A 57,152-nucleotide genomic window follows, 5' to 3' on the forward strand; every position below is an offset into this window, starting at 1 on the left:
CTTCGATGGAATTTAAATCAATCACTGGACCTGTATTATCAGAAATAAAAGAAACATTATATCTTGTCACATTGTTGGCAAGGTCTATGGCTTCAATTGTGAATGTATTTTCACCGTCGGTTAAGTCCAGAGTATTCAGGTTGACCTCGTATACTTCCTCGGTTATTTCTTTTAGCAGCAAATCATTAATATAGGTTTTAATGGAGGTAAGTCCTTCATTATCGCTAACATTAAAGGTAATTGCGTTTGTTTCCCCGCCTATAACCCGTCCATTGGTTAAGGAGACCTCGGTAATTGCAGGCAATTCGTTGTCTATATGGATGATCTCCTCTTTGGAAGTCTCGTTCCCCGAGGTATCCGTGACGGTAACTTTTAAGGTGTAATCTGTAAATTTCCCTGTAAGATTGCTTTTGGATGCGTAATTGGAGACGTCAATGGTAATTTGATAGGGTGCGGTGGTGTCTTCCCCAACTTTTTCATTGTTTATAAAGGCTTCTACTTTTGCTACTCCGCCAGCATCGTTGGCATCAATCTCCACAACTATTTGATTGCTGACAATCGGAGTTTCCGAATTAGACGAACTGGAGCTCCCAAGTATGGAAAAATCCACTACCGGAGCAATTACATCTGGTTCTGGGGTCGGTTCATCGGATTCTGATGAGCAAGAAAATAATACAAATATGGATAATAACCCGACAAAGGTTAGTCTAGTAAGTCTCATTGAGGCATTTAATAATACCTAAATCTAAACTTTTTTATGATTAAATCAGCTTAAAAAGTAAGAAATTTCGTTAAGAGGTATGTGTGGTAAAATGTATTTTTTTAAACCAAATAAGCAATCCCAATCCCTAAAATAATGACAACCAGCTTCCTAAGGTTAAAAGCGTGCCCTTGCGCACTTTCAAACAGAATAACGGTGGATATATGGAAGAACACCCCAATGGCCAATGCAGTGAGGAGATGTCCATAATTTTCCATCCATGGCGATGTGGAGATATAGCTGCCCAAGGGCGTCATCAACGAAAAGGCGGCGATGAACAAGAGGGTAGTGGACAGCTTCATTTTTGAATTGATCAAAAAGATGCTCAAAATGATGGCTATCGGTATCTTGTGGATAATGATTCCGTAGAGGATGGAATCGTTGTCGTGTATCGGAACCCCTTCAACCAATGCGTGTATGGAAAGACTCAGAAACAACAAAGTTGGAAATTTGTTTTCCTTCAAATGAACGTGCACGTGTCCATGTTCCGCTCCCTTGGAGAAAAATTCCAAGAATACCTGCAATAAAATACCCCCCAAAATATAAAGGGCGATTATTTTTGGATCATGGTCGTTATATACATCGGGCAATAGCTCAAAAAAGGTCAATGACAATAAAAATGCCCCGCTAAAGGCGAGCAGCAGCTTGATGTTATCGTTGTTTTTGGGCTTGGTAAACCATACAAATGCAAACCCGGCCCAAACGGCCAAAATAGGGATAATATAGATGATGGCGGAAGGAAAATCCATAGTGGGAATTAAAGGAGCAAAAATAGTCTATTTTTGCCGAAAGAAATTACAAGAACATGGCAGGAAATTTCAAGATGATGGCCAAGACCCTATACGGATTTGAGCCGATTTTGGCGAAAGAGCTTCGTAATTTGGGTGCAGGGCATGTGGAAGAAGGAGTGCGAAATGTTACTTTTGAAGGGGATACAGGCTTTCTCTACAAAGCCAATCTTTGCCTTAGGACCGCTTTGAAGGTGTTCAAGCCGATAAAAACTTTCAGGGTTTTTAACGAGAAGGACCTGTACAGGCATATTTATGATCTGGACTGGCCCGATATTTTTGATGTGGAGAAAACCTTTGCCATTGACAGTATTTCCAATACACAGGTTTTTGACAATTCCATGTTTGTCTCACTAAAGGCCAAGGACGCTATTGTGGACAAGTTCAGGGCAGTGGTCCGTGACCGTCCCAATGTGCAGACCCAAGATCCCGATATTCGAATCAATATCCACATTTATAAAAACACCTGTACGGTCTCTTTGGATAGTTCGGGAAACTCACTTCATCAAAGGGGATACCGTATTTTGACCAACATTGCACCGATTAACGAAGTGTTGGCGGCCGGTTTACTGCTTAAAAGTGGCTGGGACGGGGAAACTGATTTTTTTGATCCCATGTGCGGAAGTGGAACCTTTTTGATAGAGGCGGCCATGATTGCCTGCAACATCCCGGTAAACATCAATAGGGAGTCGTATGCATTTATGCATTGGAACGATTATGATGCCGAACTGCACGATAAAATTGTGGATGCCAGCCTAAAAAAGGTCAGGGAGTTCCATCATAAGATCATTGGGTATGACAAGGCCCCATCTGCAGTTAGAAAAGCTCAAGAGAACGTGGAACATGCCAATCTATCGGATTATATCACGGTCGAGCGTAAGGACTTTTTCAGGGCGGATAAGCCTGTTGAAGGCAAGCTGCATATGTTGTTCAATCCACCCTATGGGGAGCGATTGCCCATCGATATGGAAATCTTCTACGGTAAAATCGGGGACACTTTCAAAAAAGTATATCCCGGAACGGATGCGTGGTTGATAACCTCCAATTTGGAGGCGCTCAAACATATAGGTTTAAAGACATCCAAAAGGATAAAAACCTTCAATGGGAAGTTGGAAGCCCGGTTGGTAAAGTATGAAATTTATGAAGGCAGTAAAAAATCAAAGCATCAATTGTAAAAATGATAATCTTTGGGAAAAGTGTGAAACATTTTAGACAAAAATTGGGATAACTACTGGAAATGTTTAGATTTGGTCGTGTTTTAAACACAACTAACTAACTCAACCAAATTTGTGAAAGGAGTCCTTTGTGGCTCCTTTTATTTTTCCGACCAAATGGCGAGTTCGTTTCCTGATGGGTCTGTAAAGTGAAACCGTTTACCCCCTGGGAACTCAAAAATTTCCTTGGTAATGGTACCTCCAGCGGTTATTACCTTTTCCCTTATTTCGATAAGATCATTGTGATACAGCACAATGAGGACTCCATTGACAATGGCTTCGGATGTCAGTTCAAAACCTCCAGCTACACCAATTTCGGAAAATGAGGTGTAGGCCGGGCCATAATCCGTAAAATCCCAACCAAAAGTGTTGGAATAAAAATCCTTGGTCTTTTCAAGGTCCGTGGATTTGAATTCGATATAGTCGATGGGTGCTTTCATCTTACTGGCTTTCTTCTTTACTTTTCTTTGCCTTTTTATACAGTGGGATGAAGTAGCTGATGGAGTAGTTGTAGTTCACACCAAAATTACTGCCATCCGTTACTTTGTTGAACCCGGGAATCCAAAGGTTGGGGAATTGCTCATCCTCGGTATTGGTAACCAAAAAGCCCAATCGGGCACTCATGCCCACAAAAATATTGGCGAACAGTTCCACTTTGGCGCCTACGACAAATTCCAACCAAGAAGCGGATAGTCCACTAAACTCCCTGTTGGGGTTTTCCCCGGGCAAGAACTCCGGATTAAAGAACTGATTTGACTCATAAAGGCTATAGTTGTTCAAGTCTTGGCTAAAGCTTGCAAATGCATAACGACCTCCTATGGTAATGGCATTGTTCATCCCGTACCAATTGGTGTAGGTGTTAATGTCCACACCTGCCTTGATGTAGCTACCAGAAGTTTCGTAATCGTACAAAAGGGTGTTGTTCAGGCTTTCGCCCTGTTTTTTGGTTTCATTCCCTATCTCGGCGGCCAGGTACAATTTGCGTGTTAATCTATAGTCGCCAACCAGTTCCAAGCCGGTGTAATCCTCATCTGCAAACGAAAGTATCAATTTACTGATGTCCGCACCCACACGAAGACCATAGGGGTCTTTGTACGTAACAGTATCCTTCTGTGAAAGATCAATGGGTTCGCTTTGCCCTTGCACCAAAATGGGTAGCAGGACAATACAAATACTAATGATATATTTTGACATGGATGCTATCTGTGTTTACTATATTGGGTTGGACAACCTTGATATCTTGAATCCAGTTTTCCGCACTTTCCGTAACGCTAACGGATATATTGTTGTAATTGGTCACAAAGCCACATGCCCTTGAGATAAAAGCCTCTTCCAGCTCATAAGAAATGGTCAGGGTGTCAATGTTGCCGGTTTCCAGATCGGTTTCATCATCATCCGCCGAATTTGAAATAATCTGGTACATGGTGGTAACGGCATTGCTTCGTAGGGGGACCAGAACAGAATCGGCAATATTGGACCTATCACTAAACGCACCATCATAAGAATCGCTGGATATGATGCTATCTATGTCAATATTTCTGATTCTAATATTTTCAACCCTTTTGAAGGCCGTAGTGTCCTCCACATTATAAAAACCAACAATCAATAGCGGCGTATCGCCATCAATACAAATATCATCCTTCTCACAGGATGACACATAAAAAAGCAGTGAGGCGATAAGTAGAATGGGGATTATTTTCTTCATTGCAATTACCCAGGGTTTTTAATTTGAAAAACTATACCCGTTTTTCCAAAAGTACAACATTTTCAACGTGGTGCGTCTGCGGAAACATATCCACGGGTTGCACCTTGGTAACTTGGTATTGCTCGTCCATAAGAGCCAGATCACGTGCTTGGGTTGCGCTGTTGCAGCTCACGTACACGATTTTTGGCGGAGCTACCTGCAACAATTGCTCAACCACCTGTTTGTGCATTCCGTCGCGAGGAGGGTCGGTTATGATCACATCGGGCTGACCGTGCGTAGCAATAAAATCATCGTTGAACACATTTTTCATATCGCCCACATAAAAGTCGACATTGGGGATATTGTTGTGTGAGGCATTGGCTTTGGCATCTTCAATGGCTTCGGGCACCGATTCCACTCCAATTACTTTTTTGGCATTTTTGGCCACAAATTGTGCTATGGTCCCCGTTCCCGTGTACAAGTCGTACACCAGTTCATCCCCGGTCAGTCCGGCAAAGTTTCTGGCCACTTTGTAGAGTTCGTATGCCTGTGCCGAATTGGTCTGGTAAAAGGATTTGGCGTTGATTTTGAACTGCAGTCCCTCCATTTCCTCAAAAATATGGTCCCGTCCTGCGAAGCAAATCACTTCTTGGTCGTAAATCGTATCGTTTCCTTTGGAATTGATGACATAGAGCAGGGAAGTTATCTCGGGGAATTTTTCCTTTAGGTGGTTGAGCAATAATTCCCGGTTTCCTTTTTCATCCTCAAAGAACTGGATGAGCACCATGATTTCCCCTGTTGATGATGTGCGAATCATCAAGGTGCGCAGAAGTCCTTCCTGACGTCTTGGATTGAAAAAACTAATACCATTTTCGTTGGCAAAATTCTTGGTCTCCAAACGTATGGCATTGGAAGGGTCTTCTTGCAGATGACATTTTTTGATGTCCAATATTTTGTCCCACATGCCAGGAATATGGAAACCCAATGCATTTCTATCCTCAATTTCCTCATCCGAATTGATTTCTTCCTGTGTCAGCCATCGGCTATCTGAAAAGGAGAACTCCATTTTGTTCCTATAGAAATACTGCACATTGGATCCAAGGATTGGAGTTGTCTCTGGTAATTCGAGATTCCCTATGCGTTTGAGGTTGTTCTCTACCTCCTTTTGTTTGAAGTAGAGTTGGTGTTCATAGCCCATATGTTGCCATTTACAGCCTCCGCAAGTGCCAAAGTGCTGGCAAACGGGTTCGGTTCTTCTATCTGAAAGGGTATGGAATTTGGTGGCTACACCTTCAAAATAGGCTTTTCGTTTCTTGGTGGTCATGACATCCACAACATCGCCGGGCACGGCATTGGTCAGGAAAATGACCCGTCCGTCAGGAGCTTTGCCCACGGATTTTCCTTTGGCTCCAGCATCGACTACTTCTACGTTTTCAAACGTTTTTCTCCTTCTGTTTTTACGCATGCCGCAAAAGTAAGTTCTTTTTGGTATTTCACAGAACGGAGCTTCTTAAATTGCATGTAAACTTTAACTGAACACTGTTGGAATCGTCTTTGGAAAAATTACGTTTTCATCATTTAATTTGTAATTTGCGGGCACTCCAAGGGATGATTTCTCTCCCACGCTGCTTTTTCGAGACTTCGAAAGAATAAAGGTACAGTAGGAATGGTTATTTTATCAATTTTAATCATTTAATGAAATGGCTGTTTTAGAGCATTTAACGTCGCAGCAAGCGATAGATTTGGAAAACAAGTACGGAGCACACAACTATCACCCACTCCCCGTGGTTTTGAGCAAGGGCGAAGGTGTGTATGTGTGGGACGTGGAAGGAAAGAAATATTATGACTTTCTCTCCGCATATTCTGCGGTAAACCAAGGACACTGTCACCCAAAAATTGTTGGGGCCATGATGGAGCAGGCAAAAACATTGACTTTGACTTCCCGCGCTTTTTACAATGATATGTTGGGTAAGTATGAGAAATATGCCACCGAAACCTTTGGTTTTGATAAGTTGCTGCCCATGAACACGGGAGCAGAAGCTGTAGAAACTGCATTGAAGGTTTGTAGAAGATGGGCCTATCAGAAAAAAGGCATTCCAGAAAACCAAGCCAAAGTGATCGTATGTGAAAACAACTTTCACGGAAGGACCACCACCATTATTTCTTTCTCCAATGATGAAGTGGCAAGGGAAAACTATGGACCGTACACCGAGGGATTCGTAAAAATCGAGTATGATAATCTGACAGCGTTGGAGAATGCACTTAAAAGCAATCCTCACGTAGCAGGTTTCTTAGTGGAACCCATTCAAGGAGAAGCTGGGGTTTATGTGCCCTCTGAAGGATATTTGAAAGAAGCAAAGTCCCTTTGCGAAAAATACGATGTGCTTTTCATTGCTGATGAAGTGCAAACCGGTATTGCCAGGACAGGTAAGATGCTGGCCGTAGATCATGAAGACGTAAAACCAGATATCTTGATTTTGGGCAAGGCCCTTTCAGGAGGCGTATACCCTGTTTCAGGAGTATTGGCCAATGATGATATCATGGAAGTAATTACCCCAGGCAGTCATGGAAGTACCTTTGGAGGGAATCCTGTTGCCGCAGCGGTAAGTACCGCAGCCCTCGAGGTTATCAAGGAAGAAAATTTGGCACAGAACGCTCAGGAATTGGGCGAGCTTTTCCGAGAGGAACTCAATAAGTTCATTCCTACTTGCGACTTGGTTGTGAAAGTTAGGGGCAAGGGATTGTTGAATGCCATTGTCATCAATGATACTGAAGAGAGTTCCACAGCTTGGGATATTTGTATGGCCCTGAAGGAAAACGGTCTCTTGGCCAAGCCAACGCACGGCAACATCATCCGTTTTGCACCGCCGTTGGTCATGAACCACGAGCAATTGATGGATTGTGTGTCCATCATCATCAAAACGCTTGACGAATTCAAGAAAGGATAATACTAGCAAACAGCAGCTTCCAATAAGCGAAGCTGCTTTTTATAAGCATTGAAACTTGCTTCAATACCAATGGGAAGGGTTGAGTTTTGGGGTATATGCCCAAAGCTCATCCCATAAACGGCAGGTATGTTCAAGGGAGCTATTCTGTCCATGATCACTTCCCTGAGAGTAAAGTTGTCGGTGGTCCGTTTGCGGTCACAACCTTTGCAGACACCAAAAATTATCCCTTTGGCCTTCAAAAAACTATCGACCTCTGAGAGTTGTGTGAGCATGCGGTCTATGCGATATGGGGCCTCTTCCACATCTTCCAAAAAAACAAGTTTATCGGTAAAGTCGATTTCGTAAGGGGTTCCGATCATGGCGGTGACCAGCGTGAGGCTTCCGCCTACAAGTTCGCCTTGTCCAACACCGGGGGTAATGGTATACCGGTAGTATTCGCTGTTTCTGTATTGTTTAGGGTCTTTTAATATGGCATTTTTGATGGGAAGCACCTCCTGGGGTTCCATCAATACTTTTTTAAAGTATGCCTGGCTGTATTCATCGTCGATGGTACTGCCCACTGGACCGTGAAAACAAACAAGACCTGTTTTTTTGTAAATGCTGTTGATCAACGCGGTGATATCACTAAAGCCAATCAAGGCCTTGGGATTGTTTTCAATGAGTTCATAATCCAATAGGTCGAGGATACGGGTACAGCCGTAACCGCCCCGGGCACAGAGTATGGCATCGATATCGGGATTGGCGAACATTTCGTTCACATCCTTCGCGCGTTCTTCATCGGTATTGCTGAAATAGCCATAGTTGCCTTTGATGCGATCGGTATGATAGGTCTTGAAGCCCATCTTTCCCAATGCTTCCAAGGCCAAATAGAGTTTTTCGGGTTTTATGGCGAACCCAGGAGCAACCAAACCAATGGTGTCGCCCGGTTTTAATTTGTTGGGCTTTATTTTAGGTTTTGGGGAGGAAATAGGTTCGTTTCCCCAACTTGTTTGATGAAAAAGGGTTGCGGCACCAAGAGCTGTTGCCGATTTTAAAAAACTTCTTCTTTTGGACATTTGAATTGGATTATGCAACGCAAGGGTAAAAATGCACAAAATTTAGAAGAAAAGCACGAACTAATCACTGTTTCTTTCAGCTCTTCGCAGTTGTCTTTGGATTTTCCTAATAGCTGATTCAATGGACTTTTCGGGTTCTATGATATTATATTCACCCCAAAAGTCAGGATCGGAGAATCCCGAAGCTTCGTCACTCAGGATAATCGATTTTCTGATTCTTTGTCGATATTTGGGTCTTTCGGTTTTACTGACACTTTCCCAATCCGTGATGGCCATTTCAGCGGTCATACTGTATTGCGAATTGAACCATTTGTCTTCCCAATCCACTTTGAACTCCATGAATACGCTACTGTAACCGTAGTACCATTTTCCGTCTTTTTCCCTGTAATCGACACGGTAAGATACCTCTGTGGGCCATACATCAACCTTGGCGGGTTTTCTTCGTACAAAAAGATCGGCGGCTAGGTCCTCGTCGGTAATGTTCAGGGAGAAAATGGCCCCGGTCAGGACCTTGTTTTCCACATCGATGTACAATTCACCGCTATAGAGGGGTTCCAGCACATTTTCGCGCTGATCGAATCTTATGACATAGATCAATCGGTCGTTGGTGGTTGTGGAACGGTCAAAAGCAAATTTGTAGTTGGGCAATGTCTCTTCTGAAAATATATATTCAGGGTACTTCATCAAATCCACATATAGCGTGTTGTATGGTCCACCTTGTAGTTTTAGGGCAACTGTGTCCAATTTGCTGTAATCGGTGCTTTTCCTTGCTTTATAGAGTTCAACTGCATCATCCCGACCGATATCATAAGGGGTTTTGTATATGTTGACCACGGCTTCGGCCAATGAGACGTTCCTTCTTCTTCTTTTTATGGTTTCCCTGTAAAAAGCCGTCATCAGGGAGGGGTCCTTAAAATAGTTGTCATCCCTGTTCTTCAGGGTTTCGCGTACCAAAGCCAATGCATCTTTGGGGGCATTGATATTGATTTCAGAGAGTTGGGTCACGGAGACTTCCAGCGAAATCTCATTTTTTTCGGGTTGAAGGCTGGAAATCGGAACCATTTTGGTTTTGTAGCCCAAAAAAGACACCACAACATTCTTATCGGTAAGGTCCTTGGGCACTTTCAAAAGAAAGTTGCCTTCAGTGTTGGTAATGGTACTGATATTGGTGCCTTCTACGGTAAGAGTGGCAAACACCAAGGACTTATTGCTGGACGCTTCTTTTACCTCCCCGCTGTATTCATTGTAATCAGCTGATGCATTTTGCTGAAATGCCATGGTCTCCAAGGGGAGCATCATGACAAAAATAGATATTGCCAAAAACTGTAAGACGTTAAATTTTGGCTTTAAAAAAAATGATGGGGTTATCTGTGGCATATCCGCAATTTTTCCTTGTTACTTTTACTAAATGTACGAAAAAATGAAGATATGTTTCAATATCCTTTTTGTTAAAAAAAGCAATCAATTCCCTTAAAATCAGCTAAAAAAACTTAATCCACCATAAAAAGGGCATTGGCAAAGAACAATTTCCCATTTTCCCAAAACCCTCGGAACAAGGGATTGTCCACCATATAGATCACTTGACCACGCCCATGGTTTTCGACTCCGAACACCAAGGATTCGGCAATTCTTTTTTGTGCCTCGGTTCCTGCAAAGCCAGAAAAAGGCTCGGTATTTTGTTCCAGGTATACGGCGTTTCCATTATCGAGATAGTCATAGGCACTGCTGCCCAGTTTCAAAGAGAAATAATCGGAACCATAACCATAGGCCAATGGATTGGAGTTGTCCACTTTTGTTTTGAAAATGGCACCCGTGATAGCACCTTTTATACGTTCCCGTTCCCAATCTTTATAGGGTTGTGGGGTGTTCTCGCTGGAATCCTTAGCCTGCTTCTTTTTTACGATGCCAAATCCTTTTTCTCCATCAAGAGCATCTATGGAGCCTCCCATGGCTATGATTTTTCCGCCCTGTCTTACCCAATCTTTCAGTTTGGATAGTTGGTCTTCATTGAAATGATTGCCATATCGTCCATCGGGCAGGACCAAAATGTTATACTCATCTAGGTCCACCCTAGCGGCGTAGTCATCATCCAACACGGTAAGCGGATAGTGCAATTGTTGTTCGAAAAAATGCCAAATTTCCCCAAATCTTAGGGTAGAGGTAGGTCCGCCGGAGAGAACTGCGACTTTGGGTTTTGTGATCATTTGAATGGATGAAGAACCAAAATCCTTCCCCGAATCCACAAAGCCTGTGCTTGTTGGTGTAATTTCTTTATTGAACTTAGTGACTATGGTCTGTAAGATCTGGATAAAGTCCCCTTTGTTTTCGTTGTCCCCTTTGGTAATGATCAATGTGCCTCGATCAAAGGGTTTTCCCTCTATTCTGAAAGGATGGTCGGCTTTACGTACACGAATGCCTTTTTTTAGGAGTGCTGCCAAAAAGCGAGCATCATCCATGCTGTTCCAGTCGGTCAAGAAAGCATAGCTTCCACTACTAATGGTGGGGGAGGTCGATGTTTCTTGTACATTCTGAGCGGAAACCGAGGAAGTGGAGGCCACAGCATCCAGCCCGTAGGCATAGGGTAAGGACCATGCCGTGATATCGTACGTCAACGAATCCGTAAGTTTTGTGCTGGGTTCAAACAATACCTTTACCAAGGTTCCCTTGGGTTGGTCGGTGGAAACCACCATACCATTTTTGTCGATGGAAAGGCTGCCAATATTTCCAGAACTGTAGCTATGTCCTCTGTATGAACCGCTTGATAAATCCCCGTACTCAATGTTGTGCTTTTCCAGTAGTGACTTTAGGGCATCCAACTTGTCCTTGCTTCCTTTAAGCACATAACTTTTATATTTAAAATCCTTGTTTTGGTGATACTTCCTGAACTCCTCGTTCAATTTGGCTGCGTTTTGAGAGGATACCTCTACCGTGGAGAGGCCTGTTGTAAAGTGGTGTGCGATTCTATCCTTTAAGGTAAGGGTATCCCCAATGGCAGTGATCACTCCAAGACCAGCTCTTCCACTACCTCCCTGTTCGTAGGTCATTCCTATGGAACCATTGTAAATAGGGTAGGTGTCGCCATAACTTGGGTACAATAGGTCGAAAACCTCTTTAGTGAAATAGAACCAACCATTGGCATCAAAATATTTGGCGTGGTTCCTGCCCAAGGTCACTTGAAAATCACGTTGGAAATCAGTGATCACTTCGTGATAGGGCTCTGCTGCTGGGGCAAAATAATAGGGGTTGTTCACACCTTGTTCGTGGAAATCCACATGAACATGGGGTAACCATTGATTGTACATTTTTAGACGTTGTTGGCTTTCAACCTGTGTAAGCCAGGCCCAGTCACGGTTCAAATCGAACATATAGTGGTTACTTCGTCCATTCCACCAGCCTTCGTGATGCTCCTTGCTGTTCGGGTCCACTTGGTAGGGTGTGTTCTTGTATTGGTTGTACCAGTTGCTATATCTGTCACGCCCGTCGGGATTGATGCAGGGGTCCATGATCACAACGGTGTTTTCCAGGTAAGAACTTTTTTTGGTCAACAACTCATAGATGGTTTTCATGGATGCTTCGGTACTTACACTTTCGTTCCCATGCACGTTATAGCTCAACCACACAATTGCTTTGGAGGAATTTCCCGCCCCCTCTGTATTCTTTAAATGTTCCTGTCTGATGGTTTCCAGATCGGCTAAATTCTCAGCGGAGGATACGTAGGCCAGAATCAACGGCCGTCGTTCGTTCGTTTGGCCATAAACCGTTAGTTGCACCCTGTCCGGGGCGGATTCAGCCAAATATTCGTAGTAATCCACCACTTCATGATGACGGGTAAACTGTGTTCCGAGCTCGTACCCCAAAAACTCCGAAGGGGACTTTAACTGTTGTGCGGATACGGAAATGGATACTAAAAGAACGAGGGAAAATAAAAATTTGGTCATGCTAGGGTTAATTGATCCTACCAAATCTACTAATAAATTGAAGCAGAAACCTAATTTTATCGAGGTGTGGACCACGAAAACCACACAAAATTCAATTAACGTATTTTTAGGATGAGAAAAAAAGAAGAGACTTATCTTTGAACACCTCATTACAGTTTGAATGGAAGTAGAATGTATACCCTTTAAGGAGACCGGTTATTTTTCCCAATTAATTTGTGATTATTTAGAACAGAAAAAAGAGTTGTCCCCCTTTTTTAATAGATACCCTTTGCCATCGAATTTTGGTGATCAGATCAAAGAGAAAGCTGCTAATTATCCAAAGGGGCACAGAGCAGTACTGGTAAACTCACTAAAGCATCAATATAAAGGGTTTGAGGTTTCCAAGGCTACCCAAAAAAATATCGATGCCCTTGCAAAGGACACATCCTTCACGGTGGTAACAGGGCATCAGTTGAACTTGTTCACGGGACCGCTGTACTTCCTTTATAAAATTGTTTCCACCATCAATCTGGCCAAAAAACTCAACAAGGAACATCCCGAAAACCATGTGGTGCCCATATATTGGATGGCTACGGAAGATCATGATTTCGATGAGATCAATTACTTCAATCTACACGGAAAAAAAGTGCTCTGGAACAAAAGGGCATCCGGTGCCGTGGGTAGGTTATCCACTGAGGGATTGGATGAGGTATACGAAATATTTGCCTCCGAGCTTGGCAATTTGGGGTTGACGGATAGATTAAAGGATTTTTTCAGAAAAGCATATCTGGAGCATGACACTTTAACGGACGCGACCCGCTACCTTGCCAATGCACTGTTCGGGGAAGAAGGATTGGTCATAGTGGACGGTGATGACAAGGAACTCAAGAAATTATTGATCCCCTATGCCAAAACGGATATTCTTGATCATACGCCGCATGAAAAAATATCGGAGACCATGGATGCTTTGGGTCAGGTGTCCTCAGATTATACGATTCAGGTCAACCCAAGGGAAATCAATTATTTCTATTTGAAGGATGGTATCCGGGAGCGAATCATCCTGAAAAAAGGAAAATACCATGTGATCAATACCCATATCGATTTTTCCAAGGAAGAACTGCTACAAGAACTGGAAACCTATCCCCAACGGTTTTCACCCAATGTGGCGGCCCGTCCCTTGTACCAAGAAGTGATTTTGCCCAACTTGTGCTACATCGGCGGAGGTGGAGAATTGGCTTACTGGTTGGAGCTCAAATCCTATTTTGATGAGGTTGGAGTCGCCTTCCCCATGCTGATGCTGCGTAATTCAGCTTTGCTGATCACTGAAAAGCAATCTGAAAAGGTCGAGAAGATGGGATTGACGGTTTCCCATCTATTTATGAAACAGCATTCGCTCATCAACAAGAAAATACGGGACATTTCCAATATCGATATTGATTTTTCGCCCCAGAAAAAATTATTGGAAGAGCAATTTAAACACATGTACGAACTGGCCGAAAAAACGGATAAAAGTTTTTTGGGGGCGGTAAAGGCGCAGGAGGTGAAACAGAAAAAAGGACTGGACCATCTAGAAAAACGGTTGCTAAGGGCACAAAAACGTAAGCTAAAGGACCATGTGGTGCGTTTGACCGATCTTCAAAATGAGTTGTTTCCCAATCAATCACTTCAAGAACGACAAATGAATTTTTCGGAAATCTATCTGGAAATGGGGGAGGACTTGATTCCCTTATTGTTGAAAACGTTAGATCCCTTTTCCAAGGACTTCATTGTTTTAAAGCACTAATAGAACAGGGTTCCCTTGAGCCAATCTAAATTTTTCAAAAAAACTTTAAAACCTAGGTAGGGTATTTACAAGTTAGGTTGTTCCATAGGTGTAAATAGCTATGAAAATTTAAATTTTGAGTTGGTTAACTCATATGTTTAGGTTGGTTTTGATTTTATTGAAAAGCCTCGGAGTGGTTCCCGGGGCTTTTGTTTTTTAGGCTCGAAATAAGCTTAGAACAAATCCTTGAAATGTGATTTCACTTCAAACAATGTCGCTTCTTTCATGGTGTTGAACCTAATGTCCGCATGGCCAACCCGTTCTTCGGGACCAATGCCCACACTGTGGAACTTTCCAGCTTTGGCGGCATCAATTCCTTTTTCGGCATCTTCAAAAACAATACAGTTTTCCGGGGGTAATCCCATTTTTTCAGAGGCATAGAGAAAAATATCGGGAGCGGGCTTACTCTTGGAAACACTGTTGCCATCCCCGATAACATCAAAAAAATGGGTGGCATTGAGCTGCTTTAAAACCTTTTGGGCATTTTTACTGGCACTTCCCAAGGCCACGCGAAACCCTTCCGACCTTAAATGGGTCAAAAGTTCCCTGGCACCGGGCAAATAATCTTCAGGGGTCATGTCGTCCAAGCTCTCAACGTAGATGTCGTTCTTTTTGGTGGCCAGGTCAACTACCGTGTCTTCATCCAAGGACACCCCGTTATGATCCATGATCACTTTTATGGAGTCCATTCTTGAAATCCCTCTCAGTTTCTCATTAAGGTCACGGTCAAAGTCCCAGTCCATATCCTCGGACAGTTTTTTCCAAGCTGCATAGTGAAGTTCGGCGGTATCCGTGATCACGCCATCCAAATCAAAAATAAAACCCTTAATCATGGTTGATACGATTTAAAAGGCAAAGAAATAATGAAATCTATTAAGAAAAAAATTAGATAAGGGTGCCTGGTTTTCCAAAGAAAGTGTAAGGCAATGCGCAAAAGATGAACTTGTTGATAACCCGTTGGAATTCCTTTCCGGAAAAACTTGTGGTAAATAACCTTTAAAGGATACTTTTGCAACTAAAGCAAATTGCTATTTTTGCCCATGCAGAACAACGTACTCATCCTAGACTTCGGTTCCCAGTACACACAGCTGATCGCAAGACGCGTTAGGGAACTCAACATTTACTCAGAAATCAAACCATATAATAAACTGCCCGAAGATTTATCGGATTACAAGGCGGTCATTCTTTCCGGATCGCCATCTTCGGTGCGTGCGGAGCAGGCCCCTCATCCCGATTTGTCGGAGATCAAGGGCAAAAAACCCTTATTGGGCATCTGCTACGGAGCACAATATTTGTCCCATTTTCATGGAGGAAACGTAGCACCCTCTGCTACCCGTGAATATGGAAGGGCCAACCTATCCTATGTGAAGCAAGATGAAGATTTCTTGACCGGAATTGGAGAAGGTAGCCAAGTTTGGATGAGTCATAGCGACACCATTAAAGAACTTCCAGAGGGAGCCGTTCGTTTGGCTAGTACCCACGATGTGGAAAATGCAGCATACAAGATTGCAGGTGAGACCACCTACGGAATCCAGTTCCACCCTGAAGTGTACCATACCACAGATGGAAAAAAACTATTGGAAAACTTTTTGGTGAACATTGCTGGGTTGCAACAGGATTGGACCCCAGATGCCTTTGTGGAAACCACAGTCGAAGAGCTAAGGGAGGAAATTGGAGATGAAAAAGTGATTTTGGGGCTGTCCGGTGGAGTGGACTCCAGTGTAGCGGCCATGTTGTTGCACAAGGCCATAGGCGATCATTTGTACTGTATCTTCGTCAACAACGGACTCCTTCGAAAAAACGAGTTCGAAAGTGTTCTCGATCAGTACAAGCACATGGGGTTGAATGTAAAGGGAGTTGATGCTTCGGCACGCTTTTTGGATGCCTTGAAGGGAGAATCCGACCCCGAAGGAAAAAGAAAGATCATCGGAAGGGTCTTTATCGAGGTTTTTGATGATGAATCACACAAAGTGGAAAATGCAAAATGGTTGGCACAGGGAACCATTTATCCAGATAGGATTGAATCGGTTTCAGCCAGTGGCGGACCATCCGCAGTGATAAAGAGCCACCACAACGTAGGGGGATTGCCCGATTACATGAAGTTGAAAGTAGTGGAGCCCTTGAAAATGTTGTTCAAGGATGAGGTAAGGAGAGTGGGCGCAAGTATGGATATGCCTGCCGAAATTTTGGGTAGACACCCATTTCCAGGACCCGGTCTCGGAATCCGTATCTTAGGCGATATTACGGCGGAGAAAGTGGCCATTTTACAGGAAGTGGATGCCATTTTTGTTGATGGATTGAAAAAATGGGGGCTTTATGACAAGGTTTGGCAGGCCGGGGCCATGCTTTTGCCCGTAGATAGTGTAGGAGTTATGGGAGATGAACGCACTTACGAAAAGTGTGTGGCCCTCAGAGCGGTGGAAAGTACCGATGGTATGACGGCCGATTGGGTGAATCTACCATATGAATTCCTACAAAAGACCTCTAATGATATAATAAACAAGGTTAAAGGCGTTAATAGAGTGGTGTATGACATTAGCTCAAAACCACCGGCAACTATAGAATGGGAATGAAAAAACATATTTTACAACTGGTGTTTACCGTGGTCTTTTTGTTGGCCATGGTGCCAGTTTCTGCACAGAACTACGCAACACATGCTGTAAAGGAAGGGGAAACGCTGAAGAGCATATCCCAGCAATACCGGGTAACCCCCTATAGCATATTACAGGCCAACAAGGAAATTAAAAGTGCTTCCGATGTCAAGGAAAACACGATTCTTATCATTCCCTTGAACGGACAACCTGTTGAAAACAAAACAGAGACCAAGCAGGAAGAACAAGAGGAAGAAATAATACCGATTCGGTTTCTTCGCCATAGGGTAAAAAGAAGGGAGACCATTTTTGGCCTGACCCAGAAATACAATATTACCGAAGATCAGTTAAAACGATACAATACGAGGTTGTATTCCGAAGCCCTAGAACGTAAAATGGTGCTTCAGATTCCCGTGTTCCCGGAAGTGGATGAGGATGAAGAAAAAGAACTGGATTTTGAAACCTATACCGTACGGCCCAAGGAGACCCGATGGAGCATTGCCCATAAATATGGTATAAGTGTGGACAGTCTGTTGGTGTTGAACCCTGAATTGGACAAGACCACCAATTATTTGGCCGCTGGGGAAGAACTGAAATTACCTAGACCAAAAGGCGACAGTCTCAAAGAGCAGAAAACAGAGATTTTCACTTCTTACACCGTACCGCCCAAAATGACCCTGTACAGTTTGGGACGTGAGTATGGCATTCCTACCGATTCCATTGTTCGATTGAACCCGGAGATCATGAAAGAAGGAGGTCTCAAAGAGGGAATGGTGGTCCGACTTCCCAAAAAGAAAGATGATGAAGGGGAGGTCAACACGGAAAACTTCATTTTTTATGAAGTAAAACCAAAGCAAAATATTTTCAGAATTACCCAGAACCTTAAGATCACACGGGATGAATTGTTCCGTTTGAACCCAGCTCTTGAAAATGGACTCAAGGCCGGAATGGTATTGAAATTGCCCAAGGAAAAAGCGGACGAGCTTGAAGTGAAGAATGCTCTGGTATTGGACAAAATCAATTTGGTGGACAGCATCAATGTGGAAAATAGACCAAAGTTGGTCTTTATGCTTCCGTTTAGATTGGACAAGGTCAATGTGAACGATACCGAACAGGCGGAAGAGCTTATCAAGAACCGTAGGGATCTTGCTTTGAGCCTTGGTTTTTATACAGGGGCCATGGTGGCTTTGGATTCCATCAAAAAGTTAGGGGTTTCGGTGGATGTGAAAACCTACGATACCCAACTGGACCAAGCCAAGGTAAAGGAAATTTTGTTCAGGGAGAATTTGACGGGTGTCAATGCCATCATTGGCCCATTGGCCCCAGGACCTTTGGATGAGGTGGCGGTTCAGGCATCGGCGAAAAACATTCCCGTGATCGCCCCGATTTCTTCCGATAGTGAATTGAGCCATAGCAATGTGTTCTTCTCAGTGCCCAGGGACGTGGTGCTTCGGGATAAAATGCTGTCCTACATCGAAGAAATCCATAAGGATGAAAATATCATCATCATTGCGGATTCCACGCACCAAGTGGCGCACGATTCCATTTTGAGTAAATTCCCTTCGGCCCAAATAGCGAAGGTAATCGATAATAAATCCTTGCATCTGGATGAATTCTTGATTCAACTTTCAGAGGAAAAGGAAAACTGGGTCTTCTTGGAAACCGAGCAGCCCAATATGGTGGCCAGTGTCACTTCCATTTTGAACTCGGCCAATACCGCCATAATAAGTGATGAGGAAGTGCCAGAGGTCAAAGTGCGTATGTTTACAACGAGCTATAATGCCGCTTTTGAGAATGAGGCGGTGTCCAAAACCCATTTGTCCAACCTTAAGTTTACCTTTTCATCATTTTACAGGGAATCGGGGAATGCGGATTTCATCAATGCCTACGGTAAAAAATACAATGGCCTGATTCCCGACAGATATGCCGTCCGAGGATTTGACGTAACCATGGACGTGCTATTGAAGCTGGCATACAAGAACAATCTTTTCGAAACCTCCAAATACATTGGTTTAACGGAATATGCAGGCAATGGGTTTGATTATTTCAATGATTGGACCTCAGGTTATTTCAATCGTGCTTGCTACATTATGGAGTACGAGGACCTTACAATAAAAGAAGTAGAGCCAAAGAAGAATGACATCAAAAGTAACCTATAACGGAAACCTTCGCACTACATGTGTGCACTTGCGTTCGGGAAGCGAATACTTGACCGATGCCCCGGTGGACAACAATGGTAAAGGCGAAGCTTTTTCGCCCACGGATACCGTTGCGACCGGATTGGCCAATTGCATGATGACCATGATGGGCATCAAGGCCCGTGATCTGGATGTGGATTTGATAGGCTCCACCGCAGAGGTTACCAAGCACATGGCGGCCAATCCAAGAAGGATTTCCAAAATTGAGGTGACATTGGAGCTGCCCGCATCGGTATCGGAAAAGCACCGAAAGATTTTGGAGCATACGGCCAATACATGTCCGGTGCACCATAGTTTGCATCCCGACATTGAAAGAGTAATCGATTTTAATTGGATAAAATAATTGCCATAGGATGTGTTTTTCTGCTCGGTTTTTTTGGATTCGCACAGGAAATCGAGGAGGGTGTCCCATGGAATGACACCATAAGGCTCACATGGGCCGATTTTAAGGGCAAGGTGCCCACAGGGGAACCTTCCGCAGCAACTACCGCAAGTGGTATCAGCTACACCTACTCAGCGAATTTATTGCACCACGAGGTCCATTTGGATTTTGAGGTAAATGCCTATTTCTATCCCAATGAATCATGGTACAAGCCTGAATTGTGCAATGAAAATACCTTGGCACACGAGCAGCTTCATTTTGATATTACCGAGGTGTTTGCCCGAAAGATGCGAGAAAAATTGCGTAGAACCTCCTTTTCCGATGATGTAAAGGCTGAGGTCAGAAAGATTTACAGTGATATCTTAAGGGGCTTACAGCAGTATCAGGAACGTTACGACTGGGAGACCAACTTTTCCCGAAACCGTGAAAAGCAATTGGAGTGGAACCTGAAGATCGCTGAAGCTCTTCAGGAAGTTGCAGAGCCCTGAATCATGAAAAGAGGGGACGGACAGCCCCCTCTTTATAATACGTTTTATGAGTTCTTGGGTTAAATATCACACCGCATAAACCCATCCTTCAACGCTTCTATTTTATCCTCCCAGGTCACGATGAATTCTTGGGCTACGTATCCTTTGAACCCAGTGGTATGGATAGCCTTGATGATGGCCGGGTAGTAAAGCTCTTGCGTTTCATCGATTTCATGTCTGCCGGGAACACCCGCTGTATGGTAGTGCCCAAAATAAGGGTGGTAGTTCTGTATACTTCGGATAATGTCGCCTTCTTGGATTTGCATATGGTAGATATCGAACAACAATTTAAAGTTGTCGCTTCCCAAGTGCTTGCAAAGTTCCACGCCCCAAATGGAGTTATCACACATATAATCAGGATGGTTCACTTGGTTAAAGAGCTCCATTTGAAGTACCACACCGTGTTCCTCGGCCAAGGGCATGATCTGCGAAAGCCCATCAACACAGTTCTGCAATCCCACATAATCGTTCATACCATTTCTATTGCCACTAAAGCATATAAGGTTGGTATAACCTGCTTCGGCCACCTTCGGAATCATTTCCGTGTAGTTTTTGATGAGTTGCTCATGGTATTTGGGATTGTTCCACCCCTCGGTCAAACTAATTTCCGCTCCATTGCACATGGAGCAATGGATATCATACTTCTTCAAGATGGGCCATCTGTCAGGACCTACCAAATCAATGGCGTTGACGCCAAGTTCGTTCAAGGTCTTTAAGAAATCCTCAAAGGGGATATCATTAAAGCACCATTCACATACACTGTGGTTGATATTGTGCTTGAGCTTGAATTCTTTGTTTTGCCCTGAGGTTGAGGTCATGGCAGAGGCTGAAGCCAGTCCGGCCGAACCAGCCGCGGCGGTGGCTATAAAATTTCTACGTTTCATTATGTGGATTTGTTCTGGGAAAGATAGTATTTTCGGGTTGGATATGGAAATACGCCCAGATACAAAACAACTTTTGGAATTGGCCCACTACAAGATGCCCTTTGGTAAGTTCAAGGGACGCTATCTTGTGGATTTGCCCTTGCCCTATCTGGTCTGGTTCCGTCAAAAAGGTTTTCCCAAAGGGAAACTGGGCGACTACTTGAATACCATGCTGACGATAAAGGATAACAACCTGGAACCCATCATCAGAAAGCTGCAAAAAGATTTTCCTCGCGATTCTACCTGATTTTTGCCCAGCAATTACTAATTTTACGCCCCGTAATAGAATGAGCAATATGTCAGATACCAAGTACATTTTCGTTACGGGAGGCGTTACTTCTTCATTGGGTAAGGGAATCATCGCCGCTTCCTTGGCTAAACTACTGCAGGCCAGGGGATACCGAACCACCATCCAAAAATTAGATCCGTACATCAATGTTGACCCGGGAACACTGAACCCTTATGAGCATGGCGAATGTTATGTGACCGATGATGGTGCTGAAACCGACTTGGATCTTGGACACTACGAGCGTTTTTTGAACGTGCGTACCTCACAGGCCAACAATGTGACCACAGGTAGAATTTACCAAAGCGTGATCGAGAAGGAGCGCAAAGGTGAATTTCTGGGCAAAACGGTACAAGTTGTCCCCCATATTACCAACGAGATCAAGGAGCGTATCCAGATTTTGGGCAACAGTGGCGATTATGACATTGTGATTACCGAGATCGGTGGTACGGTGGGTGATATCGAATCCTTGCCTTACATAGAATCTGTGCGTCAGTTGCTTTGGGAGCTGGGCGAGCACAATGGTATTGTGGTGCACCTGACTTTGGTGCCATTTTTGTCCGCTGCGGGCGAATTGAAAACAAAACCCACACAGCATTCCGTCAAAACCTTAATGGAGAGCGGAATAAAAGCCGATATTTTGGTTTGCCGTACCGAGCATCAGATCTCTGAGGACATCAAGGAAAAATTGGCTCTTTTCTGTAATGTTCGGAAAGAAGCGGTGATCCAGTCCATAGATGCATCCACCATATACGATGTTCCTTTGTTGATGCAAGAAGAAGGCCTGGATACGGTCACTTTGCAAAAATTGGCCCTTCCGGATGATAAGGAACCCAATCTGGATCAGTGGAAGGAATTTTTGCAGCGACATAAAAACCCTAAGGATAAAGTGACCATTGGACTGATAGGAAAGTACGTGGAACTTCCCGATTCCTATAAATCAATCCAAGAGGCCTTTATCCATGCTGGTGCGGCCAATGAGGTCGATGTGGAGGTGAAATCCATTCATTCGGAACATTTGTCAGCCAAGAACATAGCCAAGAAACTAGAAGGCCTGGACGGTATATTGGTGGCTCCGGGTTTTGGGGAAAGAGGTATAGAAGGAAAAGTAACGGCGGTAAAATATGCCCGTGAGAACAACATCCCTTTCTTGGGAATCTGTTTGGGCATGCAAATGGCCGTCATCGAATTTGCACGGACCGTTCTAGGTTTGGAAAAAGCCAATTCCACCGAAATGGATAAGGGAACACCGGATCCAGTGATAAGCTTGATGGAAGAGCAAAAATCCATTACCGACATGGGAGGCACCATGCGTTTAGGCGCTTGGGAGTGTCACTTAACGGAAGGAAGCTTGGTAAAGGAAGTCTATGGTACATCGGACATAGAGGAACGTCACAGGCACCGTTACGAATTCAACAACAAATATAAGGATCAAATGGAGGAAGCTGGTTTGATAGCTTCCGGGCTCAACCCTAAAACAGGCTTGGTGGAAGTTGTGGAAATCCCATCACATCCTTGGTTTGTCGGGGTACAGTACCACCCAGAATACAAGAGTACCGTGGCAAGTCCACATCCCTTGTTTGTTGGGTTCGTTAAGGCAGTATTAGATCACAAGCAGGAATAAAACAATGCCAGTTTGGCATAAAATGGGCATTTGGGCATATATTTGCAGCCTGAAATACTGTTAAAATATTTCTACTAAATACGATTCATGGAAGAAAAGAAGCTGGATTTTAAGTCCATTATTGGATTTGTACTGATTTTTGGGATACTCATCTTTATGTTTTACCAAAATCAGCCTACGCCAGAAGAGTTAGAGGCTCAAAAAGCAGAGCAAGCGCAGATTGAGGCAGAAGAAGCCAAGGCAGAGGAAGCAGCCAAAACCGCACCAGTAAAGGAAACAAAGACCGTAGACCTTACGGATTCCACCCAAGTGGCCGAATACAAAAATACGGTTGGGGCTTTTGGATTTACACAAACGGCTGATGGTACCACTATCTTGGAAAACGAGGTGCTCCAGTTGGAAGTGGCCAACAAAGGTGGACAGATTGTTGAGGCCAAGATGAAGAATTTTGTGACCCATGACTCCGTTCCGGTATATTTGGTAAAAGATGGCAATGCCAATTTTGCCTTGAACTTCACTACTTCGGACAATCGTGTTCTGAGTACTGCAGACCTGTATTTTGAACCATCCCTGACGCAAAGTGGTGACAACCATGTACTTTCCATGAAGGCCAAAGTGGCCAATAACCAGTTTTTGGAGTATCGCTATGAGATGAAACCGAATGAGTATTTGGTGGATTTTACCGTTCGTTCACAAGGATTGAGCGGCGTGTTCAATACTAGCAAACCTGTTACTTTGGAGTGGGATTTGAAAGGTATCCGTCACGATCAAAGTATCAGATATGAAAATAGATATACCCGTCTGACATACAATCATGATGATGGAGACATCAGCAAGCTATCGGAGAGCAGTGATTTTGATGAGGAAACCGAAGTGGATGTAAAATGGCTGTCGTACCGTCAACACTTTTTCAGTTCCATTTTGGCAACGGACGACCATTTTAAGACCGCTGATTTGACCTCCACCAATTTGGTTGAGGAAGAGAGCAAGGAATTGCGCTTTACCAAAGAATATACAACTAGAGCTCCATTGGAGTTCCAAGGAGGGGAGTTGTCCCAGAATATGTATTGGTATTATGGTCCTACGGACGTCAAGGTCTTGGATAATTATGAGGATTTGGGTCTGGTGGAATCCATTCCGTTTGGATGGGGAATCTTTGGCTGGATCAACAGATATGTGTTCACACCCTTCTATACCTTCTTGAGTTCGTTCCTGCCGTACGGTATTGCCATTATCATCATGACGATTATGGTTCGATTGGCATTATCGCCGGTAACCTACAAGTCCTATTTGTCGCAAGCCAAAATGAAGGTGTTGAAACCGGAAATTTCGGAAATCAGCGAAAAGTACAAGGACAACGCCATGAAAAAGCAGCAAGAGACCATGAAGGTGTACAACAAAGCAGGGGTGAGCCCCATGAGCGGTTGTGTGCCCGCATTGTTACAGTTGCCGATTTTCTACGCACTGTTCATGTTCTTCCCAACATCTTTTGCGCTGCGCCAAAAATCATTCTTGTGGGCAGAGGACCTTTCCTCTTACGATACCATTTTCGAATTGCCGTTTACCATTCCGTTTTACGGTGACCACGTATCCCTGTTCCCGATTTTGGCATCCATTGCTATCTTTTTCTATATGCAGATGACAACGGGGCAGAGCATGCAGATGCAACAGCAACCGGGTATGCCCAATATGAAATTCATTATGTACCTATCACCCATTATGATGTTGTTCTTCTTTAACAACTATGCGAGTGGGTTGAGTTTGTACTATTTCATCTCCAACTTGATCACCATCTTTATTATGTTGGCCATCAAGAACTACATTTTGGACGAGGATAAAATCCATGCCCAGATCCAGGAGAACAAAAAGAAACCTAAAAAAGAGAACAAGTTCCAGCGTAAGATGCGCGAAATGATGGAACAGGCCGAAGAGCAAAAGAAATCTGGAAGAAGATAATCCTGACAGAATACCTTTTTGGTCAAAATAAAAAACTCCCTCAAGATTGCCTTGGGGGAGTTTTCATTTACAGGTTTAGTTTGGAAAGATTTGGGACTCCAAAGATGCGGCATTATCGATATCCAAAAAATTAAAAGTTGTAAAACAGCTCCTTTTTGTGGGTAAATAATTCCATTTTGATGTGTCATCGACGAACGGTAGATCCCACCCGATAAAAAGCCCCCTCAAAATTATTTGAGGGGGCTTTCATGCACTATCTATTAATCAAAAACTAGTTAGTTTGAAGTGTCTGGGAGCAATACGGTATCCACTACATGAATCACACCATTGATGGCCTGAACATCCACGGCATCGATACCAATGCCCATGTTTCCTGCTCCGTCGGTAATATCGGCAATATTGTCCCCTGTGCCAGGCAGGTTGATGGTAATCATATCACCCTCCAAAGTTGTTGCCGTGGCACCATCACTCAAGTCTCCTGAACGTACATTCGCTCCTGCCACTACGTGGTGTTGCAGTATCGGAATCAGGTCAGCTTCAGCTGGAATACTGGCCAAAGCGGCAAATGCATCGTTGGTGGGGGCGAATACGGTAAATGGATCGCTTCCTGCACCATCTTGAGCGGACAATACGCTTACAAAATCCGTACTTGGGGTCAATTCGGTCAACGCCTGAACCAAAGTGGAGAAAGTAGGGTCAGCTGCAGCAAAGGTCACAACTGTTGGCAAGTCGATTACAGCATCCACAGTATGGATTACCCCATTGCTGGCTACAATATCTGCCATTACCACACCACTTGTTCCATTCAAGGTTACACCGTCATCAATATTGATGTATAGACTCAAGTTCTCATCCACATCGAACTCAGCAGCGGTATTCACATAAGAATTTGTCAAATCTGAAGAGAATGCGGCAGTACCCACCACTACGTGATTGGATAGTATGGCATTCAAATCATTGGAATTCGGGTTGGTAAATGCATCAAAAGCATCGTTTCCAGGTGCAAACACGGTAAATAGTTCTTCTTCATCGGATAGTAAATCAGTGAATGTCGTATTTCCACCATCGGTAAGTGCTCCAACCAAAGAAGAGAGTCCTGGATTGGCAACGGCATGGTCCACAATATTAGGTATGTCTATTACGGCATCCACAACGTGTACAATACCATTGATTGCTTTTACATCCGGTGTCACTACGGACGATACTCCATTGAATGTTACACCATCAGAAGTATCGAAGAACAAACTTACATTTTGGTCTCCAGCTCCTGTGGCCATAGTACTTGTATAACCGGAACCAAGTCCTGTCAAGTCTTCAGAAGTAACTTCGCCACTGATCACATGGTTGAGCAATACGTTGGTCAATACATCAACTGGAACATCTGCCAAGGCTGCACCATCCAAGAATGTCTCAAAAGCTTCGTCGGTCGGGGCCAATACAGTAAAAGGTCCATCGCCACGAAGTACAGTTGGCAAATCTCCATCGGCTGCGGTCAGTGCGGCCACTAGGTTTTGTAGATTTTCGTTTCCAATGGCCAAATCGGTAATAGGGACTAAGATAATATCGGCCAATTCATCCAGAATAGCTTGAGGCAGTAATACTTTATCTATGATATGTACAACACCATTGGAGACTTCAATATCTGCATTGACCACTTCTGCAGAAACGTCCGTGGCATCTTCTATAAATACACCACCTTCGGTAGATACTTGAAGGGTGGAACCTTGTAAGGTGGTAAGGCTCATACCGTCACTTAAATCCGTGGATAGGGCAGCATCAGCAACCACATGGTAGGTCAAGATCACAGCCAATAAGTCCTGTAATTGTTCGGAGTTGAAATCGTCCAACGAATCAAAACCGTCCAATTGGGCCAGTAAATCGTTGAATGCATCATTGGTCGGTGCAAAAACGGTAAAGGGACCATCTCCGCTCAGTGCAGTGATCAGGTCATTGTTGGCACTTTCGTCCGCTTTTTGAAGGGCGGCAACCAAAGTGCTCAATTCTGAAGTGGCCTGTGCCGCTTCAACAATATTATCTCCCTCCGGCTCCATTGGAGGCGTAGGTCCATTGTCGTCATCGGAACACGAAGTGAATCCGATAAATAAGAATAAAAAGGTCAGTCGGGCTAAATGTTTAAATGTCTTCATTTGATGATAGTTATTTGTTCAACGTTTTAAAAGTATGTTTAAACAAAATAAAAACAATAATGTTTAACATTTTAAGCAAAAACTTTAACAAAATAAAAATAAGGATCTCAGCGGTTTACATTTTGGATACTTTCGCTTTAAGACATTATTATATTTTAAATGAGCATCAATTTGTATTTTTGTAGCCTTAAATTATTGCAATGAAAAAGGTTGTTGTTGGACTTTCGGGAGGTGTGGATTCAAGTGTAGCTGCTTATCTGCTCAAAGAGCAAGGGTACGATGTCATTGGCCTGTTCATGAAGAACTGGCATGACGATTCCGTGACCATATCCGAGGAATGCCCATGGCTGGAGGATAGCAATGATGCCTTGATCGTGGCTGAAAAGTTGGGTATTCCCTTCCAAACGGTGGATTTAAGTGCGGAATACAAAGAACGAATCGTGGATTATATGTTCAATGAGTACGAGAGAGGAAGGACTCCCAATCCCGATGTACTCTGCAATCGCGAGATCAAGTTCGATGTGTTCATGAAAATCGCCCTCCAACTGGGGGCGGATTATGTGGCGACCGGTCATTATTGCAGGAAGGGAACCGTTCAAAACCAAGATGGTACCGAAACCTATCAATTATTATCAGGCAAAGACCCCAACAAAGACCAGTCTTATTTCCTTTGTCAATTGTCACAAGAACAGTTGTCCAAAACTTTGTTTCCCATTGGCGACCTATTGAAACCAGAAGTAAGGAAAATAGCTGCGGAAAATAGCTTGATCACTGCCGATAAAAAAGATTCCCAAGGATTGTGCTTCATTGGCAAAGTACACCTGCCTGAATTTTTACAGCAAAAATTGAAGCCTAAAAAAGGTGTGATTGTGGAAGTTCCCAGCGATGCGACCCATTTTTCCAATACTGTTCCCGAGTTTCAGAGCGAGAGGGAAAAACTGGTGTTCCGTGCCGGGAAGCCTGTGTATGCTGAATCGGACGGTAAAGTGGTAGGGGAGCATCAAGGTGCGCACTACTTTACCATTGGGCAGCGAAAAGGATTGAATGTCGGCGGAACCAAGGAACCTTTGTTCGTCATCGATACGGATGTTGACAAGAACATCATTTATACCGGACAAGGAAAATCGCATCCTGGCCTACTTAGAAATACGTTGTTCATCAAAGAAGACGAACTTCATTGGGTGCGTCCCGATTTGTCTTTGGAAGTGGATGAAACAATGGAGGTTATGGCTCGTATTCGATACCGTCAACCGTTACAGTCCGCAACCCTCTACAAAGTAGAAAATGGTTTGTTCGTTGATTTCAAAGAGAAACAATCCGCTATTACCGAAGGGCAGTTTGCAGCTTGGTACATTAATGATGAGTTGGTTGGTTCTGGAGTGATTTCCTAGATAGATTCCTTATTTATTTTTGATTATTTTGGTGGAAACTTGAATTGAATTTCCATGCAGAACAACATCACACAACTTTTCGGAATCGAATATCCCATCATTCAAGCAGGAATGGTCTGGGCCAGCGGTTGGCGTTTGGCCTCAGCGGTTTCTAATGCTGGCGGTTTGGGGTTGTTGGGAGCGGGAAGTATGTATCCCGAGGTTTTAGAAGAACATATCATCAAATGTAAAAAGGCGACGGATAAACCTTTTGGTGTGAACGTGCCCATGTTGTATCCCGACATTGAAAAATTGATGGATATCATCGTAAAGCATGAAGTGAAAATTGTGTTCACTTCAGCAGGTAATCCCAAAACATGGACCAAGTTTCTTCAAGAGAATGGGATAACGGTGGTACATGTGGTGAGCAGTGTCAAGTTTGCCCTGAAAGCCCAGGAAGCAGGGGTAGATGCAGTTGTGGCCGAAGGCTTTGAAGCTGGTGGGCACAACGGACGTGATGAAACCACAACGCTCGTGCTTATTCCCTCTGTAAAGGAAAAGATAGGTATTCCCCTCATTGCAGCCGGAGGCATCGCCACAGGAAGGGCCATGTTGGCCGCCATGGTGTTGGGAGCCGATGCTGTTCAAGTGGGTAGCAGGTTTGTAGCCTCTCCTGAGGCATCGTCACATGAACTTTTCAAAAAATGGGTAGTGGATGCCAAGGAAGGCGATACCCAATTGACCTTAAAGGAACTCGCTCCTGTAAGATTACTCAAAAACAAATTTTTTCAAGATGTCCAGGAAGCATATGCCCAAGGTGCCACCAAAGAGGATTTAAAGGAGCTATTGGGAAGGGCGAGGGCAAAAAGAGGCATGTTCGAAGGCGATATGGAAGAAGGGGAATTGGAAATAGGGCAAGTATCCGGTCTGATTCATCATATAACCCCGGCAGCTGAAATCGTTGCGGAATTGATGTCTGAATTTAAGCAGGCCAAGGCCGAAATGTGCCAGAATTAGGGCATTGCACCAAGAGTTTAAGAAACTTTTGATATATTTAACCAGCGCAATGAGAACACTTATCCCCACACTACTCTTTTTTGTGCTCGCTTCGCATTGCCATGGGCAAGTGGAGCGGGACAAAGCACTCCACTTTTTGGGAGGCAATCTCTTTGGCCTTGCTGGGGCCGGAATCGCTAAGCAAGCTTCTGACGGAAATAGAATCTGGACTTTTGTAGGATCCGTGGCTGGCAGTACCCTTATTGGATTGGCCAAGGAGACCGTGGATGCGGGACAACGGGAAAACGGATGGGACAACGATGATTTGGCCGCCACGATTTTAGGTGGAGTTACCGTTGGCGTTACCATAGACCTGTTTTCTAAAAAGGACGATAGAAGACGTCTACGGGGGCGGTATTCAAAACTTGATTTGAAAAAGAAAAAACATTTTCTCCAACCCCAATCACAATTTGTGGTGCTAGAGGGTAAGCTCCCATCCCTAAACACTTTAGGGCTTTCCAATCAGCAGCTTACCACTAAATAATACCTCGTGCTTTTATCTCCAGGTACTTATTGATGGTGTTCACCGTAAGTTCTTCTGGTTTGGTCAATATGGTCTGGATGCCATACTTCTGAAGTTCTTTCTGCATCAAGCGTTTTTCCAATGAAAACTTCTCGGCAATGGTTTTATGGTATATGGCTTGTAAATCTTCAACATCTTCGGCTACCAAGGATTCCAATTCGGTGTTTTCAAAGAAAATGACGACCAAGACGTGTTTTTTGGCCATGGCCAGCATATAGGGCAATTGCCTTTTTAGTCCTGATATATGTTCAAAATTCGTATAGAGCAATAGAAGACTACGCTGATTGACCTTTCGTTTGACATGGGCATATAGCAGGCCAAAATCTGAATCCGAATAATCCGTGGAGATATTGTACAGACTCTCCATAATGGTGTTGAGGTGCGTGATTTTCTGCACGGCGGGTACAAAGGTTTCAATCTTTTTGGAAAACGTGAGCAATCCTGTCTTATCATTTCTTTTGAGGGCAACATTGGAGAAGGCCAGTGCCGAGTTAATGGCATAATCCAATAAGCTCAATCCATTGAAAGGCATTTTCATTACCCTGCCCGTGTCAATAATGGAATAAATGGGCTGCGACCGCTCATCTTGGTATTGGTTCACCATCAGCTGGTTCTTCTTCGCTGTGGCTTTCCAATTGATCGTACGCACATCATCTCCTTTGATATATTCCTTGATTTGTTCAAATTCCTGGGTATGCCCAATGCGTCTTATTTTTTTGAGGCCGAATTCGGTCAGGCGATTGCTTGTGGCCAAAAAGTCATATTGTTGCATCTGTATGATTGATGGATATACGGGCACCATTTGGTCTTTCTGGAACACATATTTTCTTTTGATGATACGAAGGGGGGAAGAGGCAAAGACATTTAAGCAGCCAAAAACATATTCCCCTCGCTCCACAGGCCGAACGGAGTACTCAAAAAAATGGGGTTCTCCTTTTTGTAGCTGCGTCTTATGTTCAAAATCCCTTTTTTGGAATTGGACGGGCAATTCATCAATTACCGAAACCCCTGTTTTAAAAGGGTATTTGGAGCCCAGGTGTACCGATAGGATATTTTCATCGCTGTTGGACAGTTTCTGGGGAAGGTTACGATGGGCTTTTATTGCGTCCTTTGTGCCATACATCAAATACAAGTCCAAAAAGAACAGGGCAAGCAAGAGAAATACCAATAACCATGCGATGGGATAAAGCACAGGTAACCAATAGGAGGTTACCAAACATGCAGATAGTACGGCGATATACCGAAAGAAAACATTATGTATGTACAGTGATCTGAGAAATGCCATGTTTATCTTGGGATTTCAACGGACTCCATAATCATGGTAACCACAGTTTCAGTCGTCATGCCTTCCATTTCCCGCTCCGGGGTCAAGATGACCCTATGGTTGAGTACGGGCACCAAAGCCTTTTTTACATCTTCAGGTATCACAAAATCACGGCCCGATATGGCAGCAAATGCCTTCGCTGCCGTTAATGTGGCAATGGAAGCCCGTGGGGAGGCGCCCAGATATAAATGCGGGTGGTTTCGGGTCTGTGTGATAATATTGGCGATATAATCCAAGATTTTTTGTTCTACCACCACTTCGTGAATGTTTTTTTTGAATTCCACCAGTTTTTTAGGGCTGAGCACGGCTTTAATCTGGTCTTGCGGCTTTTCTCCCTTTCGCTCGTGATGGTTTTGCAAGATGATGACCTCTTCCTCAACGGAGGGGTAATCCACTTTGATCTTGAAGAGGAAACGGTCCAATTGCGCCTCTGGTAGGGCATAGGTGCCTTCCTGTTCAATGGGGTTCTGGGTGGCCAATACCATAAAGGGCTGTCCCATTTTATAGGTGGTTCCATCAACAGTGGCCTGCCGTTCCTCCATGGTCTCAAAAAGGGCCGCCTGTGTTTTGGCTGGGGCACGGTTGATTTCATCGATTAAAATGATATTGGAAAAAATGGGACCTTTTTTAAATTCAAACTCATTGGTTTTGGTATTGAAAACCGAGGTTCCCAAAATATCACTTGGCATCAGGTCAGGCGTAAACTGGATGCGATTGAATTCCGTTTTAAGGGTTTTGGCAAATAACTTGGCAGTTACCGTTTTGGCAATTCCGGGCACCCCTTCAATCAGGGCATGCCCATCGGCCAATATGGAGATGATCAAAAGTTCGATAAAATCCTTTTGCCCAACGATTATGGTGGATAGTTCTTTTTTAATTTGTTCCACGGTGTCCCTAAGTTCTTCCAGGGGAACCCTGTTGTCAAAATTCAAGTCGTTATTCTCGTTATTTTCCATCAACGTTTGCTTTAAATGCTTGTATTTTTTGATTCAGTTGCTTCAATTCGGTTTCGGTCACATATTGTTTTTCCCTTAGTTTGGAAATAGTGCCCATCAATGTTTTTATTTCTTTTAAATCGGTATTGCTTCGCATGGACAGATTCCTCAAAAATGTTTCATCTTCCAAATCTTGAGTGGGAACATGTAGCTTGGACCTTAAATATTCCAAAAAGTAATCAATTTTATGTTTGGTGATCAGGTGCAGTTCCCCTTTTTCAAAATACATATCGGCTATGGTCCGTGTAAAGGCCACAGTCTGATTCTTAACAGGAGGGACTATAGGTATTGCCCGTTGTTTACGTTTCCCTTCAAAAATGATGTAAATAAGCGCTCCGATAAGCACAAGATAGTAGGCCCATTTAAATTCCTTGGTGTTCAGAAATAAATACATGGGAGAGGTGTAAAAGGATTTACCTGATTTATGGAAATTGTCCATATAAATAGGTCTTTCGGTATCCAAATAGGACAATAGCCCAGCAGTATATTCTTGATTGTTATCCTTTAGGATAAAGTAATTGGTAAACGCTTTTGGGAAGCTTGTCAAAAGGATTTCCCCATTTCCAAAGGACTGTTTTATGGTATTCACATGTTTTTTGATGGTATCCGTGCTGTCCGACCGAGTATACACTTGGGCCAAAACAGTAGTTCGCAAGGTGTCCAATTGATCAAAACCGGTAGTGTAGTAATCCCTGTCAAATTTGACCGTGGCATGGGTCAATTTTGGATTGGAAAGCTCAAAATAAAAGAGCGGCTCCAATTGCCCGCCATTATAAATATTGGTCTGATCCAAATTAAGGGTATCCAATAATTTTGGTTCAAAACGGTCCGAGGCCACAAAAAGGGTATTGCCTTGGCCGACCCAGTCCAATAAGGTGTTCAATTCTGCCTCTTCAAAAGATACCGTTTCGTTCACAAAAAAGTAGGTGCCCTTTATAGTGTCTGTCCGGCTCAATAATTCAAAAGGTGGTTTTTGGACCTGTAGCACCCTATCTGGAAAATATGTTTCCATCAAGTCATTGAGCACATAGGTCCCATAAGGTATTTTATGGTGCGATACATAGGATGGGTACCAATTCACCTTTTTAGGCTTGTTGTATTCCATGGCAAATATGGCCGCCAAGGTCAGTACACCGATCAGTATGTATATCCATCCCTTCCTAGACATTGGCCATGGCATTTTTTAAGTCAATGAATACCTTTTCGGCTTTTTCGTATCGGGATCGATCCAGATCAAATTCTCCGTACCAAACATAATCATAGAGCAAGGTGGCCTTCCCAAATTCATTTTTTAGAGCACTTTCAGAAAGTTCCGCCAAATAATCGTCATTGGTTTTTTGTTGCTGCCAATCAATCATTTCCCGTTCCGAAAGCAATTGAAGGATGTAGAGGTAATGGTATCGAATGGCAAGCCTATGGTTTTGCTCGGCCAGGGCATTTTTGATCAATTGCTGTATGTCCTCATTTTTGATGATGTGCTCATCCTCGGATAAGGATACCACATTGGGGTTTTTCCTGTTTTTGCCCATTCCCTGCATATTGGATTTTACAAAGAAGCGAATCACTAAATAGAGGAATAGGGCCAACAGCAAATAGGGGAGGATTTCCAAAAAAACGGCCAAATAACCTTCAGCATTCCCCACACCAAAAATCCATTCAAAAAAGCGCCGTAAAACATTGTAGAACCAATTGGTGATATTGGTCCACCAAGTATTATCGGTCTCTACTTCCTCATAATTAAAGGCGCTATCTTGCTTGTAAGAGTCAAAATCCTCTTCGCTGAATTCAATGGGATCAATGTCTGATGTATCATACCTTACGATGGAATCGTTCTGGGCAAGAAGCATTGTCCAGGAAAAAAACAGATATGATAAGATCAGGAGTCTATGCATTTATTCCTCTGAAGATTTTCCGAGGCTTTCAATGCGCTCAAAGGTACCGGTAAAGTTTTTCTTTTCGTTGAGGTTGAAAAATATCAGCGCTGTGGATACAAGCAATATAATGTTCATCAAAAATCTGATCAGGGTACTCAAAATATTCAAAATCAGGTAAACCGGATCATTGAACATGTTAAGGCTTTCGGCATCCATCTCACCGGAGAATATTCCCATTTTTATCCACATATAAATGGCAGCTGGCAAGCTAAAGGCATAAGTGGCAATGGCCACGATGATGTAAATCACAAAAAGTGTGGCAAAGGTGATCCACCAGTTTTCTTTTATCAAAGTAAAACTGTATTGGTACGAATCCATGGTGTCCTTTTTCAGAAAAACCAAAATGGCAAATGAAATCGATAAAGGCACGGCCAGATATATACCGGGTATAATACAGAACATTGTTCCCACAAAGACCGATAGACCAACGATAATGCCCAGACCGATCAGAGACCAGAACGAACTGTAAACACCTTCCCGAATTTCATCATAATTGGTAGCGCCCTTATGTTCAATGTATGATTTAATGTAGTACAATACCGTGCCCTGTGCCAATACATAGGCGGCAATGGAACTTAAAATCAACGCCAATACCGATATGACCATAATGACAGGGGAAAATGCAGAAAATTGATTGCCTCCAAGGGCGGTAAGGTTAAATACATCCCCAATGGTATACATGTAAAACCCCATGGAAATCAACATGACCAAGATATAGGGCCCCACAATTTTTAAAATGGTCCCAAAAAAAGGCTTGAATTCGTTACGGATAAAGCCAAAGGAATCGGAAAGTATTTCCCCCAATTCACGTTGCTTTTTAAATTCGATATACTTACTGGTTGTTTGCATGAGCGGTTTTTCTATGGATTTGGTTTGGATAAATAATATAATAGAATAAAATCAATGACAACGAGGCCAGTATGATGAAAATTGCCAACCAATCGGGCATTTCGGTATGTCTGGTCACAAAACCTTCCAAAAATCCAGCAATGATAAAGAAAGGTACCGTGCTCACCATTATTTTGAGTCCGTTTTTAACGCCTCGTTTAAAGGACTCCAATCGCGTATAGGTGCCCGGGAACAAAATTCCATTGGCCAGCACCAAGCCCGCACAACCAGCAATGATGATGACGGATATCTCTATGGTCCCGTGAATCCAAATGGTACGGGCTGACTCCCACAACAACCCTTTTTCGTAAAAAAAGTATTGAAAACTGCCCAGCATTATACCATTCTGAAGCATAATGTAAAGTGTTCCAACCCCCAAGAAAATACCGAAGGCGAAAGCGTAAATGGCTACTTTGATATTATTTATGGTAATCCCCAAAAACATGTTGAAAGCGCCTTGTTCCTTGTAAACAGCCATAGGGTCGCCCTTTTCAATGTTCTCCAAGGTCATGTTCACATAACCATTGCCCAAGATGGACCGGACAAAATCCCCTTCATTGGCCGATGAAAAGGCTCCCACGGCCGCAAAAAAGGCAAAAACCAAAAAGGATATCAGTAATTCGCGGTGGTGTTGTCTGAACATGGTGGGAAATTCCGTTTTCCAAAAATGGACAATACGGTTTCTGGATTCCCGTTTGGTCTTATAGATTTTTTGATGTGCCTGTGAGGCAAGGGTGTTCAGGTAAATCTGGGTGTTGCTCCCAGGGTAAAAAGTCTTGGCATAACTTAGATGATCGGTAATCTCGATGTAAAGATCCGAAAGCTCATCGGGATGAAGTTGCCCTTTATTGAGCAGGGCATTTTCAAAAGCGGCCCATTTATCCTTATTTTGCCTAACAAAAGCGGCCTCGCGCATTACATCCGGTAGTTTGTAAGTAAAGAAACTAAAATATGGAACAATTTCAAATAGAAACGGCCCAAAATATAACCATCGACCAGAACACATCTCATCTGGGCGAACGTATGCTGGCTTATATTATTGATAGTTTCATTATTCTATTCTATACCATTCTAGTGGTGGTTTTTTTGGTTTCCCTGGATGTTGATATTGAGGATCAATGGGCGTTTTATTTGATACTGACCTTGCCCGCTTTTTTTTATTATTTGCTTTTCGAGACCTTGATGGATGGCAAGACCATTGGCAAAGGAGCCATGAGTCTTCGGGTGGTCAAACTTGATGGTTCCAAGCCCAATTTTGGCAATTATTTTGTTCGGTGGGCCCTACGCATTATAGATGTGAGTCTTACTTCGGGCGGTGGGGCAGTGCTTACCATTTTGATTCGAGGCAAGGGACAGCGATTGGGGGATATTGCAGCAGGAACCACGGTAATAAGTGAAAAGAAACGGGTGTCGTTGAACGATACCTTGCTTCGCGAATTACCGGATGACTATCAACCCACCTTTCCGCAAGTCACCGTTTTCAAAGATGAGGAAATGCAGACCATTAAAGAGCTTTACGATAAGGCCAAGCGAAATGCCAATCACAATATCATAGTTTCATTGGACAAACGCATCAAAGAGGTCTTGGGGGTGCAGACATCCCTTCAGCCCATTGATTTTGTGGATGTCATCATAAAGGATTATAACTACTACACCCAAAAAATGTAGGTATGCTGTACTTGACCATCGATATTTTGGGTACCATCGCCTTTGCCATTTCCGGGGTTTTGGTGGCCATGGAAAAGCGTTTGGACCTCTTCGGTGTGTTCATTATCGCATTCGTAACAGCTATTGGTGGTGGAACCCTACGTGATTTGTTGATAGGGAACACCCCTGTGGGTTGGATGCAGGACCTTACCTATGTGATCACCATTTTTATCTCAGTGGTTTTCGCCATCATTTTTGTGAACAAGCTCAAATATCTCCGAAGATCATTGTTCTTGTTCGATACCATAGGTATCGGGCTTTATACCATGGTGGGAGTGGAAAAAGGGTTGGAAGCAGAGCTCTTGCCTGTAATGTGCATCTTTTTGGGCACGATGACCGCTTGTTTCGGTGGTGTGATACGGGATATTCTATGTAATGAGATTCCGGTCATCTTCAGAAAAGAGATTTATGCAACAGCATGTATTCTTGGGGCATTGAGCTACTTTTTAATCGTACAGTTCCCTGTTAAAGAAGAATATGCCTATATCGCGGGAATCTTGGTGGTCATACTCCTTAGGTTATTGGCCGTTCGCTTTAAGATAAGTCTGCCCAGCCTTTATAAAGAGGGACCCCAATAGTAGCTTTCCTAATCCTTATTCAATATCGGTTAATAGTTGTTTAGTGCCATTAACCTCCCATTAATCAATTTTACTTTTTCGTTAACCCGAACCCCTTGGGCATACTGCTACATTGGTTCCTTTAAAATAACCAATTCAATAATCAAAGTCTTATCAACATCAATGAGCACAACAGTTGTTTCCCCATTTCAAATTCTATTTTTCACATGTATTTTATTTTTGGGTTTTCACGCCCAAGGTCAAGAGAATTTAAAGGGTAAAGTGATAGATGCCACCGATGGTCAACCCTTGATCGGTGCCCAAATAGTTCTCAAGCCCAGCAACAAAGGAACCTTGACCGATGATTTTGGGAATTTTGAGATTCAAGTAAATGCAGGTGATAGCTCACTTGCAGTAAAATATTTGGGCTATGAGGAATGGAGAGTGTCCATACCCGACGTCCACGATTTGGGAACCATTGCATTACAAAGGTCGAATACCACACTGAGCGAAGTAATTGTAAGTGCATCCCCAAAAAATTTCAAAAGTGAGTTTAAAGGGAGCAATTTCAGGATCAACCCGGTTTCATTGGAGAACATCAATCCGTTGAGCACCGAAGAGGTATTGAGAACCATCCCGGGAGTCAACATCGTTGGGGACATGGGGCTGTCCAACCGGCCGAATATCAGTATTCGAGGTTCGTGGGGCAGGCGTTCCAAAAAAGTATTGCTGATGGAGGATGGTACACCATCGGCGCCAGCACCTTATATTGCACCGGGTGCTTATTACAACCCCGTGAGTGATCGCATTACCTCCATTGAAGTGTACAAAGGGGCGGATTTACTGCGGTATGGCCCCAACAATATGTACGGTGCTGTCAACTATATTACAGCGCTACCACCACAAAAACCGACCCTACGACTCAAATTGACGGGAGGCCAGCGCAATTATACTTCAGGGCTGTTTTCTTATGGGGGTACTTGGAACGATATCGGTGGATTGGTCGAAGGTGTTTATAAGAAGTTTGACGGGTTTACCGATAATTCGTCCGTTGAGATCTTGAACCTGAATGCCAAGATTTTTGCAAAATTATCTGAAAATCAATCACTTTATTTTAAGGTCAGTGGGCAGTTTGAGGACAATCAGGCCTCTTTGAGCTCCCAAACCCCCTTTACTTTTGAAACGGACCCGACCCAAAATCCATTGGATGCCGACCAATTCATTATGAGGCGCTATGGTGTGGACATTATCCATAAATGGCTGCCAGAAGAAGATTTGAGCTTTACCACAAAAGTATATGCCTCGGATTTTGAACGGGATTGGTGGAGACAGGTCACGGCAAAAGTTAAGGCATCCGAAGTTCAGGATTATGTGGGGGATGAAATTTTTAACGAGAGATATGGATATTTAGCGGGAAGAACATTTGATGATGAGGATTATGTCATCGTTGGTCGGGTGGAAAACGGAGTGGAAAGCACTACGGACAGTCGTTGGATTTACCGTGTTTCCGGAATCAAGGAAACCGTAAATGCAGATTGGGAAGCCTTTGGGGCCCCGAGTGCATTCGAAGGAAGCATCAACCTGCACCGTGAAACCTTCAAGGATGTTTTCCTTGAGGCAGACAATTCCAGATGGGCCAGATATGGAACGGCGACCAAGGATTTGTGGTATCGCTTGTGGTCTGCCAATGGATATGTCCGCAATGAGTTCCATTTTGGAAAATGGGGGGTCACGCCCATTCTTCGCTTCGAGCATGTGGATATGTTCAGGCAAGACCTTTTGGCCCTGTCACAAAACCCTGATTTGGAAAGTACAACGGAGGGTAGGGAGCCCAATGTGTACGATCAATTTTTACCTGGAATCACAGTAAACCACGATTATGGCGAAGGTGAATTTTATGGGAGTGTGTACCAAGGGATGATAGCCCCTTCCAAGGTATTCGGGTTTTTGGTGGAGCAAGATGGTGTTGTTACCAATCCATTGGCGGGACAGAGCATCAATATAGAACCGGAGCTCAGTTGGAACAAGGAAATTGGTTGGAGAGGCGGCCTGCTGGACAATGTTATCCAAGGACAGCTGACCTATTTCCATAATGCGAGCAGAAACTTTTATGCTGGAGGTCGAAATGAAGTGTTCACTGAGTTGGGGGAAATCAACGTGCAAGGAGTGGAAATGGCCATCAATGCAGAACTTTTGAACGTAAATGGTCATCAATTACACTTTTTGGGCAATGTGACCTATATGGATTCCAAGGTAAAAGCCGGCAAGTTGGAGGATAGAGATCTCTTTTCGCAGGTCATTCACAGTGCAGCCACCCAGAACGAGTATGTGGATAAGGTAAATGCAAACAGGAATGCGTATGAGATTTATGTGGACAATGGGAGCGGAGAAGTCTTATTGACCGACCAAACAGTGGATGCTTCGCAATTTCCAAACATTACACGGAGCGTCATTACCTATGGCAATGAAGGACTTTCAGATTCGGAGGCCCCATATACGCCCCAAATCAATATGGGCCTTGGCCTGAATTATGACTGGAACCGATTATCGAGCGGGTTCAATGTGCACCACGTGGGCAAACAATACACCGAGTTTCACAACTTTGTGAACGAATCCGCAGATGGGGCCATTGGCCAATTGCCATCATATACCACCATTGATGCTTTTGTGAACTATGACCTGACCATCGGCAAAAAAATCGATGCGACCATTTTTGTCAATGGAAAGAACATTACCGATACTGTTTACAGGGCTTCACGGTTGAACAGAGCTACTTCAGGAATTTTTGGCGGTGGATTTCGTCAGATCATATTTGGAATCAACATGAAAATGTAAAACATATGGACCATTCAAATCCAACCAGAAAAAATCGTTTTATCGCTATCACTATCGGTTTGGTATATTGTTGGTTCGGGGCATTGAAATTTGTTCCCAACCTGAGTCCGGCAGAAGATTTGGCAAAAAATACCATTCGCCAGCTCACTTTTGGGCTCATTCCCGATGAGGTTTCCATCATCCTACTTGCCTTTTGGGAGGTAGGATTGGGTTTTTTATTGGTCTTCGGGCTTTTCAGAAGCCAAGCCGTGATATTGGCCTTGGTTCACATGGTCTGTACATTTGCCCCGCTTTTGTTTTTTCCCAATGATGTTTTTGGCGAAGACCCCTTGTCACTTACCTTGGTAGGGCAATACATTATGAAAAACATCATCATCATAGCGGCTCTTGTTGCCATTTATGAACGAAAACAGCAGTCCGAAAAGAAAGATGTGCCCCTAAAAAATCAAAAGGAAGGTTTTGCCTACCGAATCTCATTGGGCAGGAACCGCTTCAAAAAGGCATCGTAATGGATTCTTGTTACAATACTTCTGTCTTGAGGATATAAACATTCTGCCATGGCCAATCGCCATCGCCTACGGGAACATTGTTGATGGCATCCACCACATCCATTCCTTCCACCACACGTCCGAATGGTGTGTAGGAACCATCAAGATGATAGGAGCCGGGCTTGGTTACCACAATGAAGAATTCGTAAGGAGAAGCTAATTTGTGTGGGTTGTCCCTTTCACTACTGGGCATGGAAATGGTTCCTCGGTGGTGTTTGTGCCCTTTGTTGGCATCAGGTGGGAGTAAATACCGCCCTATATCACCACGTTTGTCCGCCGTTCTTCTGTCATCCGAATTGCCACCCTGTATAATAAAATCCTTTACGACCCTATGGAATTGGGTGCTGTCAAAATATTTTTGTCTTGCCAAATAGATGAAATTGGCCTTGTGGTAGGGAACATCATCATACAGCTGGACGGTAAAACTGCCCATGGTGGTGGTAATCTTGACCTTATCCTTTTTTAGTTTTTTGGAATAGTCAAAAAAGAAGTCAATCGCATTTTCCTCGGTAAGCTTGAAGGGTTCTTCCTCTTTTTCCTCGATTTCTGTGGAATCCACCTCTACTTTGGCGACGGTATCAGTATTTGCGATATTTTCCTGAACTTTGTTCTTATCCTTTTTAGGGGATTCCCCGCAGGAAACGAATAATAGCAATAATATACTTGTAGTTAAAGCCGATAGTCTCAACAGCATGAATTTTAATGAATTTTGTGAACTAGCTTTAAAATTAAAAAATCTCCCACTTCCGGGAGAGGATTCCCATAATAAAATGTCCCCAGAGCTTCGTATCCAGTGGTTGAAGAACAACAAAGTACAGGATGCCAATCCTAGAAGGGCCGGGGTAATGGCACTTTTTTATCCTGATATGGAGCAGGAGACGCGATTGCTTTTGATTCTTAGAAAGGTGTATCAGGGCGTTCACTCGAACCAAATTGGATTTCCGGGGGGCAAGGTGGAGCGGATCGATAGGGATTTGATGGACACCGCTCTAAGGGAAACACATGAGGAAGTGGGTGTTCCGCCCAGTTCTGTGGAAGTGATCAAGGAACTCAGTGAGGTATATATTCCCCCGAGCAACTTTTTGGTAAGGCCGTTCTTAGGGATCTACCCGAATCCGAAGCCATTTATCAAGGAAGAGAGCGAGGTGGAAAGCTTGGTAGAGGTGTATCTCAGGGATTTTTTGGATGATTCCAACCATATTCAAGAAAAATTGAGCACCTCCTATGCAAAAAACATAGATGTACCGGCCTTTAAATTAAACGGTTACACGGTTTGGGGTGCCACGGCCATGATGTTGAGCGAGATCAAAGAGCTTTTGCGTCAAGTGCTTTAGCCGCTATTTTGTAAGTTTGCTGTCAACAATCAACACTTTGCATGGGTCTGTTCAAGAAAAATCCTTTTGGTCATATTTTATTTTTAAAACGATGGCTGATTCGTATTGCAGGCATGATGACGCATCAGCGCTATAAAGGGTTCAATACCCTGGAAATCGAAGGGTCGCAGATTATCCGGGAGCTTCCTGAGAACAATGTCCTATTTGTGAGTAACCACCAGACTTACTTCGCTGATGTGGTGGCGATGTTCCATGTGTTCAATGCCAGTTTAAAGGGGAGGGATGATTCCATCAGAAACCTTGGCTACCTCTGGAATCCCAAACTGAACATTTACTATGTGGCCGCCAAAGAGACCATGGGCAAGAGTCTGTTGACCAAGATTCTGGCCTATGCGGGTTCCATTAGCATAGAAAGAACCTGGAGGGCAGATGGCAAGAACGTGAACCGCCAAGTGAAATTCAGCGATATCTCCAATATTGGCAAAGCGCTTGATGATGGGTGGGTAATTACCTTTCCACAAGGTACCACCACCCCTTGGAAACCATTGCGGAAGGGTACAGCGCACATCATAAAAAAATACAAACCCGTTGTGGTGCCCGTAGTGATTGATGGCTTCCGTCGTTCTTTCGATAAAAAGGGACTAAGGGTAAAAAAGAAGGGAATTCTTCAGTCCATGCAAATCAAAGAGCCATTGGATATTGACTATGACAACGAATCCATTGATGCGATTTTGGAGAAACTGGAGTATGCCATTGAGCAGCATCCATCATTCCTCAAAGTAATTCCACAAAAGGAACTTCTTGCCTACGAAGAGGAAAACCAAAAAAGGCGATACAGCTATAAGGGCAAGTTGGATGGTTAAACCTCTAATCGTTTAAGGTCGTTGTAATTCTTTCTTAGTTTTTTTAACAGGATGCCATATAGAAGTCTGTAAAACAGCCATATTATAAATAAAACTGCTGTTGTGATCGCTATGGAAGTCACAATGATCAATGCCCAAAATTCAGTGCTATCCCCATCTTGTGCAGCAGCCTGAACTAATTCTTGACCTTCTGGTGTGTACAGTAAAACTCCGTAGGCATAAATAATTGCACTTATTGTAAAGATGATGAGGTTGAACCATACGTATTGGGTAACCGTTCGTTTAACCTTCAAAATGGTCCGCATCAAATTTTTCGAGGAATCCGTGAAAGAGATTTTCCTGTAATTGGTATAAAACTTATAGATAAAGTAAATGATAATGGCATAGTTGATCACATTCAGGGCCATGACGACCTTGTAGATGTGCATGTCCTTGAGCTCCTGCATGGTTTCCGGACCACTGAAAATAATATTAATGGCAGCCCAGAAAATAAATTCTATGATACTGATGTAAAAAATCCATTTTACTATGGACGACGACTTTTTCTTGGTCATCGGATAGATTTGCTCATAGGATAGCTTGGGAAGGTCTGCTTCCCGCTTCTGCCAATCCTTTTTCAAGAGCTCCAGTTCATCCAACATAATCACGGATTTAATATGGTTCTTAATTTAGTTTTTACCCTGCTCATCTTCACTCGTGCATTTACTTCTGTAATACCCAAGGTTTCAGCTATTTCTGAGTAATCCTTGTCTTCCAGATATAGAAAGACCAAGGCTTTGTCAATATCACCAAGTTGCTTAATGGCATCGTACATCAACTTTAATTGCCGTTCCTCGGTATCATCATAATCAGTGGCCTTGATTTTATAGAGGACCGAATCAAAATCCTGGGTCTTGACCCTTTTCTTCGATTTTCTGTACAAGGTTATGGCCGTGTTCAAAGCAACACGGTACATCCATGTACTGAACTTGGCATCTCCCCGAAACTTTGGATAAGCTTTCCATAACTGTATAGTGATTTCTTGGAAGAGGTCGTTATGGGAATCCTTGTCGTTGGTATACAGACTGCACACCTTGTGGACAATGTTCTGATTGTCCTCAAGTTCCGTCACAAAACGATGTTCCAGTTCTTTGTTCACTAAGCGGTTGGTAAGTTTGCTTTATTCATTAGTAGGTGTAACATGACATTTGTTACAGTTCCTGCGGAAATTCTGTGAAATAAAGTTTGAAAGATACAAAAAACAAGCACTGGGATGATTCGCTCAAGCGGGGAATACTTAAATTTGTTGGCATGTCGAGCATGAACATTCCTCAATCCAGTTATCCAAGGGTCGTCATCATAGGCGGCGGTTTTGGAGGCATTGCATTAGCAAAAAAACTAAGTAAAAAAGAAGCCCAAGTGGTTTTGGTGGACAAGCACAACTACCATAATTTTCAACCCTTGCTCTATCAAGTATCCACAGGAGGTTTGGAGCCTGATTCCATCGCATATCCCATTAGAAAAGTATTGCAGGGATATCCCAATTTCTTCTTCAGGTTGGCAGAGGTAGAGGAGGTGAAAACCGACACCAAAAGAATCAAGACCAATATTGGGGAGATTTTTTATGATTATCTGGTGGTGGCAACAGGTTCTGAGACCAACTATTTTGGTAATAAAAATATTGAGACCAAAGGGATGGCCATGAAGACCATTCCCCAATCCTTGAATCTGAGGAGTTTGATTCTGGAGAATTTTGAACAGGCACTTTTGACCGATGATCTACACGAACGTGATGCCCTGATGAATTTTGTAATCGTGGGGGGTGGACCAACCGGGGTTGAACTTGCCGGTGCTTTGGCTGAAATCAAAAAAGGCATCCTGCCCAAGGATTATCCCGATTTGGATACCCGTAGGGCTCAGATAAACCTCGTGCAAGGCGGCGATAGGCTTTTACCGGCCATGAGCGAGAAAGCTTCGGAAAAGGCGGAAAAGTTTTTGGAAGAACTCGGCGTGAATGTCTGGAAAAATATCCGCGTGACCGATTACAATGGAAAACGTGCTACCACGAACACCAAAACCATTTTTGATGCGGAAACCTTGGTTTGGGCAGCAGGGGTACAGGCGGTGGGACTGAAAGGGTTGGATGGCGAGGAGCTCTTGAACAGGGGCAATCGTTTAAAAGTGGACGAGTACCATCAAGTTATTGGTGTTGAAAATGTTTTTGCCATTGGCGATGTGGCACACATGGAAACCGAACGTTTTCCCAATGGATTGCCCATGATGGCCCAACCCGCGATTCAACAAGGGAGAAATCTTGGACATAATTTGGTTCGGTTGATAGAGGGAAAATCCATGAAACCATTTATTTACAAGGATAAGGGTAGCATGGCAACCGTAGGAAGGAACAAGGCTGTAGTGGACATGCCAAACTTCAGGTTTCAAGGAGTGTTTGCCTGGTTTGTGTGGATGTTCGTGCATTTATACTTCCTGATCGGTTTTAGAAACAGGGTAGTGGTCTTCATCAATTGGGTCTACAATTACATCCGATTCGATCGTGAGGCCCGATTGATCATTCGACCGTTCAAAAAGCAGAACAGGGTAGAGCGGGATACCCTAATGCAGGATTAATCCCCTTGCCTTCGTGGATGGAAATCCATCAGCACTTTGTTCAAATGCTTGCGGTTTACATGCATGTACACTTCCGTAGTGGTAATGCTCTCGTGCCCCAACATCTGTTGGATGGCCCTGAGGTCGGCACCATTTTCCAAGAGATGGGTGGCAAAGGAGTGCCGAAAAGTATGCGGACTGATGTTCTTCTCCAGTCCAATGGCTTCGGCCAAGCGCTTTACAATGGTAAAGATCATGGCACGGGTCAATTGTTTGCCCCTACGATTTAAAAAGACAAAATCCTCATGCTCTTTTTTGATGGGCAAATGCACTCGAACCTCTTTCCAGTAGATATTGATGTATTTCTGGTTTACCCCACTTATCGGGACAAAGCGCTGCTTGTTCCCTTTCCCCGTCACTTTTATGAAGTCCTCATCAAAATATAGGTCGGATAACTTTAGGTTGATGAGTTCCGATACGCGAAGCCCACAACCATAAAGGGTTTCCAGAATGGCCCTGTTGCGTTCGCCTTCGGGTTTGGAGAGGTCAATGGCGGCAATCAAGTTGTTTATCTCCTCTTCCGAAAGGGTGTCGGGCAGCTTTCTACCGATTTTTGGAGTTTCGATGAGGTCCATCGGGTTGTCTCCCCTATACTCCTCAAATACCAGATAATTGAAAAAACCTTTTAAACCGGAAATGATGCGTGCCTGTGTCCTGGGGTTGACTGTTTTAGCAATATCATAAATGAACTGTTGCACGGTTTCCCTATCAATCCCGATAGGTTTTTCCTCGATGTTCTGTTCATTCAGATAGTTTACAAGCTTTTGTAGATCCATGGTATAATTTGAAATGGAATTTTGGGAGAGACCACGTTCTATCTTCAAATAATTTTGATAATCCTTAATCGCTTGTTGCCAATTCATAAAGCCAAATATAGTGACATTACACTATCAAGGTTGATTAAAAGCGCCCATCGGTCAACTCAAAATGCCCTTGGGTCAAATGGTAGGGTTTTAAAACCCTCTATTTCCATAATTTCCCACTTGAATATGGACAGATAAACACAAACACAATGATTTTGTAGGAAAAATGGGTCAAACTGTACTATTTTCAATATGATGACGTTTTCTTCTTAGTAAAATTTTAACAATGAAGAAAAAGACAATTGTATTGGCAATAATCGCTTTGGTCACTGTGAGCTTTTCCACTATGGCACAAAGGGTGGACAGAACAAATTTTAAAGCTGGAATCCATGGAGGAGTGCCATTTGGCGATATTTCCGATTATTCAAATTTTGAGATCGGACTTGATTTAGGATATCATTGGGGAGTATCGGAACTCATAGATGCCGGTATTTCCACAGGATTTATGAATGCTTTTATCAATAACGATACAGTGGATTTTGGTCCTGTGGAAGTGGAGGGTGATTTCCCGAACATCCAATATATTCCAGTGACAGCAGCATTCCGATTGTATCCGACCTACGATTTTAAATTGGGGGCTGATGTAGGCTACGCCGTTGGAATAAATGACGGGAATACGGGAGGCTTATATGTGAGACCCATGATCGGTATGAATGTAAGTAGTAATACAGAGCTCAATATATCTTATATTAAAATAAGTGATGATTACGATTTCTCGATGGCGGCATTGGGAATCCTGTTTTTGTTTTAGAAAGAAAAAATAACTGTCATAACCCCAAATCTTGCAGTATAAACCATGAATATTAACCATTAAATACACTTAACAAATGAAAAAATCACTTTTGGTTTTTGCATTATTGATGCTTGGTAACATGGCCGTAAAGGCTCAAACAGATTATAGGGCCGCTCTGGGGTTGGGCATAGACCTGTATGGAGGGGATTTAACCTTTTTTGGTGCCTCCGGGAAATACTTTTTCTCAGAGAAACATGTGGGGCAGGTTTTGGTCTAGAGCATAACGCAACGATTGCTACGTTCCTGTATTCTTTTCACAAGGAATTTTTAGGGCACCGGGTTTACGCTGGTATGCAGGGGCGGGACCAAGTATCATATTTCTTAAAAATTCAGACAATATTTTTTGCTTTGCGCCCTCATTTAGGACTCGATTTTAAGATTGACGGGATTCCTGTAGTGCTCAATTTTGATTGGAGACCTTCCGTTGTGCTCAGCAATGTAGGCGAAAATGAAGTCGCGGCTTTTGGCTTCGGGCTACAGTTTGCCATCAACAATTGATTTATAAAATAAAATGATTTGAGGGCGGGTTTTCCCGCCCTTTTCTTTTTGTTGTATTTTTGATTGCATGAAACTAATGATTATCAACGGACCCAACCTGAACCTTTTGGGAAAACGTGAGCCCGAGGTCTACGGGAGCACCACTTTTGAAGACTATTTTAACCAACTCCGGGAAAAGTTTTCCCAAGTGGAACTGGAATACTATCAATCCAACATTGAAGGGGAATTGATAGGTAAAATACAAGAGGTAGGGTTTGATTATGATGGTATTATTCTCAACGCCGCTGCCTATACCCATACATCCGTTGGAATTGGAGATGCGGTCAAGGCTGTGGAGACTCCAGTTATCGAAGTACATATTTCCAATACGCACCAGCGCGAGGAGTACCGGCATGTGTCCTACATCTCACCAGGGGCCAAAGGTGTCATCCTTGGATTTGGACTCCAAAGCTACGATTTGGCCATCCAGAGCTTTCTAGGCTAAATCTTTCAGATATTTTTTATCGGCGTAGAAGGTGCCAAAGGGCAGGAGGGAGGCTACAAAGAGAATTAGGAACCTTTTGAGTTTCCATTTTCTTTCCCAGCAAAAAACTATGGCCACCACTACGTATAGAATAAACAATATTCCATGTGCCATACCAACAACTTGGTTTGGTTCAGGAATATCCGCCCAATGCTTTAACGGCATGGTCATTCCGAAAAGGAGTAGATAGGAAATACCTTCTAAAATAGCAGTGGCCCTAAAAATTTTAAGCATACCTTATAGGTGGATTACTTCATCATAAGCATCGGCAACAGCTTCCATTACCGCCTCACTCATCGTTGGGTGTGGATGAACCGCTTTCAATACTTCGTGACCTGTGGTCTCCAATTTTCTGGCAACCACGGCTTCAGCGATCATATCGGTAACACCAACACCGATCATGTGGCAACCCAACCACTCACCGTATTTGGCATCAAAAATCACTTTCACAAAACCATCAGGGGTCCCGGCAGCTTTTGCTTTACCACTTGCGGAGAATGGGAACTTCCCAATCTTAAGGTCATATCCTTTTTCTTTGGCTGCCTTTTCGGTCAACCCAACAGAAGCTACTTCTGGGATACAGTAGGTACATCCTGGGATGTTTCCGTAATCCAAGGCTTCAACGTGCATTCCGGCCAGTTTCTCCACGCAGATGATTCCCTCTGCAGAAGCAACGTGTGCCAAGGCTTGTCCTGGGGTTATATCGCCAATGGCGTAGTAGCCTGGAATGTTGGTCTGATAGTAATCGTTTACCAACACTTTGTCTCTGTCCGTAGCGATTCCAACATCTTCCAACCCAATGTTTTCGATGTTCGTTTTGATTCCCACTGCGGATAGTACGATGTCCGCTTCCAGAACTTCCTCGCCTTTTTTGGTCTTCACGGTGGCTTTTACGCCGTCGCCAGAAGTATCGACTTTAGTGACTTCAGCGGAAGTCTTGATTTTTACGCCTGATTTTTTGAAGCTGCGCTCCAATTGTTTGGAAATATCCTCGTCCTCAACGGGAACGATGTTCGGCATATATTCCACAACAGTGACCTCGGTGCCCATGGAGTGGTAGAAGTAAGCGAACTCCATTCCAATGGCTCCACTACCAACGACGATCATTTTCTTGGGCTGTTTTTTCAAGGACATGGCCTCACGGTACCCGATTACCTTTTTCCCATCTTGTGGAAGGCTGGGCAACTCACGGCTGCGCGCTCCTGTGGCAATGATGATGTTATCGGCAGAATATTCGGTAGTATCGCCGTTTTCAGTTTTTACTTCAACTTTTTTACCGGGTCTTACCTTTCCAACTCCATTGATGACCTCGATTTTGTTCTTCTTCATCAAGAACTGGACACCTTTGCTCATTCCCTCGGCAACACCGCGGCTTCTTTTTACAACGGCATCAAAATCATGTTCCACATCCTTGGCGCTCAAACCGTAATCCTCGGCATGCTTTAAATATTCGAAAACCTGAGCAGATTTAAGAAGGGCCTTGGTAGGGATACAACCCCAGTTAAGACATACACCTCCCAAACTTTCTTTTTCTATAATGGCTGTTTTGAAACCTAATTGTGACGCCCTGATGGCCGTAACGTATCCACCTGGACCACTTCCCAAAACAATTATATCGAACTTGCTCATTAGATTTTGATTTTAGTTGTTAGATTAGAAAAAAGCCGTCATTCGGCAGGTGCAAAAGTACGCAAATCAATCTCCATTTCCCAAGTTGAAAAAACTCAAATGTGGATTAGTTTGTGAAATCAGGGTTTATCTGTGCCGAACATCTTTTCATTGAAGGCTTTGGATTCGCCTTTTGGTATGGAAAGGGATTTCCAGTTGTTGCCTTTAATCAGTTTGGCCACAAATACAATCTGGCCAACATGACTGGCATAGTGTGCCAATTGACGGTTGATGGCCTCTATGATGGTGTGTTCTTCCCCACGAATCATAACTTTACTTTCAATATTGGCTGAATCAATACTTTCCAGTGCATCAAACAGGCATTTCCAACCTTTTTCCCATGCTGAAAGCATTTCTGCTTTTGTGGTATATGGTTTTTCAAATTCCAAATCACGTTCCCTCCAAGACTTCTCGCCATCTTCCGTTAAAAAATCGGTCCAACGGCTCAGCATATTCCCGACCATGTGTTTTACAATAATGGCGATGGAATTGTCGGTTTCTACGTATTTCCAATGTATGTCGTCATCGGAAATTTGGGCAAAAGTTGCATTGCCCATCGTTTTGTAGCGCTGAAATTCAAATTTTACGTTGGATAGATAATTCTCTTGGAAATTCATTTACTCTCCAGAATCAAAATCAATGCTCACAGAATTGATGCAATACCGTTGTCCGGTGGTTTCTTTGGGGCCATCATTAAAAACATGACCTAAATGACTGCCACAATTGGCGCAAACGGTCTCTGTGCGAATCATACCATGGGAAGTATCCCTGATGTATTCGATGGCACCTTCTACCGCTTGGTCAAAAGAGGGCCACCCGCAACCACTTTCAAATTTGTGTTCACTTTCAAATAACTTGGCGTTGCATGCTTTACAGTGGTAGTCGCCATTTTCAAAGTGGAGATCGAACTTGCCCGAATAGGGGCGTTCAGTCCCTTTTTGACGTAGAACATAATATTCCTCAGCGGAAAGTTGTTCTTTCCACTCTTCCTCGCTTTTATTTACGCCGTATTTTTTGTCCATATGGTTTTATAAATGTCTAATTGCCGTCGGGGATAAAATCCAGTGCGGCTCCGTTGATGCAGTGCCTTTTTCCTGTTGTATTGCTCGGGCCATCATTGAAAACATGTCCCAGATGTCCTCCACAAACAGCACAATGTTCCTCCGTACGGGCCACACCGATTTTGTAATCGGTGTCGAAAGCTACGTTGCCTTCGATTTCCCTGTCAAAACTGGGCCATCCCGTTCCTGATTTGAACTTGTGCTCACTTTTGAACAATGGTGTCCCGCAGCCAGCGCAAACATAAGTTCCCTTTTGCTTATTGTCCAATAAATCGCTGGAAAAAGCATTTTCGGTGGCAGCTTTTCGGAGCACATAATATTCCATATCGGTGAGCTCGGCCCGCCATTCCGCATCGGTTTTGTTGACTTTGAAGGCTGTTTCCTTGTTTTCTTTTTTTTCTTCCTGAGATGTTCCTTTGCATCCGGTAAATACAATCAAAAGAAGTAATAGCAATCTTTTTCCCATTCTTTGTTTTTTATGTGTTTGGACGTAATTGAATTGAAATCCTTTCAAAAGATTCAATAAAAAAAGTCCCATTGATTACCAATGAGACTTAAGATACTATTTTTTATGGGATATTAGTCAATATTCAATTTCATGACCTCCCCTTCCTTGATATTGAGTTTGGACATGACATTGTCAATATTTGAAGCGTCAAAGTCAGCTGATTGGGCAAATTCGCTCGGTACAAACACAATCCTGAACAATTGATCGTCCGTGAAATCGGTGCTCAATCCGGATAGGTCAAAATTACCATCGATGAACAATTCCAGGTCCACAAAAGTGTGGGCAAAGACGTATTGAATGGTACCTTCGTTCAAGAAGTAATTCTGGGGTATTTGAGTCCAGGCATCTGCGGTTGAACCATCGTTTAGGTCTATCAAACCATCATGTCGGTAAACCAGAACCGCATCTGATTCAAACACCTCAAAGTCGGTCACATCGGAAAAAGTGATTAGTGTGCTGAAAAGATTGTCTTCTGGGATATAGTCAAAGAAAACTCCCTCAACTTCCACAACCTGTCCTTGGATACCGTCAAGACCATCTTGCCCATCGAGTCCATCCAGGCCATCATAACCGGGAGGTCCTTGTGGGCCTTCACATGCCGCGAAGACAAAAACGATAACTGCTCCTAAAATTGTACTAAATTTATTCATGATTTTGGATTTTTTGATTTGTGTTCATTTTAACTGTTGCAGCAATAAAATCAAAAAGCGTTCCATTTTTAAAAAAATGTTGTTTCCAATGTCAAATATGTTGCGATAATCGTATTCTTGCTCAAAGATGCTTATTATTGTATAGTACTAAACCCACTGATATGTCCAAGGTAGTTCCTCATAGTTTTTTTACGGATTTTGATATTGACCTTTTTAAAGGGGGAAAGCATTTTCGGCTCTATAATAAACTGGGTTCCCACCTTACCGAAGTCGATGGGGTCAAGGGAACGTATTTTGCCGTTTGGGCACCCTCGGCCAAATCGGTAAGTGTGGTTGGCGATTTTAATTACTGGAACGCTGACGAACATCAATTGAATGTACGCTGGGACAGTAGTGGTGTCTGGGAAGGTTTTATACCGGGTGTGGACAAGGGCACCAAGTACAAATACAAGATACACTCCAACAACAATGATGTCTGGACCGAGAAGGCCGACCCGTTTGCACGTTTTTGTGAGCAACCACCACATACGGCATCGGTGGTTTGGGAGGATGACCATAAATGGCAGGACATTGATTGGATGAACACCCGGGAGGAGAAAAATGGGCTGGATAAGCCGTATTCGGTTTACGAAGTGCATTTGGCCTCATGGAAGAAAAAGAACGGCTGGGAATCGCTAAGCTATTTGGAGATGGCGGAACAATTGGCCGACTATGTGGAGGAGATGGGCTTTACGCATGTTGAGTTCATGCCTGTGATGGAATATCCCTACGACCCTTCTTGGGGCTATCAGATTACTGGGTATTTTGCACCGACTTCACGTTTTGGAAAACCATCGGATTTTAAAGTTTTGGTAGATGCCTTGCACCAGCGTGGTATCGGGGTGATTTTGGATTGGGTGCCTTCACACTTTCCTGAAGATGCCCATGGACTTGGCTTTTTTGATGGGTCGCATCTTTACGAGCACCCGGACAGAAGAAGAGGTTATCATCCCGACTGGAAAAGCCTCATTTTCAACTATGGAAGAAACGAGGTGCGGGCGTTTTTGATCAGTAATGCCATTTTTTGGCTCGACCAATACCATGTGGACGGACTGCGGGTCGATGCTGTGGCCTCCATGCTCTACTTGGATTATTCAAGGGAAGATGGCGAATGGGAGCCCAATATGTATGGGAACAACGAAAACCTGGAAGCCCTGTCCTTTTTACGGGAGATGAACCAAGAGGTTTACGCCAGTTTTAAAGGGGTTCAGACCATTGCTGAGGAATCCACGGCATTCACAGGGGTGACAAAACCAGTACATTTTGGTGGATTGGGTTTTGGCATGAAATGGATGATGGGCTGGATGCACGATACTTTGGAGTTCTTTAAAAAAGACCCTATACACCGATCATACGATCTGAACAGTATTAGTTTTAGTCTTACCTATGCCTTTACCGAGAATTTCATGCTGCCTTTTTCGCATGATGAGGTGGTGTACGGCAAGCAATCCCTATTGTACCGAATGCCAGGTGATGAATGGCAACGCTTTGCCAACTTGAGGTTGCTCTACGGGTATATGTTCACACACCCGGGAGGCAACTTGCTGTTCATGGGAGGAGAGTTTGGCCAATCTTCGGAATGGAACTTTCAGGAAAGTCTGAACTGGCACTTGACGCAATATGATTTTCATTCAGGCATTCAGGAAGTAATCAAGGATTTGAATAAAATGTACAGGACCCATCCGGCGTTGTACCAAAAACAATTCAGTCCAGAGGGTTTCCAGTGGATAGAGTACAATGATCAGGAAAACACGGTCATTTCCTATATCAGAAAAGGGGAGGACCCCAAAGACGATTTGATCATTGTGTGCAACTTTACCCCGGTCCCGAGGGAAAAATACAGGTTAGGGGTTCCAAAGACATCCACCATGAAATTGGTCTTTAATAGTGATGATGAAAAGTATTCGGGAAGCGGTATGGGCAAAAAAACAGTGAAGCCTTCCAAAACCGAGTGGAACGGGTATGAACAGTCCGTTGTGTTGAACCTGCCACCCTTGGGTGTGGTGGTGTATAAATAAAACACTACTAAATCGTTATAGTTAATTGCTTTTCACAACATATTTTTAATTATTCAGGCTTTTGTGTTTTTTTTGTGAGCCTCAACTGATTACAGATGATAACCAATACAGAGATTGCAACAAGAGGGAATCAGTTCCCCAATCATATCGTTGACTTCAAACAGGAAAACGACAAAATATATTTTACCACTCAAAATGGAGTGATTCTACAGGTAACCATTCTAAGGGATAGTGTGGTGCGTTTCAGGTACGCTACGGAGTATGTGTTCGAGCCTGATTTCTCATACGCGATCAGCGAAGACGTGAACCTTGGTTACAATGAGCTTACCGTGGAAGATGAGATACCGGAATATGTGATCACTACTTCCAAAATCAAGGTGTACATCAATAAGACCAACCTGAAGGTACAAATCGTTGATTTGGACGGAGTGGTTCTTATGGAAGATGAACTTGGTTTCCACTGGGACGAGAACTTCGATTATGGGGGGAATGTAGTGAAGATGAGCAAGGTCTGCCATTCCGGGGAAAGCTACTACGGTATGGGGGATAAAGCCTCGCATACCAACCTTAAGGGAAAAAGGATCAACAATTGGGTAACGGATTCCTATGCCTATGGCAAAGATCAAGAACCCTTGTACAAATCCATTCCCTTTTATATCGGGTTGAAGGATAGTATTGCCTATGGTATATTCTTCGATAACTCTTTCAGTACCTATTTTGATTTCGCCGGTGAGAAGCGAAATGTTACCAGTTTTTGGGCCGATGGAGGCGAAATGAACTATTACTTCTTCTATGGCCCCCAAATGCAAGAGGTCGTGGAATCTTATACCGATCTAACCGGGGTTCCCGAGCTTCCGCCACTTTGGGCACTTGGTTTCCATCAATCCAAATGGAGTTATTTCCCAGAACAAAAGGTAAGGGACATCGCTTCAAATTTCAGGAAGTTGAACATACCCTGCGATGCGATTTATCTGGATATTGACTATATGGAAGGATTCCGATGCTTCACTTGGAACAACCAATACTTTCCCAATCCCAAAAAAATGATAGAGGAATTGGAGGAGGATGGTTTTAAGACCATTACCATGATCGATCCGGGGATTAAGATAGACCGTGATTATTGGGTGTACCAACAGGCCATGGACAATGGGTTTTTCTGCAGAAGGGCCGATGGCCCCCATTTTAAAGGCAAAGTATGGCCAGGTGAATGTAAATTCCCGGATTTCACGAATCCTGAAGTTCGTGAGTGGTGGGCAGACCTTTATAAAGAAATGATCGCCGGTATGGGCGTTAGCGGGGTTTGGAACGATATGAACGAGCCCGCCATTATGGAAGTGCCCACAAAGACCGCCAATTTGGACGTGCGACACGATTACGACGGACACCCCTGTAGCCACAGGAAGGCACACAATATCTATGGAATGCAAATGGTTCGTGCCACCTACGAGGGGGTTAAAAAGTTCATGTTCCCTCGCAGGCCTTTTGTGCTTACCAGGGCGGCATATTCTGGAACGCAGCGTTATTGTGCCACTTGGACCGGTGATAACGTAGCGACTTGGGAACATTTATGGATTGCGAATGTGCAGATGCAGCGCATGTGCTTGAGTGGTTATTCCTTTGTTGGGTCTGATATCGGTGGATTTGCAGAGCAACCCAATGGGGAACTCTTTGCCCGTTGGATGCAATTGGCCGTTTTCCATCCCTTTTGCAGGGTACATTCCAGTGGGGACCATGGCGATCAGGAGCCTTGGTCGTTCGGGGACGAGATCACGGATATCGTTCGGGAGTTCATCGAGTTGAGGTACCAATTGCTGCCTTATCTCTATACGATGTTCTACAACTACATCAAGGAAGGCTTTCCAATGCTTCAATCTCTGGTGTTTTACGATCAAGAGGACCATCAGACCCATTTCCGTACAGATGAGTTTATTTTTGGGAAGCAGATGCTGGTCTGTCCCGTCCAAGAGCCAAATGCCCAAGGAAGAAGGATGTATTTTCCCAAAGGGAACTGGTACAATTACTGGACCGATGAATTGAATTCAGGAGGTGTTGAGCGTTGGGTGTCGGCAGAAATCCATCGAGTTCCGCTCTTTGTGAAGGAAGGGGCCATGATACCCAAATATCCCGTGCAGCAGTATGTAGGGGAAAAGGAAATCGAAAAGCTCCTGATAGATGTGTATTTTAAAGAAGGCACCGAGAATTCCGAAGTGTATGAAGATCATCAAGAAGGCTACGATTATAAAAAGGGACGATACAGTTTGAGGCGCTTTAAATTGACGGGCAAGGAAAACGAATTGATCATTCAACAGTTCAAGGATGGAAATTTCATCACGACTTATGATAATTTTAAATTGAAGTTGCATGGGTTGCCATTTAAGATAGAAACCGTTGAGTTGGACAATGAGGAAGTCAATCTGAACGATATCAAACTCAATGGAAACAATACCATCGAAGTCCCTAAGGATTTCACGGAACTCCATATTTTTGGAAAATAAAATTTTGTAATTTACAGAAAGATAAAAAACACTGTTTACCATATGAAAAAGATTATTATTACCATACTCGTGCTTGTATTGGCGGTTGCTTGCAAGACCAACCCATTTACAGGGAAGAGCACCCTTAATTTTTATCCCAACAGCCAAATGTTTCCCATGGCATTCTCCCAATACGACCAGTTTTTGGAGGAAAACAAAGTGGTAAAAGGAACCTCTGAGGCTCAAATGATCACGAAGGTAGGGCAGCGGATAGCCACGGCAGCGGAACGCTGGTTGGATGCGAACGGCCATCCAGGGTATCTAAAGGATTACCAATGGGAATACAATCTGGTGGATGATGAAACCGTGAATGCTTGGTGTATGCCAGGGGGTAAAATCGTATTTTACACAGGAATTCTACCTATCGCCCAGGACGAGACGGGTATAGCCGTGGTCATGGGCCATGAAGTGGCGCACGCCCTAGCGGACCATGGTGCCCAGCGTATGAGCGCAAGCACTTTGCAGCAGATTGGAGCCGTGGCCGGAAATGTGGCCATAAAGGATGACCAGACCAGGGGATTGTTCAACCAAGCCTATGGTGTGGGCTCCCAAATAGGGGTGATGCTTCCCTTTAGTAGAAACCATGAAACCGAAG

Annotated in this window: 55 protein-coding genes (2 of these 55 only partly in view); 27 read left to right on the forward strand and 28 right to left on the reverse strand. The window is 43.6% G+C overall.

Annotation, left to right across the window (positions count from 1 at the left end):
* Positions 1 to 721 carry the beginning of an Ig-like domain-containing protein gene (locus tag EO132_RS05325; protein ID WP_127136936.1) on the reverse strand. The gene continues 1,529 nt to the left of window position 1, outside the view, so the window shows 721 of its 2,250 coding nt (coding positions 1-721); it begins with the start codon at positions 719 to 721; the stop codon falls past the left edge of the window.
* Positions 722 to 822: 101 nt separating this feature from the next.
* Positions 823 to 1,509, reverse strand: a complete 687-nt coding sequence (locus EO132_RS05330) for a ZIP family metal transporter (RefSeq protein WP_127136937.1) — start codon at positions 1,507 to 1,509, stop codon at positions 823 to 825.
* A gap of 56 nt (positions 1,510 to 1,565) precedes the next feature.
* Here EO132_RS05330 and EO132_RS05335 point away from each other — a divergent pair, with 56 nt between their 5' ends.
* Positions 1,566 to 2,723 carry a THUMP domain-containing class I SAM-dependent RNA methyltransferase gene (locus tag EO132_RS05335; RefSeq protein ID WP_127136938.1) on the forward strand — a complete coding sequence of 386 codons (1,158 nt, stop codon included), beginning with the start codon at positions 1,566 to 1,568 and terminating at the stop codon, positions 2,721 to 2,723.
* A gap of 140 nt (positions 2,724 to 2,863) precedes the next feature.
* On the opposite strand, the gene EO132_RS05340 is transcribed toward EO132_RS05335, so the two are convergent.
* Genes EO132_RS05340 through rlmD form a run of 4 tightly spaced genes read right to left on the reverse strand, consistent with a single transcriptional unit; the run spans position 2,864 to position 5,911 of the window.
* Positions 2,864 to 3,202 carry a VOC family protein gene (locus tag EO132_RS05340; protein ID WP_127136939.1) on the reverse strand — a complete coding sequence of 113 codons (339 nt, stop codon included), beginning with the start codon at positions 3,200 to 3,202 and terminating at the stop codon, positions 2,864 to 2,866.
* A gap of 1 nt (position 3,203) precedes the next feature.
* On the reverse strand, positions 3,204 to 3,956 hold the full coding sequence (locus EO132_RS05345; protein WP_127136940.1) for a DUF6048 family protein: 753 nt from the start codon (positions 3,954 to 3,956) through the stop codon (positions 3,204 to 3,206).
* On the reverse strand, positions 3,937 to 4,467 hold the full coding sequence (locus tag EO132_RS05350) for a DUF6452 family protein (RefSeq protein WP_127136941.1): 531 nt from the start codon (positions 4,465 to 4,467) through the stop codon (positions 3,937 to 3,939). The genes EO132_RS05345 and EO132_RS05350 overlap by 20 nt, the downstream gene beginning before the upstream one ends.
* Before the next feature lie 31 nt (positions 4,468 to 4,498).
* Positions 4,499 to 5,911, reverse strand: coding sequence for a 23S rRNA (uracil(1939)-C(5))-methyltransferase RlmD (rlmD, locus tag EO132_RS05355; protein WP_127136942.1), 1,413 nt, complete (start codon positions 5,909 to 5,911; stop codon positions 4,499 to 4,501).
* Between the two features lie 235 nt (positions 5,912 to 6,146).
* Between rlmD and rocD the strand changes: the two genes are divergently transcribed.
* A complete protein-coding gene (rocD, locus tag EO132_RS05360) occupies positions 6,147 to 7,394 on the forward strand; it encodes an ornithine--oxo-acid transaminase (RefSeq protein WP_127136943.1) in 1,248 nt (415 codons plus the stop codon).
* A gap of 2 nt (positions 7,395 to 7,396) precedes the next feature.
* On the opposite strand, the gene EO132_RS05365 is transcribed toward rocD, so the two are convergent.
* The 3 genes from EO132_RS05365 to EO132_RS05375 form a co-directional block, all read right to left on the reverse strand.
* The gene (locus tag EO132_RS05365; protein WP_164732279.1) at positions 7,397 to 8,449 is read right to left on the reverse strand and encodes a S66 peptidase family protein; all 1,053 of its coding nucleotides are present in this window, start codon (positions 8,447 to 8,449) and stop codon (positions 7,397 to 7,399) included.
* A gap of 60 nt (positions 8,450 to 8,509) precedes the next feature.
* Positions 8,510 to 9,748 carry a carboxypeptidase-like regulatory domain-containing protein gene (locus tag EO132_RS05370; protein WP_235856387.1) on the reverse strand — a complete coding sequence of 413 codons (1,239 nt, stop codon included), beginning with the start codon at positions 9,746 to 9,748 and terminating at the stop codon, positions 8,510 to 8,512.
* Between the two features lie 191 nt (positions 9,749 to 9,939).
* The gene (locus EO132_RS05375; protein ID WP_127136945.1) at positions 9,940 to 12,387 is read right to left on the reverse strand and encodes a M14 family metallopeptidase; all 2,448 of its coding nucleotides are present in this window, start codon (positions 12,385 to 12,387) and stop codon (positions 9,940 to 9,942) included.
* A 160-nt stretch (positions 12,388 to 12,547) separates the two neighbouring features.
* Between EO132_RS05375 and bshC the strand changes: the two genes are divergently transcribed.
* Positions 12,548 to 14,149 carry a bacillithiol biosynthesis cysteine-adding enzyme BshC gene (gene bshC, locus EO132_RS05380; protein ID WP_127136946.1) on the forward strand — a complete coding sequence of 534 codons (1,602 nt, stop codon included), beginning with the start codon at positions 12,548 to 12,550 and terminating at the stop codon, positions 14,147 to 14,149.
* Between the two features lie 212 nt (positions 14,150 to 14,361).
* Here bshC and pgmB read toward each other — a convergent pair whose 3' ends face one another.
* Positions 14,362 to 15,021 (reverse strand): beta-phosphoglucomutase, encoded by a 660-nt coding sequence (pgmB, locus tag EO132_RS05385; RefSeq protein WP_127136947.1) that lies wholly within the window; start codon positions 15,019 to 15,021, stop codon positions 14,362 to 14,364.
* 207 nt (positions 15,022 to 15,228) lie between these two features.
* Here pgmB and guaA point away from each other — a divergent pair, with 207 nt between their 5' ends.
* The 4 genes from guaA to EO132_RS05405 are packed head-to-tail and all read left to right on the forward strand — an operon-like array spanning position 15,229 to position 19,847.
* On the forward strand, positions 15,229 to 16,761 hold the full coding sequence (gene guaA / locus EO132_RS05390; protein WP_127136948.1) for a glutamine-hydrolyzing GMP synthase: 1,533 nt from the start codon (positions 15,229 to 15,231) through the stop codon (positions 16,759 to 16,761).
* Complete coding sequence (locus EO132_RS05395) at positions 16,758 to 18,938, forward strand: LysM peptidoglycan-binding domain-containing protein (RefSeq protein ID WP_127136949.1); 2,181 nt, start codon at positions 16,758 to 16,760, stop codon at positions 18,936 to 18,938. Before guaA ends, EO132_RS05395 begins: the two co-directional genes overlap by 4 nt.
* Positions 18,916 to 19,320 (forward strand): OsmC family protein, encoded by a 405-nt coding sequence (locus EO132_RS05400; protein ID WP_127136950.1) that lies wholly within the window; start codon positions 18,916 to 18,918, stop codon positions 19,318 to 19,320. Before EO132_RS05395 ends, EO132_RS05400 begins: the two co-directional genes overlap by 23 nt.
* Complete coding sequence (locus tag EO132_RS05405) at positions 19,308 to 19,847, forward strand: DUF922 domain-containing protein (protein WP_127136951.1); 540 nt, start codon at positions 19,308 to 19,310, stop codon at positions 19,845 to 19,847. Before EO132_RS05400 ends, EO132_RS05405 begins: the two co-directional genes overlap by 13 nt.
* 59 nt (positions 19,848 to 19,906) lie before the next feature.
* On the opposite strand, the gene EO132_RS05410 is transcribed toward EO132_RS05405, so the two are convergent.
* On the reverse strand, positions 19,907 to 20,770 hold the full coding sequence (locus tag EO132_RS05410; protein ID WP_127136952.1) for a hydroxypyruvate isomerase family protein: 864 nt from the start codon (positions 20,768 to 20,770) through the stop codon (positions 19,907 to 19,909).
* 43 nt (positions 20,771 to 20,813) lie between these two features.
* Between EO132_RS05410 and EO132_RS05415 the strand changes: the two genes are divergently transcribed.
* The 3 genes from EO132_RS05415 to yidC all read left to right on the forward strand — a co-directional run bounded on the left by EO132_RS05415 (position 20,814) and on the right by yidC (position 24,675).
* Positions 20,814 to 21,056 carry a DUF3820 family protein gene (locus EO132_RS05415; protein WP_127137028.1) on the forward strand — a complete coding sequence of 81 codons (243 nt, stop codon included), beginning with the start codon at positions 20,814 to 20,816 and terminating at the stop codon, positions 21,054 to 21,056.
* Positions 21,057 to 21,105: 49 nt separating this feature from the next.
* The gene (locus EO132_RS05420) at positions 21,106 to 22,719 is read left to right on the forward strand and encodes a CTP synthase (RefSeq protein ID WP_127136953.1); all 1,614 of its coding nucleotides are present in this window, start codon (positions 21,106 to 21,108) and stop codon (positions 22,717 to 22,719) included.
* Positions 22,720 to 22,806: 87 nt separating this feature from the next.
* Positions 22,807 to 24,675, forward strand: a complete 1,869-nt coding sequence (gene yidC, locus EO132_RS05425) for a membrane protein insertase YidC (protein ID WP_127136954.1) — start codon at positions 22,807 to 22,809, stop codon at positions 24,673 to 24,675.
* Between the two features lie 275 nt (positions 24,676 to 24,950).
* On the opposite strand, the gene EO132_RS05430 is transcribed toward yidC, so the two are convergent.
* Positions 24,951 to 26,822 carry a fasciclin domain-containing protein gene (locus tag EO132_RS05430; RefSeq protein ID WP_127136955.1) on the reverse strand — a complete coding sequence of 624 codons (1,872 nt, stop codon included), beginning with the start codon at positions 26,820 to 26,822 and terminating at the stop codon, positions 24,951 to 24,953.
* A 200-nt stretch (positions 26,823 to 27,022) separates the two neighbouring features.
* On the opposite strand from EO132_RS05430, the gene mnmA reads away from it, so the two are divergent.
* Genes mnmA through EO132_RS05445 form a run of 3 tightly spaced genes read left to right on the forward strand, consistent with a single transcriptional unit; the run spans position 27,023 to position 29,732 of the window.
* Complete coding sequence (gene mnmA / locus EO132_RS05435; RefSeq protein ID WP_127136956.1) at positions 27,023 to 28,213, forward strand: tRNA 2-thiouridine(34) synthase MnmA; 1,191 nt, start codon at positions 27,023 to 27,025, stop codon at positions 28,211 to 28,213.
* A 54-nt stretch (positions 28,214 to 28,267) separates the two neighbouring features.
* Positions 28,268 to 29,209, forward strand: coding sequence for an NAD(P)H-dependent flavin oxidoreductase (locus tag EO132_RS05440; protein WP_127136957.1), 942 nt, complete (start codon positions 28,268 to 28,270; stop codon positions 29,207 to 29,209).
* Positions 29,210 to 29,258: 49 nt separating this feature from the next.
* The gene (locus tag EO132_RS05445) at positions 29,259 to 29,732 is read left to right on the forward strand and encodes a YfiM family lipoprotein (protein WP_205780319.1); all 474 of its coding nucleotides are present in this window, start codon (positions 29,259 to 29,261) and stop codon (positions 29,730 to 29,732) included.
* On the opposite strand, the gene EO132_RS05450 is transcribed toward EO132_RS05445, so the two are convergent.
* From EO132_RS05450 to EO132_RS05475, 6 genes are read right to left on the reverse strand one after another with little or no spacing between them, the layout of a single operon-like run.
* Positions 29,725 to 31,056, reverse strand: a complete 1,332-nt coding sequence (locus EO132_RS05450; protein WP_127136958.1) for a DUF58 domain-containing protein — start codon at positions 31,054 to 31,056, stop codon at positions 29,725 to 29,727. The genes EO132_RS05445 and EO132_RS05450 overlap by 8 nt on opposite strands.
* Before the next feature lie 2 nt (positions 31,057 to 31,058).
* Entirely contained in the window at positions 31,059 to 32,051 is a 993-nt protein-coding gene (locus EO132_RS05455) for an AAA family ATPase (protein WP_127136959.1), read from the reverse strand.
* Positions 32,041 to 33,258: a DUF4350 domain-containing protein gene (locus EO132_RS05460; RefSeq protein ID WP_127136960.1), complete on the reverse strand. Its 1,218-nt coding sequence runs from the start codon at positions 33,256 to 33,258 to the stop codon at positions 32,041 to 32,043. The genes EO132_RS05455 and EO132_RS05460 overlap by 11 nt, the downstream gene beginning before the upstream one ends.
* Complete coding sequence (locus EO132_RS05465) at positions 33,251 to 33,982, reverse strand: DUF4129 domain-containing protein (RefSeq protein WP_127136961.1); 732 nt, start codon at positions 33,980 to 33,982, stop codon at positions 33,251 to 33,253. Before EO132_RS05465 ends, EO132_RS05460 begins: the two co-directional genes overlap by 8 nt.
* Positions 33,983 to 34,873, reverse strand: coding sequence for a hypothetical protein (locus tag EO132_RS05470; protein WP_127136962.1), 891 nt, complete (start codon positions 34,871 to 34,873; stop codon positions 33,983 to 33,985).
* A complete protein-coding gene (locus EO132_RS05475) occupies positions 34,857 to 35,828 on the reverse strand; it encodes a stage II sporulation protein M (protein WP_127136963.1) in 972 nt (323 codons plus the stop codon). The genes EO132_RS05470 and EO132_RS05475 overlap by 17 nt, the downstream gene beginning before the upstream one ends.
* Before the next feature lie 35 nt (positions 35,829 to 35,863).
* Between EO132_RS05475 and EO132_RS05480 the strand changes: the two genes are divergently transcribed.
* The 4 genes from EO132_RS05480 to EO132_RS05495 all read left to right on the forward strand — a co-directional run bounded on the left by EO132_RS05480 (position 35,864) and on the right by EO132_RS05495 (position 40,520).
* Entirely contained in the window at positions 35,864 to 36,580 is a 717-nt protein-coding gene (locus EO132_RS05480; protein WP_127136964.1) for an RDD family protein, read from the forward strand.
* A 2-nt stretch (positions 36,581 to 36,582) separates the two neighbouring features.
* A complete protein-coding gene (locus EO132_RS05485; RefSeq protein ID WP_127136965.1) occupies positions 36,583 to 37,197 on the forward strand; it encodes a trimeric intracellular cation channel family protein in 615 nt (204 codons plus the stop codon).
* Between the two features lie 162 nt (positions 37,198 to 37,359).
* Positions 37,360 to 40,011, forward strand: a complete 2,652-nt coding sequence (locus EO132_RS05490; protein WP_127136966.1) for a carboxypeptidase-like regulatory domain-containing protein — start codon at positions 37,360 to 37,362, stop codon at positions 40,009 to 40,011.
* Positions 40,012 to 40,016: 5 nt separating this feature from the next.
* On the forward strand, positions 40,017 to 40,520 hold the full coding sequence (locus EO132_RS05495; protein WP_127136967.1) for a hypothetical protein: 504 nt from the start codon (positions 40,017 to 40,019) through the stop codon (positions 40,518 to 40,520).
* Positions 40,521 to 40,530: 10 nt separating this feature from the next.
* Here EO132_RS05495 and EO132_RS05500 read toward each other — a convergent pair whose 3' ends face one another.
* Positions 40,531 to 41,253 (reverse strand): peptidylprolyl isomerase, encoded by a 723-nt coding sequence (locus EO132_RS05500; protein WP_127136968.1) that lies wholly within the window; start codon positions 41,251 to 41,253, stop codon positions 40,531 to 40,533.
* On the opposite strand from EO132_RS05500, the gene EO132_RS05505 reads away from it, so the two are divergent.
* Together EO132_RS05505 and EO132_RS05510 are read left to right on the forward strand one after the other, a co-directional pair.
* Positions 41,252 to 41,893, forward strand: a complete 642-nt coding sequence (locus tag EO132_RS05505) for an NUDIX hydrolase (protein WP_127136969.1) — start codon at positions 41,252 to 41,254, stop codon at positions 41,891 to 41,893. The genes EO132_RS05500 and EO132_RS05505 overlap by 2 nt on opposite strands.
* A 41-nt stretch (positions 41,894 to 41,934) precedes the next feature.
* Complete coding sequence (locus EO132_RS05510; protein WP_127136970.1) at positions 41,935 to 42,756, forward strand: lysophospholipid acyltransferase family protein; 822 nt, start codon at positions 41,935 to 41,937, stop codon at positions 42,754 to 42,756.
* On the opposite strand, the gene EO132_RS05515 is transcribed toward EO132_RS05510, so the two are convergent.
* Both EO132_RS05515 and EO132_RS05520 read right to left on the reverse strand, forming a co-directional pair.
* Positions 42,753 to 43,397 (reverse strand): hypothetical protein, encoded by a 645-nt coding sequence (locus tag EO132_RS05515; RefSeq protein ID WP_127136971.1) that lies wholly within the window; start codon positions 43,395 to 43,397, stop codon positions 42,753 to 42,755. The two genes, EO132_RS05510 and EO132_RS05515, sit on opposite strands and share 4 nt — an antisense overlap.
* A gap of 2 nt (positions 43,398 to 43,399) precedes the next feature.
* On the reverse strand, positions 43,400 to 43,894 hold the full coding sequence (locus EO132_RS05520) for an RNA polymerase sigma factor (protein WP_127136972.1): 495 nt from the start codon (positions 43,892 to 43,894) through the stop codon (positions 43,400 to 43,402).
* A 161-nt stretch (positions 43,895 to 44,055) separates the two neighbouring features.
* Between EO132_RS05520 and EO132_RS05525 the strand changes: the two genes are divergently transcribed.
* Positions 44,056 to 45,363, forward strand: coding sequence for an NAD(P)/FAD-dependent oxidoreductase (locus EO132_RS05525; protein WP_127137029.1), 1,308 nt, complete (start codon positions 44,056 to 44,058; stop codon positions 45,361 to 45,363).
* Here EO132_RS05525 and xerD read toward each other — a convergent pair.
* A complete protein-coding gene (gene xerD, locus EO132_RS05530; protein ID WP_127136973.1) occupies positions 45,360 to 46,265 on the reverse strand; it encodes a site-specific tyrosine recombinase XerD in 906 nt (301 codons plus the stop codon). The genes EO132_RS05525 and xerD overlap by 4 nt on opposite strands.
* 226 nt (positions 46,266 to 46,491) lie before the next feature.
* Between xerD and EO132_RS05535 the strand changes: the two genes are divergently transcribed.
* The 4 genes from EO132_RS05535 (at position 46,492) to aroQ (ending at position 48,040) form a co-directional block, all read left to right on the forward strand.
* Entirely contained in the window at positions 46,492 to 47,016 is a 525-nt protein-coding gene (locus EO132_RS05535) for an outer membrane beta-barrel protein (protein ID WP_127136974.1), read from the forward strand.
* A gap of 76 nt (positions 47,017 to 47,092) precedes the next feature.
* Positions 47,093 to 47,275, forward strand: a complete 183-nt coding sequence (locus EO132_RS05540) for a hypothetical protein (protein ID WP_127136975.1) — start codon at positions 47,093 to 47,095, stop codon at positions 47,273 to 47,275.
* Positions 47,276 to 47,406: 131 nt separating this feature from the next.
* Positions 47,407 to 47,556, forward strand: coding sequence for a hypothetical protein (locus EO132_RS19170; RefSeq protein ID WP_164732280.1), 150 nt, complete (start codon positions 47,407 to 47,409; stop codon positions 47,554 to 47,556).
* Between the two features lie 67 nt (positions 47,557 to 47,623).
* Positions 47,624 to 48,040 carry a type II 3-dehydroquinate dehydratase gene (aroQ, locus tag EO132_RS05545; RefSeq protein ID WP_127136976.1) on the forward strand — a complete coding sequence of 139 codons (417 nt, stop codon included), beginning with the start codon at positions 47,624 to 47,626 and terminating at the stop codon, positions 48,038 to 48,040.
* Here the strand turns inward: aroQ and EO132_RS05550 are convergent.
* From EO132_RS05550 to EO132_RS05575, 6 genes are all read right to left on the reverse strand, one after another.
* A complete protein-coding gene (locus tag EO132_RS05550) occupies positions 48,032 to 48,313 on the reverse strand; it encodes a DUF3817 domain-containing protein (protein WP_127136977.1) in 282 nt (93 codons plus the stop codon). The genes aroQ and EO132_RS05550 overlap by 9 nt on opposite strands.
* Before the next feature lie 3 nt (positions 48,314 to 48,316).
* A complete protein-coding gene (gene lpdA, locus EO132_RS05555; protein WP_127136978.1) occupies positions 48,317 to 49,708 on the reverse strand; it encodes a dihydrolipoyl dehydrogenase in 1,392 nt (463 codons plus the stop codon).
* A gap of 119 nt (positions 49,709 to 49,827) precedes the next feature.
* Entirely contained in the window at positions 49,828 to 50,364 is a 537-nt protein-coding gene (locus EO132_RS05560) for a DUF1572 family protein (RefSeq protein ID WP_127136979.1), read from the reverse strand.
* Positions 50,365 to 50,769: a peptide-methionine (R)-S-oxide reductase MsrB gene (msrB, locus tag EO132_RS05565; RefSeq protein ID WP_127136980.1), complete on the reverse strand. Its 405-nt coding sequence runs from the start codon at positions 50,767 to 50,769 to the stop codon at positions 50,365 to 50,367. It abuts the gene before it with no gap.
* 16 nt (positions 50,770 to 50,785) lie between these two features.
* Entirely contained in the window at positions 50,786 to 51,274 is a 489-nt protein-coding gene (msrB, locus tag EO132_RS05570; RefSeq protein ID WP_127136981.1) for a peptide-methionine (R)-S-oxide reductase MsrB, read from the reverse strand.
* Positions 51,275 to 51,387: 113 nt separating this feature from the next.
* Positions 51,388 to 51,966, reverse strand: a complete 579-nt coding sequence (locus EO132_RS05575; protein ID WP_127136982.1) for a collagen-like protein — start codon at positions 51,964 to 51,966, stop codon at positions 51,388 to 51,390.
* Positions 51,967 to 52,127: 161 nt separating this feature from the next.
* Between EO132_RS05575 and glgB the strand changes: the two genes are divergently transcribed.
* From glgB to EO132_RS05590, 3 genes are all read left to right on the forward strand, one after another.
* A complete protein-coding gene (gene glgB, locus EO132_RS05580; protein ID WP_127136983.1) occupies positions 52,128 to 54,023 on the forward strand; it encodes a 1,4-alpha-glucan branching protein GlgB in 1,896 nt (631 codons plus the stop codon).
* A gap of 95 nt (positions 54,024 to 54,118) precedes the next feature.
* Positions 54,119 to 56,518, forward strand: a complete 2,400-nt coding sequence (locus tag EO132_RS05585; protein ID WP_127136984.1) for a glycoside hydrolase family 31 protein — start codon at positions 54,119 to 54,121, stop codon at positions 56,516 to 56,518.
* A 42-nt stretch (positions 56,519 to 56,560) separates the two neighbouring features.
* Positions 56,561 to 57,152, forward strand: the 5' portion of a protein-coding gene (locus EO132_RS05590) for a M48 family metallopeptidase (RefSeq protein WP_127136985.1). The gene runs 218 nt beyond the window's last position; 592 of the gene's 810 nt are visible here — the first part of the coding sequence; its start codon is at positions 56,561 to 56,563; its stop codon lies off the right edge, out of view.

Origin of the sequence: Flagellimonas oceanensis, from assembly GCF_003992595.1 — a bacterium.
In the GTDB taxonomy this organism is placed as follows: domain Bacteria; phylum Bacteroidota; class Bacteroidia; order Flavobacteriales; family Flavobacteriaceae; genus Flagellimonas; species Flagellimonas oceanensis.

What these genes read in the sequence shown, in the direction of transcription:
- EO132_RS05330 (WP_127136937.1), bottom strand. Translation starts at nt 1,509, where the DNA reads ATGGATTTTCCTTCCGCCATCATCTATATTATCCCTATTTTGGCCGTT.
- EO132_RS05335 (WP_127136938.1), top strand. Translation starts at nt 1,566, where the DNA reads ATGGCAGGAAATTTCAAGATGATGGCCAAGACCCTATACGGATTTGAG.
- EO132_RS05340 (WP_127136939.1), bottom strand. Translation starts at nt 3,202, where the DNA reads ATGAAAGCACCCATCGACTATATCGAATTCAAATCCACGGACCTTGAA.
- EO132_RS05345 (WP_127136940.1), bottom strand. Translation starts at nt 3,956, where the DNA reads ATGTCAAAATATATCATTAGTATTTGTATTGTCCTGCTACCCATTTTG.
- EO132_RS05350 (WP_127136941.1), bottom strand. Translation starts at nt 4,467, where the DNA reads ATGAAGAAAATAATCCCCATTCTACTTATCGCCTCACTGCTTTTTTAT.
- rlmD (WP_127136942.1), bottom strand. Translation starts at nt 5,911, where the DNA reads ATGCGTAAAAACAGAAGGAGAAAAACGTTTGAAAACGTAGAAGTAGTC.
- rocD (WP_127136943.1), top strand. Translation starts at nt 6,147, where the DNA reads ATGGCTGTTTTAGAGCATTTAACGTCGCAGCAAGCGATAGATTTGGAA.
- EO132_RS05365 (WP_164732279.1), bottom strand. Translation starts at nt 8,449, where the DNA reads ATGTCCAAAAGAAGAAGTTTTTTAAAATCGGCAACAGCTCTTGGTGCC.
- EO132_RS05370 (WP_235856387.1), bottom strand. Translation starts at nt 9,748, where the DNA reads ATGATGCTCCCCTTGGAGACCATGGCATTTCAGCAAAATGCATCAGCT.
- EO132_RS05375 (WP_127136945.1), bottom strand. Translation starts at nt 12,387, where the DNA reads ATGACCAAATTTTTATTTTCCCTCGTTCTTTTAGTATCCATTTCCGTA.
- bshC (WP_127136946.1), top strand. Translation starts at nt 12,548, where the DNA reads ATGGAAGTAGAATGTATACCCTTTAAGGAGACCGGTTATTTTTCCCAA.
- pgmB (WP_127136947.1), bottom strand. Translation starts at nt 15,021, where the DNA reads ATGATTAAGGGTTTTATTTTTGATTTGGATGGCGTGATCACGGATACC.
- guaA (WP_127136948.1), top strand. Translation starts at nt 15,229, where the DNA reads ATGCAGAACAACGTACTCATCCTAGACTTCGGTTCCCAGTACACACAG.
- EO132_RS05395 (WP_127136949.1), top strand. Translation starts at nt 16,758, where the DNA reads ATGAAAAAACATATTTTACAACTGGTGTTTACCGTGGTCTTTTTGTTG.
- EO132_RS05400 (WP_127136950.1), top strand. Translation starts at nt 18,916, where the DNA reads ATGACATCAAAAGTAACCTATAACGGAAACCTTCGCACTACATGTGTG.
- EO132_RS05410 (WP_127136952.1), bottom strand. Translation starts at nt 20,770, where the DNA reads ATGAAACGTAGAAATTTTATAGCCACCGCCGCGGCTGGTTCGGCCGGA.
- EO132_RS05415 (WP_127137028.1), top strand. Translation starts at nt 20,814, where the DNA reads ATGGAAATACGCCCAGATACAAAACAACTTTTGGAATTGGCCCACTAC.
- EO132_RS05420 (WP_127136953.1), top strand. Translation starts at nt 21,106, where the DNA reads ATGTCAGATACCAAGTACATTTTCGTTACGGGAGGCGTTACTTCTTCA.
- yidC (WP_127136954.1), top strand. Translation starts at nt 22,807, where the DNA reads ATGGAAGAAAAGAAGCTGGATTTTAAGTCCATTATTGGATTTGTACTG.
- EO132_RS05430 (WP_127136955.1), bottom strand. Translation starts at nt 26,822, where the DNA reads ATGAAGACATTTAAACATTTAGCCCGACTGACCTTTTTATTCTTATTT.
- mnmA (WP_127136956.1), top strand. Translation starts at nt 27,023, where the DNA reads ATGAAAAAGGTTGTTGTTGGACTTTCGGGAGGTGTGGATTCAAGTGTA.
- EO132_RS05440 (WP_127136957.1), top strand. Translation starts at nt 28,268, where the DNA reads ATGCAGAACAACATCACACAACTTTTCGGAATCGAATATCCCATCATT.
- EO132_RS05445 (WP_205780319.1), top strand. Translation starts at nt 29,259, where the DNA reads ATGAGAACACTTATCCCCACACTACTCTTTTTTGTGCTCGCTTCGCAT.
- EO132_RS05450 (WP_127136958.1), bottom strand. Translation starts at nt 31,056, where the DNA reads ATGGCATTTCTCAGATCACTGTACATACATAATGTTTTCTTTCGGTAT.
- EO132_RS05455 (WP_127136959.1), bottom strand. Translation starts at nt 32,051, where the DNA reads ATGGAAAATAACGAGAATAACGACTTGAATTTTGACAACAGGGTTCCC.
- EO132_RS05460 (WP_127136960.1), bottom strand. Translation starts at nt 33,258, where the DNA reads ATGTCTAGGAAGGGATGGATATACATACTGATCGGTGTACTGACCTTG.
- EO132_RS05465 (WP_127136961.1), bottom strand. Translation starts at nt 33,982, where the DNA reads ATGCATAGACTCCTGATCTTATCATATCTGTTTTTTTCCTGGACAATG.
- EO132_RS05470 (WP_127136962.1), bottom strand. Translation starts at nt 34,873, where the DNA reads ATGCAAACAACCAGTAAGTATATCGAATTTAAAAAGCAACGTGAATTG.
- EO132_RS05475 (WP_127136963.1), bottom strand. Translation starts at nt 35,828, where the DNA reads ATGCGCGAGGCCGCTTTTGTTAGGCAAAATAAGGATAAATGGGCCGCT.
- EO132_RS05480 (WP_127136964.1), top strand. Translation starts at nt 35,864, where the DNA reads ATGGAACAATTTCAAATAGAAACGGCCCAAAATATAACCATCGACCAG.
- EO132_RS05485 (WP_127136965.1), top strand. Translation starts at nt 36,583, where the DNA reads ATGCTGTACTTGACCATCGATATTTTGGGTACCATCGCCTTTGCCATT.
- EO132_RS05490 (WP_127136966.1), top strand. Translation starts at nt 37,360, where the DNA reads ATGAGCACAACAGTTGTTTCCCCATTTCAAATTCTATTTTTCACATGT.
- EO132_RS05495 (WP_127136967.1), top strand. Translation starts at nt 40,017, where the DNA reads ATGGACCATTCAAATCCAACCAGAAAAAATCGTTTTATCGCTATCACT.
- EO132_RS05505 (WP_127136969.1), top strand. Translation starts at nt 41,252, where the DNA reads ATGAATTTTAATGAATTTTGTGAACTAGCTTTAAAATTAAAAAATCTC.
- EO132_RS05500 (WP_127136968.1), bottom strand. Translation starts at nt 41,253, where the DNA reads ATGCTGTTGAGACTATCGGCTTTAACTACAAGTATATTATTGCTATTA.
- EO132_RS05510 (WP_127136970.1), top strand. Translation starts at nt 41,935, where the DNA reads ATGGGTCTGTTCAAGAAAAATCCTTTTGGTCATATTTTATTTTTAAAA.
- EO132_RS05515 (WP_127136971.1), bottom strand. Translation starts at nt 43,397, where the DNA reads ATGTTGGATGAACTGGAGCTCTTGAAAAAGGATTGGCAGAAGCGGGAA.
- EO132_RS05525 (WP_127137029.1), top strand. Translation starts at nt 44,056, where the DNA reads ATGAACATTCCTCAATCCAGTTATCCAAGGGTCGTCATCATAGGCGGC.
- xerD (WP_127136973.1), bottom strand. Translation starts at nt 46,265, where the DNA reads ATGAATTGGCAACAAGCGATTAAGGATTATCAAAATTATTTGAAGATA.
- EO132_RS05535 (WP_127136974.1), top strand. Translation starts at nt 46,492, where the DNA reads ATGAAGAAAAAGACAATTGTATTGGCAATAATCGCTTTGGTCACTGTG.
- EO132_RS05540 (WP_127136975.1), top strand. Translation starts at nt 47,093, where the DNA reads ATGAAAAAATCACTTTTGGTTTTTGCATTATTGATGCTTGGTAACATG.
- aroQ (WP_127136976.1), top strand. Translation starts at nt 47,624, where the DNA reads ATGAAACTAATGATTATCAACGGACCCAACCTGAACCTTTTGGGAAAA.
- EO132_RS05550 (WP_127136977.1), bottom strand. Translation starts at nt 48,313, where the DNA reads ATGCTTAAAATTTTTAGGGCCACTGCTATTTTAGAAGGTATTTCCTAT.
- lpdA (WP_127136978.1), bottom strand. Translation starts at nt 49,708, where the DNA reads ATGAGCAAGTTCGATATAATTGTTTTGGGAAGTGGTCCAGGTGGATAC.
- EO132_RS05560 (WP_127136979.1), bottom strand. Translation starts at nt 50,364, where the DNA reads ATGAATTTCCAAGAGAATTATCTATCCAACGTAAAATTTGAATTTCAG.
- msrB (WP_127136980.1), bottom strand. Translation starts at nt 50,769, where the DNA reads ATGGACAAAAAATACGGCGTAAATAAAAGCGAGGAAGAGTGGAAAGAA.
- msrB (WP_127136981.1), bottom strand. Translation starts at nt 51,274, where the DNA reads ATGGGAAAAAGATTGCTATTACTTCTTTTGATTGTATTTACCGGATGC.
- EO132_RS05575 (WP_127136982.1), bottom strand. Translation starts at nt 51,966, where the DNA reads ATGAATAAATTTAGTACAATTTTAGGAGCAGTTATCGTTTTTGTCTTC.
- glgB (WP_127136983.1), top strand. Translation starts at nt 52,128, where the DNA reads ATGTCCAAGGTAGTTCCTCATAGTTTTTTTACGGATTTTGATATTGAC.
- EO132_RS05585 (WP_127136984.1), top strand. Translation starts at nt 54,119, where the DNA reads ATGATAACCAATACAGAGATTGCAACAAGAGGGAATCAGTTCCCCAAT.